Source organism: Microvirga flocculans ATCC BAA-817 (genome assembly GCF_000518665.1).
Classification (GTDB): Bacteria; Pseudomonadota; Alphaproteobacteria; order Rhizobiales; family Beijerinckiaceae; genus Microvirga; species Microvirga flocculans.
In genome coordinates, this window is the sequence record NZ_JAEA01000012.1 from 54,898 (window position 1) to 110,623 (window position 55,726).

54 protein-coding genes and 1 tRNA gene (2 of these 55 running past the window's edge) are annotated in these 55,726 nt (G+C 66.7%); 25 read left to right on the forward strand and 30 right to left on the reverse strand.

Translation table 11 applies throughout. From position 1 onward, the window contains the following. From ffh to L879_RS21775, 6 genes are all read right to left on the reverse strand, one after another. Nucleotides 1–628, reverse strand: partial view of a signal recognition particle protein gene (gene ffh, locus L879_RS0114450; protein WP_027316735.1) — the 5' portion only. The gene continues 932 nt to the left of window position 1, outside the view; 628 of the gene's 1,560 nt are visible here — the first part of the coding sequence; it begins with the start codon at nt 626–628; its stop codon lies beyond the left edge, outside the window. A 2-nt stretch (nt 629–630) separates the two neighbouring features. Beyond that, complete coding sequence (locus L879_RS0114455) at nt 631–846, reverse strand: eL24 family ribosomal protein (RefSeq protein WP_027316736.1); 216 nt, start codon at nt 844–846, stop codon at nt 631–633. Between the two features lie 224 nt (nt 847–1,070). Then, nucleotides 1,071–1,292: a Trm112 family protein gene (locus L879_RS0114460; RefSeq protein WP_027316737.1), complete on the reverse strand. Its 222-nt coding sequence runs from the start codon at nt 1,290–1,292 to the stop codon at nt 1,071–1,073. 12 nt (nt 1,293–1,304) lie between these two features. Continuing rightward, entirely contained in the window at nt 1,305–1,976 is a 672-nt protein-coding gene (locus tag L879_RS0114465; protein ID WP_027316738.1) for an LON peptidase substrate-binding domain-containing protein, read from the reverse strand. A 27-nt stretch (nt 1,977–2,003) separates the two neighbouring features. Beyond that, nucleotides 2,004–2,909 carry a thioredoxin gene (gene trxA / locus L879_RS0114470; protein WP_027316739.1) on the reverse strand — a complete coding sequence of 302 codons (906 nt, stop codon included), beginning with the start codon at nt 2,907–2,909 and terminating at the stop codon, nt 2,004–2,006. Nucleotides 2,910–2,949: 40 nt separating this feature from the next. Next, nucleotides 2,950–3,489: a prolyl-tRNA synthetase associated domain-containing protein gene (locus L879_RS21775; protein WP_035459703.1), complete on the reverse strand. Its 540-nt coding sequence runs from the start codon at nt 3,487–3,489 to the stop codon at nt 2,950–2,952. A gap of 329 nt (nt 3,490–3,818) precedes the next feature. On the opposite strand from L879_RS21775, the gene L879_RS0114480 reads away from it, so the two are divergent. From L879_RS0114480 to L879_RS0114495, 4 genes are all read left to right on the forward strand, one after another. Beyond that, nucleotides 3,819–3,893 (forward strand) — tRNA-Gly (locus L879_RS0114480). 122 nt (nt 3,894–4,015) lie between these two features. Beyond that, nucleotides 4,016–5,161, forward strand: coding sequence for an AAA family ATPase (locus L879_RS0114485; RefSeq protein ID WP_027316740.1), 1,146 nt, complete (start codon nt 4,016–4,018; stop codon nt 5,159–5,161). A 132-nt stretch (nt 5,162–5,293) separates the two neighbouring features. Next, complete coding sequence (locus L879_RS0114490; protein ID WP_027316741.1) at nt 5,294–7,690, forward strand: thiamine pyrophosphate-binding protein; 2,397 nt, start codon at nt 5,294–5,296, stop codon at nt 7,688–7,690. Nucleotides 7,691–7,788: 98 nt separating this feature from the next. Next, a complete protein-coding gene (locus L879_RS0114495; RefSeq protein WP_027316742.1) occupies nt 7,789–9,570 on the forward strand; it encodes an ABC transporter ATP-binding protein in 1,782 nt (593 codons plus the stop codon). Nucleotides 9,571–9,594: 24 nt separating this feature from the next. Here L879_RS0114495 and L879_RS0114500 read toward each other — a convergent pair whose 3' ends face one another. Beyond that, nucleotides 9,595–10,317 carry a fused DSP-PTPase phosphatase/NAD kinase-like protein gene (locus tag L879_RS0114500; protein ID WP_027316743.1) on the reverse strand — a complete coding sequence of 241 codons (723 nt, stop codon included), beginning with the start codon at nt 10,315–10,317 and terminating at the stop codon, nt 9,595–9,597. Between the two features lie 272 nt (nt 10,318–10,589). Here L879_RS0114500 and L879_RS0114505 point away from each other — a divergent pair, with 272 nt between their 5' ends. From L879_RS0114505 to L879_RS0114540, 8 genes are all read left to right on the forward strand, one after another. After that, a complete protein-coding gene (locus tag L879_RS0114505; protein ID WP_027316744.1) occupies nt 10,590–10,871 on the forward strand; it encodes an acyl carrier protein in 282 nt (93 codons plus the stop codon). Nucleotides 10,872–10,992: 121 nt separating this feature from the next. After that, entirely contained in the window at nt 10,993–11,454 is a 462-nt protein-coding gene (locus tag L879_RS0114510; protein ID WP_027316745.1) for a 3-hydroxyacyl-ACP dehydratase FabZ family protein, read from the forward strand. Continuing rightward, nucleotides 11,454–12,578, forward strand: a complete 1,125-nt coding sequence (locus L879_RS0114515; protein ID WP_035459706.1) for a beta-ketoacyl-ACP synthase — start codon at nt 11,454–11,456, stop codon at nt 12,576–12,578. The genes L879_RS0114510 and L879_RS0114515 overlap by 1 nt, the downstream gene beginning before the upstream one ends. 10 nt (nt 12,579–12,588) lie before the next feature. Further along, nucleotides 12,589–13,863, forward strand: a complete 1,275-nt coding sequence (locus tag L879_RS0114520) for a beta-ketoacyl-ACP synthase (protein WP_027316747.1) — start codon at nt 12,589–12,591, stop codon at nt 13,861–13,863. 4 nt (nt 13,864–13,867) lie between these two features. Beyond that, nucleotides 13,868–14,614, forward strand: a complete 747-nt coding sequence (locus tag L879_RS0114525; RefSeq protein WP_027316748.1) for an SDR family oxidoreductase — start codon at nt 13,868–13,870, stop codon at nt 14,612–14,614. A gap of 164 nt (nt 14,615–14,778) precedes the next feature. Further along, the gene (locus L879_RS0114530; protein WP_027316749.1) at nt 14,779–15,801 is read left to right on the forward strand and encodes a zinc-binding dehydrogenase; all 1,023 of its coding nucleotides are present in this window, start codon (nt 14,779–14,781) and stop codon (nt 15,799–15,801) included. A 135-nt stretch (nt 15,802–15,936) separates the two neighbouring features. Next, nucleotides 15,937–16,884, forward strand: coding sequence for a lipid A biosynthesis lauroyl acyltransferase (locus L879_RS0114535; RefSeq protein WP_027316750.1), 948 nt, complete (start codon nt 15,937–15,939; stop codon nt 16,882–16,884). A 28-nt stretch (nt 16,885–16,912) separates the two neighbouring features. Beyond that, nucleotides 16,913–17,650: a DUF1223 domain-containing protein gene (locus L879_RS0114540; RefSeq protein WP_027316751.1), complete on the forward strand. Its 738-nt coding sequence runs from the start codon at nt 16,913–16,915 to the stop codon at nt 17,648–17,650. A gap of 61 nt (nt 17,651–17,711) precedes the next feature. Here L879_RS0114540 and L879_RS0114545 read toward each other — a convergent pair whose 3' ends face one another. Genes L879_RS0114545 through L879_RS0114555 form a run of 3 tightly spaced genes read right to left on the reverse strand, consistent with a single transcriptional unit; the run spans nt 17,712 to nt 19,724 of the window. Next, a complete protein-coding gene (locus L879_RS0114545; RefSeq protein WP_035459748.1) occupies nt 17,712–18,323 on the reverse strand; it encodes a TPM domain-containing protein in 612 nt (203 codons plus the stop codon). Further along, nucleotides 18,323–19,111 (reverse strand): TPM domain-containing protein, encoded by a 789-nt coding sequence (locus L879_RS0114550; protein WP_035459708.1) that lies wholly within the window; start codon nt 19,109–19,111, stop codon nt 18,323–18,325. The genes L879_RS0114545 and L879_RS0114550 overlap by 1 nt, the downstream gene beginning before the upstream one ends. Before the next feature lie 13 nt (nt 19,112–19,124). Continuing rightward, nucleotides 19,125–19,724, reverse strand: coding sequence for a LemA family protein (locus L879_RS0114555; RefSeq protein WP_035459710.1), 600 nt, complete (start codon nt 19,722–19,724; stop codon nt 19,125–19,127). Between the two features lie 240 nt (nt 19,725–19,964). On the opposite strand from L879_RS0114555, the gene L879_RS0114560 reads away from it, so the two are divergent. After that, entirely contained in the window at nt 19,965–20,606 is a 642-nt protein-coding gene (locus L879_RS0114560) for a LysE family translocator (protein ID WP_027316755.1), read from the forward strand. On the opposite strand, the gene L879_RS22890 is transcribed toward L879_RS0114560, so the two are convergent. From L879_RS22890 to L879_RS0114595, 6 genes are all read right to left on the reverse strand, one after another. Beyond that, entirely contained in the window at nt 20,578–21,075 is a 498-nt protein-coding gene (locus L879_RS22890; RefSeq protein WP_051435331.1) for a hypothetical protein, read from the reverse strand. The two genes, L879_RS0114560 and L879_RS22890, sit on opposite strands and share 29 nt — an antisense overlap. Continuing rightward, nucleotides 21,072–21,497 carry a hypothetical protein gene (locus L879_RS0114570; RefSeq protein ID WP_154664220.1) on the reverse strand — a complete coding sequence of 142 codons (426 nt, stop codon included), beginning with the start codon at nt 21,495–21,497 and terminating at the stop codon, nt 21,072–21,074. Before L879_RS0114570 ends, L879_RS22890 begins: the two co-directional genes overlap by 4 nt. A gap of 515 nt (nt 21,498–22,012) precedes the next feature. Continuing rightward, nucleotides 22,013–23,326 carry a dual-specificity RNA methyltransferase RlmN gene (gene rlmN / locus L879_RS0114580; protein WP_210278746.1) on the reverse strand — a complete coding sequence of 438 codons (1,314 nt, stop codon included), beginning with the start codon at nt 23,324–23,326 and terminating at the stop codon, nt 22,013–22,015. 148 nt (nt 23,327–23,474) lie between these two features. After that, nucleotides 23,475–24,218: a hypothetical protein gene (locus L879_RS24100; protein ID WP_183501388.1), complete on the reverse strand. Its 744-nt coding sequence runs from the start codon at nt 24,216–24,218 to the stop codon at nt 23,475–23,477. Between the two features lie 175 nt (nt 24,219–24,393). Next, entirely contained in the window at nt 24,394–25,509 is a 1,116-nt protein-coding gene (locus tag L879_RS21790) for a calcium-binding protein (RefSeq protein ID WP_051435332.1), read from the reverse strand. Between the two features lie 349 nt (nt 25,510–25,858). Next, entirely contained in the window at nt 25,859–26,224 is a 366-nt protein-coding gene (locus L879_RS0114595) for a YkvA family protein (RefSeq protein WP_051435333.1), read from the reverse strand. Nucleotides 26,225–26,320: 96 nt separating this feature from the next. Here L879_RS0114595 and L879_RS0114600 point away from each other — a divergent pair, with 96 nt between their 5' ends. Then, on the forward strand, nt 26,321–27,106 hold the full coding sequence (locus L879_RS0114600) for an SDR family NAD(P)-dependent oxidoreductase (RefSeq protein ID WP_027316759.1): 786 nt from the start codon (nt 26,321–26,323) through the stop codon (nt 27,104–27,106). Between the two features lie 267 nt (nt 27,107–27,373). Next, nucleotides 27,374–29,134, forward strand: a complete 1,761-nt coding sequence (locus tag L879_RS0114605; protein WP_161634671.1) for a calcium-binding protein — start codon at nt 27,374–27,376, stop codon at nt 29,132–29,134. Between the two features lie 13 nt (nt 29,135–29,147). Here L879_RS0114605 and L879_RS0114610 read toward each other — a convergent pair whose 3' ends face one another. The 6 genes from L879_RS0114610 to L879_RS0114635 all read right to left on the reverse strand — a co-directional run bounded on the left by L879_RS0114610 (nt 29,148) and on the right by L879_RS0114635 (nt 33,676). Beyond that, on the reverse strand, nt 29,148–29,450 hold the full coding sequence (locus L879_RS0114610; protein WP_027316761.1) for a 4a-hydroxytetrahydrobiopterin dehydratase: 303 nt from the start codon (nt 29,448–29,450) through the stop codon (nt 29,148–29,150). Between the two features lie 99 nt (nt 29,451–29,549). Then, on the reverse strand, nt 29,550–30,566 hold the full coding sequence (locus L879_RS0114615; protein WP_027316762.1) for a YeiH family protein: 1,017 nt from the start codon (nt 30,564–30,566) through the stop codon (nt 29,550–29,552). 79 nt (nt 30,567–30,645) lie between these two features. Further along, on the reverse strand, nt 30,646–31,242 hold the full coding sequence (locus tag L879_RS21795) for a histidine phosphatase family protein (RefSeq protein ID WP_035459712.1): 597 nt from the start codon (nt 31,240–31,242) through the stop codon (nt 30,646–30,648). A gap of 36 nt (nt 31,243–31,278) precedes the next feature. Beyond that, on the reverse strand, nt 31,279–31,815 hold the full coding sequence (gene thpR, locus L879_RS0114625) for an RNA 2',3'-cyclic phosphodiesterase (protein ID WP_027316763.1): 537 nt from the start codon (nt 31,813–31,815) through the stop codon (nt 31,279–31,281). Nucleotides 31,816–31,929: 114 nt separating this feature from the next. After that, nucleotides 31,930–32,973, reverse strand: coding sequence for an NADP(H)-dependent aldo-keto reductase (locus L879_RS0114630; protein WP_027316764.1), 1,044 nt, complete (start codon nt 32,971–32,973; stop codon nt 31,930–31,932). A 64-nt stretch (nt 32,974–33,037) separates the two neighbouring features. Beyond that, the gene (locus tag L879_RS0114635; RefSeq protein WP_035459759.1) at nt 33,038–33,676 is read right to left on the reverse strand and encodes an arylesterase; all 639 of its coding nucleotides are present in this window, start codon (nt 33,674–33,676) and stop codon (nt 33,038–33,040) included. A gap of 95 nt (nt 33,677–33,771) precedes the next feature. Between L879_RS0114635 and L879_RS0114640 the strand changes: the two genes are divergently transcribed. From L879_RS0114640 to L879_RS0114660, 5 genes are all read left to right on the forward strand, one after another. Continuing rightward, complete coding sequence (locus tag L879_RS0114640) at nt 33,772–34,464, forward strand: ABC transporter ATP-binding protein (RefSeq protein WP_027316766.1); 693 nt, start codon at nt 33,772–33,774, stop codon at nt 34,462–34,464. Nucleotides 34,465–34,478: 14 nt separating this feature from the next. Continuing rightward, entirely contained in the window at nt 34,479–37,067 is a 2,589-nt protein-coding gene (locus tag L879_RS0114645) for an ABC transporter permease (protein WP_027316767.1), read from the forward strand. Nucleotides 37,068–37,294: 227 nt separating this feature from the next. Next, the gene (locus L879_RS0114650) at nt 37,295–38,077 is read left to right on the forward strand and encodes a Bax inhibitor-1/YccA family protein (protein ID WP_027316768.1); all 783 of its coding nucleotides are present in this window, start codon (nt 37,295–37,297) and stop codon (nt 38,075–38,077) included. A 97-nt stretch (nt 38,078–38,174) separates the two neighbouring features. After that, on the forward strand, nt 38,175–38,711 hold the full coding sequence (locus L879_RS0114655) for a GNAT family N-acetyltransferase (protein WP_027316769.1): 537 nt from the start codon (nt 38,175–38,177) through the stop codon (nt 38,709–38,711). A gap of 8 nt (nt 38,712–38,719) precedes the next feature. Further along, on the forward strand, nt 38,720–39,964 hold the full coding sequence (locus tag L879_RS0114660; RefSeq protein ID WP_035459763.1) for an MFS transporter: 1,245 nt from the start codon (nt 38,720–38,722) through the stop codon (nt 39,962–39,964). 181 nt (nt 39,965–40,145) lie between these two features. Here L879_RS0114660 and L879_RS0114665 read toward each other — a convergent pair whose 3' ends face one another. After that, complete coding sequence (locus tag L879_RS0114665) at nt 40,146–40,529, reverse strand: DUF2794 domain-containing protein (RefSeq protein WP_027316771.1); 384 nt, start codon at nt 40,527–40,529, stop codon at nt 40,146–40,148. 282 nt (nt 40,530–40,811) lie between these two features. Continuing rightward, nucleotides 40,812–41,828: a zinc-binding alcohol dehydrogenase family protein gene (locus tag L879_RS0114675; protein ID WP_027316772.1), complete on the reverse strand. Its 1,017-nt coding sequence runs from the start codon at nt 41,826–41,828 to the stop codon at nt 40,812–40,814. Nucleotides 41,829–41,922: 94 nt separating this feature from the next. Between L879_RS0114675 and L879_RS0114680 the strand changes: the two genes are divergently transcribed. From L879_RS0114680 to L879_RS0114690, 3 genes are all read left to right on the forward strand, one after another. Further along, nucleotides 41,923–42,273 (forward strand): winged helix-turn-helix transcriptional regulator, encoded by a 351-nt coding sequence (locus L879_RS0114680; RefSeq protein ID WP_035459715.1) that lies wholly within the window; start codon nt 41,923–41,925, stop codon nt 42,271–42,273. Between the two features lie 116 nt (nt 42,274–42,389). Next, a complete protein-coding gene (locus tag L879_RS0114685) occupies nt 42,390–47,213 on the forward strand; it encodes an NAD-glutamate dehydrogenase (RefSeq protein WP_027316774.1) in 4,824 nt (1,607 codons plus the stop codon). Between the two features lie 46 nt (nt 47,214–47,259). Continuing rightward, nucleotides 47,260–48,639 (forward strand): MFS transporter, encoded by a 1,380-nt coding sequence (locus tag L879_RS0114690; RefSeq protein WP_051435335.1) that lies wholly within the window; start codon nt 47,260–47,262, stop codon nt 48,637–48,639. Nucleotides 48,640–48,646: 7 nt separating this feature from the next. On the opposite strand, the gene L879_RS0114695 is transcribed toward L879_RS0114690, so the two are convergent. From L879_RS0114695 to htpX, 6 genes are all read right to left on the reverse strand, one after another. Continuing rightward, nucleotides 48,647–48,967 carry a heavy metal-binding domain-containing protein gene (locus tag L879_RS0114695; protein WP_027316776.1) on the reverse strand — a complete coding sequence of 107 codons (321 nt, stop codon included), beginning with the start codon at nt 48,965–48,967 and terminating at the stop codon, nt 48,647–48,649. 110 nt (nt 48,968–49,077) lie between these two features. Further along, nucleotides 49,078–50,670, reverse strand: coding sequence for a bifunctional phosphoribosylaminoimidazolecarboxamide formyltransferase/IMP cyclohydrolase (gene purH / locus L879_RS0114700; RefSeq protein WP_027316777.1), 1,593 nt, complete (start codon nt 50,668–50,670; stop codon nt 49,078–49,080). Between the two features lie 76 nt (nt 50,671–50,746). Then, entirely contained in the window at nt 50,747–51,094 is a 348-nt protein-coding gene (locus L879_RS0114705; RefSeq protein ID WP_027316778.1) for a hypothetical protein, read from the reverse strand. Continuing rightward, on the reverse strand, nt 51,095–52,852 hold the full coding sequence (locus tag L879_RS0114710) for a heparinase II/III family protein (protein WP_027316779.1): 1,758 nt from the start codon (nt 52,850–52,852) through the stop codon (nt 51,095–51,097). A gap of 95 nt (nt 52,853–52,947) precedes the next feature. Then, nucleotides 52,948–54,261 carry a 16S rRNA (cytosine(967)-C(5))-methyltransferase RsmB gene (rsmB, locus tag L879_RS0114715; RefSeq protein ID WP_275944464.1) on the reverse strand — a complete coding sequence of 438 codons (1,314 nt, stop codon included), beginning with the start codon at nt 54,259–54,261 and terminating at the stop codon, nt 52,948–52,950. A gap of 5 nt (nt 54,262–54,266) precedes the next feature. Next, nucleotides 54,267–55,202, reverse strand: coding sequence for a zinc metalloprotease HtpX (gene htpX, locus L879_RS0114720; RefSeq protein WP_027316781.1), 936 nt, complete (start codon nt 55,200–55,202; stop codon nt 54,267–54,269). Nucleotides 55,203–55,294: 92 nt separating this feature from the next. Between htpX and L879_RS0114725 the strand changes: the two genes are divergently transcribed. Then, nucleotides 55,295–55,531, forward strand: coding sequence for a DUF1674 domain-containing protein (locus L879_RS0114725; protein ID WP_027316782.1), 237 nt, complete (start codon nt 55,295–55,297; stop codon nt 55,529–55,531). Between the two features lie 56 nt (nt 55,532–55,587). Further along, nucleotides 55,588–55,726: the beginning of a class I SAM-dependent methyltransferase gene (locus L879_RS0114730; RefSeq protein ID WP_027316783.1), read on the forward strand. Its footprint extends 1,163 nt past the window's final position; only the first 139 of its 1,302 coding nucleotides appear in the window; it begins with the start codon at nt 55,588–55,590; its stop codon lies beyond the right edge, outside the window.

Here is a 55,726-nt window from a genome sequence, read left to right on the forward strand (position 1 = left end):
CGCGCACTTCCGCCGCCTCCACCATGAGCGCCTCGTCCACGGTCACGCGGCCGGCGGTGTCGAGCATCACCACGTCATAGCCGCCCAGGCGCGCGGCCTCCATGGCGCGCCGCGCGATCTGCACCGCCGACTGGCCCGCGACGATGGGAAGCGTATCGACGCCCACCTGCTTGCCCAGCACCGCGAGCTGCTCCATCGCCGCCGGACGGCGCGTGTCGAGCGAGGCCATGAGAACCTTGCGGTTCTCGCGGTCGGTGAGGCGCTTGGCGATCTTGGCGGTGGTGGTCGTCTTGCCCGAGCCCTGCAAGCCCACCATCAGGATGCCGACGGGCGGAACCGCATTGAGGCTGATCACCTCGGCGTCAGAGCCCAGCATCTCCACGAGCTGGTCGTGGACGATCTTGACCACCTGCTGGCCGGGGGAAACGGACTTCACGACCTCCGCGCCCACCGCGCGGGCGCGCACCTTGTCCGTGAAGGAGCGCACGACCTCGAGGGCGACGTCCGCCTCGAGCAGGGCGCGGCGGACCTCGCGCAGGGCCGCGTTGACATCCTCCTCGGTCAGCGCGCCGCGGCGCGTGAGCGAGTTCAGGATGGTGGAAAGCTTGTCGGAAAGGCCTTCGAACATGATCACTCAATTCCTTTGGCGATGAGTGGTACATCGCGATCCGCGATGGCCTTTTCAAAGTGGCTTATGGCCGCCTCGAACTTGTCCCGGCAGCCGGGATTGCAGAAGCCGACGACCTCGCCGCGATAGCGGGTGAGCGAATCCGCCGCGATCGGCTTTCCCGACCACGGGCAGGTCTCGTTGACCGCGTCCTCGATGCGCAATGTCTCGTCCGGCATCCGTTCGTCCCTGACGCGAAACCCAAATGAAAGCGCGCCCGAGGGCGCATCGCGCTGTCGGACGTTGACCTCCAGCCTCTCGGGCTGGTCGGCGGCTCAAAAGGGCTCGCTCTACAGATTTGCGGTCAGCACCTAAGGGGAAAAAGCGGCAGAGTCAAGGAAAGGGCTGGAGATCGAGACTCTTAAGGGCTGACCTTTCGGCATTGCGCCGGGGCCGGGGCGGCTTACCCCTCCAGGGGCCGGGCCTCTTCCGGCAGCATGATCGGGATGCCGTCGCGGATCGGGTAGGCGAGCTTGGCGCGGCGGCTGATCAGCTCCTGGCGGGCGGCGTCGTATTCCAGCGTTTCCTTGGTGAGCGGACAGACGAGAAGCTCCAGGAGCTTGGGGTCGATCCGCGTCGCCTCCACCGCTTGGGGCGTTTCGGTCTGGGTCGTATCCGGCACCATGTTTTTCGTTTCCTATTGCAGGGTCGAGTCGGAGCTGGCGCCGCCGCGGGCGAGCTCGATCTCGGTGAGCGCGATGAGGACTTCCGCCCGCGTCTTGAGGTTTGGCGCTTCGAGCAGCGCCTGCTTCTCGCGCACGCCGAAGGGGCTCATCATGCACAGGGCGTTCACGAGGGCCTCGTTGGGCGCTTCCTCGATGCCGCGCCAGTCGACCTTCACATGGACCGAATCGACGAAGTCGCGCAGGGCCTTCACCACGCCGGCCCGGTCCACCTCGTTCTCGCCTGCGCGCGCCGTGAAATCGGAGGCGAAGGGCTCGAAGGTCACGCGGCAGCGGCGGAAGAGGTCGATGGGCGGCAGCTCCTCCTGGATGCGGAAGCGCGAGATGCCGATGAGCGTGACGAGATAGCGTCCGTCGCCGGTCTCGGCGAACTGCGTGATGCGACCGGCGCAGCCGACCCGGTAGAGCTTGGGCGCGGCTGCGCGGGAATCGTTGTCGGCGTCAGGCTGCACCATGCCGATGATGCGGTCGGTCCTGAGCGCCTCATCCACCATCGCCACATAGCGCGGCTCAAAGATGTTGAGCGGCATCTGCCCGCGCGGAAGAAGCAGCGCGCCGGGGAGGGGAAAAACCGGGATGACCGACGGGCAATCCTCCGGCCCACGGTATACCGCGTTCATTCCCATGCCGCTCTCCCAAACCGTTTCGAGACGTCAAGCGAACAGGAGCGAGGAAAGCCTGCGCCGTCCTGTCAGGGTCATCTCGTCCGTCGGGCCCCAGGCCTCGAAAAACTGGACGAGCTGCTTGCGCGCGCCGTCATCGTTCCAATTGCGGTCGCGGCGGACGATTTCAAGGAGGTGGTCGACGGCTTCTTCGCGTTTCCCGCGGGCGTTCAGCCCGACAGCGAGGTCGAAGCGCGCCTGATGGTCCGCCGGATCGGCCTCGACCCGGCGCTGGAGGTCGGTGAGGTCGCCGAGGGATTCCGCCTGTTCGGCGAGCTCCACCGCGGCGCGCGCGCCGGCGATGGCCGGGTCGTTGGCCTTGGCCTGGGGGGCCATGGCGAGAAAGCGCTTCGCCCCTTCGAGGTCGCCCACCTCCATATGAAGCTTCACGAGGGCTGCGAGCGCCGCGACGTTCTCGGGATCCTGCGAGAGGACGGCGGCGTAGAGCTCAGCGGCTCCGCCCATGTCGCCGGCCGCCGCCAGGCGGTCGGCCTCGGCCAGGATCTCCTCGGCGGCGCTCGGGCCGAGCGGGCCCACGAGGCGCTCGATGAAGCTCTTCACCTGGCTTTCCGGCAGCGCGCCCATGAAGCCGTCCACCGGCTGGCCGCGCTGGAAGGCGAAGACGGCGGGGATCGACTGCACGCCGAGCTGGCCCGCGATCTGCGGATGCTCGTCGATGTTCATCTTCACGAGCTTCACCTTGCCGCCCGCGGCGCGCACGGCCTTCTCGATGATCGGCGTGAGCTGCTTGCAGGGGCCGCACCAGGGGGCCCAGAAATCGACGAGCACCGGCTGGTTCATGGATTCCGCGAGCACGTCCTGGCGGAACGTCGCCGTGGTGGTGTCCTTCACGAGATCGTCGGGGGAGGGGCCGGGGGCGGGAGTATCGGAGAGCATGCGATCCTCGAAGGCGTGGTCGTGAGAAGAAGCTATGAACCTAGATGGGAGCTCGACCGTTCTCCTGCAATTCCGCAGGCGGCTCCGGCAGTTTCAGGATGATCGGGTCGTGGCCGGTGGCGCGCAGGAACTTCACCAGATCCTCCCGCGAAACGCCCGTGGTCATGGAATTGACGAGGGGGTGAAAATTCACCCGCTCGTGCTCCATGAGGTTGGCGTCGAGCACCATGGTCACCTTGCCTTCTCCGTCGTTCACCACCGCGAAGGCCGTGACCGAGCCGGGCTCGACCCCGAGCATCTCCCTCAGCTGCTCGGCCGAGCCGAAGGACAGGCGACCCGAGGCGCCGAGGGCCTCGTGCGCGCGCTTGAGGTCGATGGCCGTGTCGTGCTTGGCGGAAATCAGGAAGAAGCGCCCCTTCTTGTCCTTCACGAACAGGTTCTTGGAATGGGCTCCCGGGATCCGCTCCTTGACATGATGCGATTCGGCCACCGTGAACACCGGCGCGTGCTCCACCGTCTCGGCGGGGATGCCGAGGGCGGAGAGCCGGTCCAGGAGCTCCTGCGGGGACAGATGGGCCAAGGCAAAACTCCAGCGCGATCCTGCGAATGTCCGCCCGGGTTCTAAAGCATCGGCCGGGAAAGTGGAAACCACTTTTCGGGCCTGTCCGATGCCCACTGTCCCGCCCAGCGCGCCAGCGACCCGATGAAGCGGGCCTGCGGCCGAGGCTCCGGCCGTGAATTCGGCCCATGCTCTTGTCCCGCCGCGTGTTTTGGCGTCGAGCCGGACCCGCGGCGCCGGAAAACGATCGAAGGGGTGCCCCGAAAAGATCTTCACTACCCCCTTGCAATGCGCAGCGTTTTGGGGCACATCAACGGCCTCGAAACGATGCCTCGCGCATCGCGGAGCGTGCGGGTGTAGCTCAGGGGTAGAGCACAACCTTGCCAAGGTTGGGGTCGAGGGTTCGAATCCCTTCGCCCGCTCCAATTTCTCTTCAATCAGAGAACTTTACGAAGGCCCGCCGTCAGGCGGGCTTTTCGTTTTTGCGGCTGCCTGCCGAAGCAGATAAGGTTACACCTTTCGTCCTGGTCCGTGATCCATTCAGCCCATGCTCGCCATCAAAGAAGTCTTCGCCGCAGGCTACCGCTCCCTGAGGAATATCCGCTTTCCCGTTGAGCCGCTGTCTGTGTTCGTTGGTGCCAATGGCACGGGGAAGACCAACCTCTACCGCTCGCTCCAGCTCCTGCAATCGGCCGCCGCCGGCACGCTCACCCGCGACCTCGCCGCCGAAGGTGGCTTCGATTCCGTCTATTGGGCGGGCCAGCGCAGCGCCCGGGATCCGGTGCGGGTGAGGCTCGGTGTATGCCTGTCGGGGGAGGGGACTGGTGATTACAATCTCGAGTACGCGGTCGAGACTGGCTTGGTGGAGCTGCTCGGAGCCGGGTTTCCGTTGGAGCCGCAGATCAAGGCTGAGACCCTCGTCTATGGTGCGCGTAGCCGCTCAAAGATATTGCTGGAACGGCGAGGGCCAAGGGGGCACTGCATCGACGAAGAGGGCTCGAAGCGGCCTTTGGGCGGCGAGATTCTGCCCTCGGAGACGGCTCTGGGGTCCCTACAGGATGCTGCCGCTTTTCCCGATCTGCATCTTGCCCGCAGCACCATGCTGGAATGGCGGTTCTTCCATGGCTTCCGCACCGATGCCGGAGCCGCCCTCCGTCGGCCCTCCCTTGCGGTGACCTCGCCGACGCTAGCCTCCGACGGTTCAAATCTTGCGGCAGTCTTTGCGACGCTGGCCTATATCCGCGAGGATACCGTTGATCTAGACCAGGCCTTCGATGACGCCTTTCCCGGTGCGCGGCTCGTCATTCCTCAGCCAGACCGTTTCGCCACCTTCGGCGTGGTGTTTCCTGATTATCCGAAACGCATCTTCCAGCCCTCTGAATTGTCGGACGGAACGCTGCATTTCCTGGTGCTTGCCGGAGCCCTTCTGTCCTACCGACTTCCGCCCTTCATCGCCCTAAATGAGCCGGAGACGAGCCTGCATCCGGACCTGCTCGAACCGTTGGCGCGCATGATCGTCTCCGCTTCCAAGCGCACGCAGGTATGGCTCGTGACCCATTCTGAGCCGCTGGCCGATGCGATTGCGCGGGACAGTGGCGTCTCGCCGCGGCGGGTCATCAAGCGAAAAGGGGAGACCTGGATCGACGGTCTCCGACTCAGTGGGGACTTTGCAGAAGACGATGATGAGGCATGACGCCGATCCGGTGGTACGGATGGGCGGCCTCTGATAACGCTAGCCAAACGAGAATTCCGATTGCAGCCCTGCTCGGCCTCGCAAGGCGTGAGACAAGGTTCTAGGATCAAGACACCACGCGGGAGAAAACACATGGTCGACGCACGACACCTGAGCATTCTATCCGAGCTTGAGCGGAAGGTTCTCTGGCTGTCGACGTGGACGATTCATCACGCCAACCATCTGCGGTCCAACGCGGACGGGCTGAAGATCGGCGGGCACCAGGCCTCCTCGGCCTCGCTTTCGACGATCCTGACCGCGCTCTACTTCGCCGCCCTGCGGCCAGAGGACCGGGTGGCGGTCAAGCCCCATGCCAGCCCGATCTTCCACGCCATCCAGTATCTCTTCGGCCACCAGACCCGCGACAAGCTGGAGAACTTCCGCGGCTACAAGGGCGCGCAATCCTATCCCTCCCGCACCAAGGACGTGGACGACGTGGATTTCTCCACCGGCTCCGTCGGCCTCGGCGTCGCCCAGACCCTGTTCGCCAGCCTCGTGCAGGACTACGTCAAGGCCCATGGCTGGGCGAAGGACCTGCCCGAAGGCCGCATGATCTCCCTCGTTGGCGATGCCGAGATGGACGAGGGCAACATCTTCGAGGCCCTGCTCGAGGGCTGGAAGCACGGCGTGCGCAACACCTGGTGGATCGTCGACTACAACCGCCAGAGCCTCGACGCGGTCATCCGCGAGGGCCTGTGGGAGCGCTTCGAGGCCCTGTTCCGCAACTTCGGCTGGGAAGTGGTGATCCTCAAATACGGCTCGCTGATGAAGGAAGCCTTCGCCGAGCCCGGCGGCGACAGGCTGAAAGCCTGGATCGATTGCTGCCCGAACCAGCTCTATTCGGCGCTGACCTTTCAGGGCGGGGCGGCGTGGCGCAGGCGCCTGCTCGACGATCTCGGCGACCAGGGTCCCGTCACGCGCCTCATCGAGAAGCGCTCGGACGAGGAGCTGGCGCGGCTCATGTCCAATCTCGGCGGCCACGACCTGCCGAGCCTGCTCGACGCCTTCGAGAAGGCCCGCCACCACGACAAGCCGGTCTGCTTCATCGCCTATACCATCAAGGGCTTCGGCCTGCCGCTCGCGGGCCACAAGGACAACCATTCCGGCCTTCTGACGCAAAAGCAGATGGCGGCCTGGCAGGAAGCGCAGGGGGTGCGCCCGGGCCATGAATGGGACCGGTTCGAGGGCATGCGGATCCCGCAGGGCGAGCTGGAGGCGTTCCTGAAGCAGGTGCCCTTCGTGCAGAAGGGGCGGCGGCGCTATTCCGCCCCGGCGGTGCCGGTGCCCGAGACGCTCGCCTTCCCGGCCCAGCCGGCGATGTCCACGCAGCAGGGCTTCGGCCTCATCCTCAACGAGCTCGCGCGCTCCGATCACGCGCTGGCGGATCGCATCGTGACGACCGCGCCGGACGTGACGGTCTCGACCAATCTCGGCGCCTGGGTGAACCGGCGCGGGCTGTTCGCCCGCCACAGCATGGTCGATACCTTCAAGAAGGAGCGTATTCCCTCGACCTACAACTGGGAATTCTCGCCCAAGGGCCAGCATCTCGAACTCGGCATCGCGGAGATGAACCTCTTCATCATGCTCTCCGCGCTCGGCCTCTCGCATTCGCTCTTCGGCGAGCGGATCCTGCCCATCGGCACCCTCTACGACCCGTTCATCTATCGCGGCGCGGATGCGCTCAACTATGCCTGCTACCAGGATGCGCGCTTCCTGCTCGTGGCCACGCCCTCGGGCGTGACGCTGGCGCCGGAGGGCGGCGCGCACCAGTCCATCGGCACGCCGCTCATCGGCATGGCGCAGGACGGGCTGGCCTCCTTCGAGCCGGCCTTCGTGGACGAGCTGGCGGTGATCATGCGCTGGGCCTTCGACTACCTGCAGCGCGACGGCGAGGGCGCGCCGGACGAGAGGACCTGGCTGCGCGACGAGACCGGCGGCTCGGTCTATCTGCGCCTGTCGACCCGCAGCCTCGAGCAGCCGCAGCGGGCGATGACGCCCGCGCTGGCCGACGACATCATGGCCGGGGCCTATTGGCTGAGAAAGCCCGGGCCGAACGCCCAGGTGGTGGTGGCCTATACGGGCGCGGTGGCGCCCGAAGCCATCGCGGCGGTGGGTCTCATGGCCGAGGACCGGCGCGACATCGGCCTGCTCGCCGTCACCTCGGCCGACCGGCTCAACGCGGGCTGGACGGCGGCGCAGCGCGCCCGCGAGCGCGGCCTGGTCCAGGCCCGCTCGCACGTGGAGCGGCTGCTCGCCGAGGTGCCGGCCCATTGCGGGCTGGTGACGGTCATCGACGGGCATCCGGCGACGCTCGCCTGGATGGGCTCGGTGATGGGCCACCGCACCCGCTCGCTCGGCGTCGAGCATTTCGGCCAGACCGGCACGATCCAGGATCTCTATCGCCATTGCGGCATCGACGCACAGGGCATCGTCGCCGCCGCCCAGGCCATCGCCCCGGGCCGACCCATCCGACACCTCAAAGCCGTGTGAGCCAGCGTCGGGAGGCTTTCTTTTTTGCGAAAGATTTGCGGCTGAAGGGCTCGCGTGCTAACCGCGTGCCTTTCAGCACGTGAGTTTCAAGCAATCCAATGGCCTCCAAGAGCCTCATGCGGGGCGATACCCTTCCCTTGATCGGCCGCCTCTGGCGGGACTGGATGCGTCCGCACGCGAAGACGCTTGCCCTGGTCCTGCTGCTGGTGGCCCTGGTCTCGGGGGCGACGGGGCTCTATCCGGTGCTGATCAAGGCGGCCTTCGACGCCTTCGACGCCAAGGACGCCCACGCCATCATGCTGGCGCCGCTCTTCGTGATCCTGGTCACCTCCGTGAAGGGCTTTTCGCTGCTGGCGCTCACGATCCTCACCAACAAGGTCGTGACGCGGATCGAGGCCGACATGCAGACGGCCCTCTACGGCCATCTGATCGAGGCCGATCTGGCCCAGATCGGGCGCGAGAGCCCGGCGGCGCTGACCCAGCGCTTCACCACGGATTTCGCCTTCATCCGCGAGGCGCTGACGCGCCTGTCGACAGTCTTCCTGCGCGAGATCACGACCATCATCGCCCTGATCGCGGCGATGCTCTGGATCGACCCCGTCCTGACCCTCGTGGCGGCCGTCGTCGCGCCATTCTTCGCCTACCCGGTCAACAAGATCGGCCGCAAGCTGCGCCGGGTGGCGATCTCGACCCAGGAGCAGACGGGCCTGATGGCCAGCCTGATCACGGAGAGCCTCGCCGGAACCCGGATCGCCAAGACCTACGGGCTCGAGCGCTATCTCAAGGCCAAGGCCGCCAGGACCTTCGACGACGTGCGCGGCCTCAAGATGAAGGCCGCCAATGCCCGCGGGCGCATGGACCCCATCCTCGAGACCGGCGGCGGCCTCGCCGTGGCCATCGTTCTGATTCTGATCGGGCAGCGGATTCTGTCCGGCGAGAGCAGCGTGGGCGATTTCACGGGCTTCGTCAGCGCCCTCGTCATGGCGGCGCAGCCGATCCGGGCGCTCGGGAACCTCAACGCCATCGTGCAGGAGGCGGCGGCCGCCCTGCAGCGCACCTTCGACGTGATGGACGAGACGCCCCGCATCCAGGACAGGCCCGGAGCCGGGCCGCTCCGGCTGGAGGGAGGCGAGATCCGGTTCTCGAACCTGTCCTTCTCCTATGACGGCGAGGCCGCCGCCCTCGCTCACGTCGATCTGGTGGCCGAGGCCGGGCAGACGACGGCTCTCGTGGGCCGCTCGGGCTCCGGTAAGTCGACCCTCCTGTCCCTCGTGCCGCGCCTCTACGACGTGACGCAAGGAGCCGTCCTGATCGACGGACAGGACGTTCGGGACGTGTCGCTCGCCAGCCTGCGCCGGGCCATCGCCGTGGTGAGCCAGGACGTGATTCTCTTCGACGACACGGTGCGGGCCAACATCGCCTTCGGGCGGGCGGACGCCACCGAGGAAGAGATCGTGGAAGCTGCCAGGGCCGCCGCCGCCCATGATTTCATCATGAAGCTGCCCGAGGGCTACGACACGGTGGTCGGCCCCGGCGGCGGACGCCTGTCGGGCGGCGAGCGCCAGCGCATCTCCCTCGCCCGCGCCTTCCTGAAGGACGCGCCGATCCTGCTCCTGGACGAGGCGACCTCCGCCCTCGATTCCGAATCGGAGCGCCTGGTCCAGGACGCGATCCGCAAGCTCATGAAGGGCCGCACCACCCTCGTCATCGCCCACCGCCTCTCGACCGTGCGCAACGCGGAAAAGATCGTGGTGATGGAAAACGGGCGCGTGGCGGAAACCGGATCGCACGAAGCCCTCATAGCCCAGGCGGGGGCCTATGCCCGGCTCTACCGCATGCAGCTCTCCGGAGACGACGAGATCGCCCTGGTGGAGATGTAGCCGGCGGAGAACGGGCGTCCCGGCCTATTCCCGCCGCATGATCCTGTCGACGAGCAGGTTGGACCAGAAGCCGGGGCGGAAGTTCCGCTCCAGGGCCTCGGCGTCGTACTGGGTCTCGATCCAGGTCAGGAACGGGATGCCCTTGGCCTCGCCCTCGCGGCGGTAGAGATCGAAGAATTCGTCGAGGATGCCCGTCTTCGAGAAGCGGAAGTGGCCGAAGCGCACGGAGAGTTGCCGCTGGGCCTCGTCGATGGACTTGCCCTCATAGACCACGAGGAAGAGGGCGGCGACGAAGCCGGCCCGGTCCGCCCCCGACTTGCAGTGCAGGACCGCCGGGTATTCGATCTCGTCGAAGAACGCCTTGGCGGAGAGCAGCGTGTCCCGGTCCGGCGCGCCGCGGGAGCGCACGACGAACTCCACCAGCTTGATGCCGAGCCGCTCGCAGGCTTCCTTCTGAAGCTGCCAGGAGCCGTGCTCGCGCCCGCCGCGAAGGTTGATGATGGTGCGCACGCCCTCGGCCTTGAGCGCGGCGATCTGGTGCGGCGCGGGCTGGGCCGAGCGCCACAGCCGGTCCGTGACCTTGTGCTTGTTCAGGTAGAGGAGGCGGAAGACCCCGTGATCGGCGAGCAGCATGTGGGCCCAGGCGCGCAGGCGGCCGGCCGGGCCTTCGACGGGCCTGTCCCAGCGGGCGATGCGGGCCATGCGCCGGGCATAGCGGATTTCAGGTTTGAGGAACCTGTTGAACACGGGAACCAACGATCTCAATCTATGCAAGGGTAACGGCTCGAGGCCGGAGGCGGCCCTTATCGGCGATGGTCGAGGATTAATCAATCGGGCGCTTTGTCTTCGGCGACGAAAGGGAAATGCAACCAATCGGTTGCCGCCCTGCGGCCGGTCGTGTAAGGGGTGCGTTTCGAGACAACCCTCCTTCGGCGAAAAGAGTGGCTGTAAACCGGGTCTTAAAGCCTTGGTGACGCTCTATCGTTGGGGACAACACGAAATTTCAGGAGAGCGGCGTCATGTCGTCCACCTTCGAGACCGTCGCCGGCATCATTGCCGAGACCGCCGATATTCCGCGCGAACAGATCACCCCAGAGAGCCATGCCATCGAGGATCTGGGCATCGACTCCCTGGCCTTCCTCGACATCGCTTTTGCGATCGACAAGGCTTTCGGGATCAAGCTGCCGCTGGAGCAGTGGACGCAGGAAGTGAACGAAGGCAAGGCACCGGCGGAGGAATACTTCGTCCTGAAGAACCTCGTGGCGCGCATCGACGCCCTGGTGGCCGCTAAGCAGGCCTGATTCAGCGACAATGTCCCGGCGGGCCGGCGTTAGCCGGCTCGAAGAGGCGATCCATCAGCGCTCCGCCTCATGGATTCTCTTCCCATTGAACCCGCCGGGCGCAAGAGGGTAAGAGAGCCGGATGCGCCTCGAATATTTTGAAATGATCGATCGGGTGACGAGCCTGGACCGCGACGCCAAGCGGATCGAGGTCTCCTCCACCGTGCCCATGGAAAGCCCGGTCTTCGAAGGGCATTTTCCCGGCCATCCCCTCGTCCCCGGCGTCCTCCTCACCGAAACCATGGCCCAGGCCTCCGGCTATCTCGTCCTGGGCGTCATGGGCTTCACGCACATGCCGTTCCTGATGGGCGTCGACAAGGCACGCTTCCGCACCTTCGTCGGACCGGGTACGGTGCTGACCGTCACGGCGCAGCTGGAGCACGAAGGTTCGGGCTATGCGGTGACGAAGGCCAGGATTACGGCCGAGGGCAAGCCGATCTGCGATGCGGAGCTGCGCTTCCGGATCATGCCCTTCCCGGAAGGCATGGACGGCCAGATGCGCGCTCAAGCCAGGCGCATCGGCCTCCTGGAGGAGACGGTTTGATGCGCGACGTCGTCATAACGGGAGTGGGCCTCGTCTCCTGCGCGGGAGAGGGCCTGGAGACGCACCTGGCGGCGCTCGCCGCCGCCGGCGCCCCGAACACGGATACGGCAAGCTTCGAGCCCTTCCAGGTCCATCCGGTGGTTCCCCTGGAATGGGACCGGCAGATCCCCAAGAAGGCCGACCAGCGGCAGATGGAGGCTTGGCAGAAGCTCGGCTGCTACGCGGCGGGCCTCGCCCTCGACGCGGCGGGCGCCAAGGAGGACGCGGCCCTGAAGAGCCGCATGCAGCTCATCGTCGCGGCGGGCGGCGGCGAGCGGGACTATGCCGTCGACGGGCAGATCCTGACCGGGTTGCGGACGGCCGAGAACCCGGGCGTCTTCCTCAACGAGCGCCTCATGAGCGACCTGCGTCCGACCCTGTTTCTCGCGCAGCTCTCCAACCTGCTCGCTGGCAACATCTCCATCGTCCACGGCGTGACGGGGGCCTCGCGCACCTTCATGGGCGAGGAATCGAGCGGCGTCGATGCGCTGCGCATCGCCCGCGAGCGAATCGCCTCCGGCCAGGACGACATCTTCCTCGTCGGCGGCGCCTACAATGCCGAACGGCCCGACGTGCTCCTGATCTACGAGATGGGCGGGTTTCACTGGAAGAAGCCCTATCGTTCGGTCTGGGAGCGACCCGCCGAGGGCGGCGGCATGATCCTGGGCTCCGGGGCCTGCTTCTTGGTGCTCGAATCCCGCGAGCACGCGGCCTCGCGCGGGGCGAAGCCGCTGGCGAGCCTGGCCGGCATCGCCTCCGACCGCAGCCGCCGCCAGCCCGGCAGCGTCGAGAAGGCGCTTCACGGGCTTGCGCAGCAGCTTCGGGCCAGGCCCGAGGCGGTGATCTCCGGCGCCACCGGCGTCCAGGGCATCACGGAGGAGGAGCGGGCGGCGCTCAAGGACATCGCGCCGGAAGCCGCCGTGCACGCCACCGCCGATCTCATCGGCCACACCATCGAGGCTCAGGCTCCGGCCGGCGTCGCCCTGGCGGCGGGCCTGATCGCCCAGGGCAAGGCAGCAGAGGCGCTCGTCACCTCCGTCGGGCATTGGCGCGGCGAAGGCGCCATCCGGCTCACCAAGGCTTGAGGAGAAGGCTATGCGCGACACACAGGGCCGTCCGCTCGTCGCCGTCACCGGCATGGGCGTGGTCACCTCCATCGGCCAGGGCAAGGACGACACCTGGGCCGCCCTCACGGCGGGCCGGTCCGGCATTCACCGCATCAACCGCTTTCCCACGGAGGGCCTGCGCACCACGATCGCGGGCACCATCGACGACGTGACGGTGGAGCCCTTCTGCGCTCCCATGCTCTCCGAGCGCCTGGCCATGCTGGCCGCCGAGGAGGCCGTCGGCCAGTCGGGACTGGCCCCGGCCGATTTTCCGGGCGCGCTCTTCATGGCCGTGCCGCCGGTCGAGATGGAATGGCCGCAGCGCGAGGCGCTGGCCGAGGCCTCGGGCCAGACGGGCGAGATCACCTACAAGGATCTCCTGAAGGCTGCAGGCACGGGCCGGTTCAAGGCTTGGCACGACCTCTTCATCTTCGGCACGGTGGCCGACCGGGTCGCCGACCGTTTCGGCACCAAGGGCTCGCCGATTTCGCTCTCCACCGCCTGCTCCTCGGGCGCCACCGCGATCCAGCTCGGCGTCGAGGCGATCCGCCGCGGCGAGACGGACGCGGCGCTCTGCATCGGCACGGACGGCTCGGTCAATCCGGAATCGCTCATCCGCTTCTCGCTGCTCTCGGCGCTCTCGACCCAGAACGAGAATCCGGAGGCCGCCTCGAAGCCGTTCTCCAAGAACCGCGACGGCTTCGTCATGGGCGAGGGTGGAGCGGCCCTCGTGCTGGAGAACGCGGAGAAGGCCAGGGCACGCGGCGCCAGGATCCTCGGCTATGTGCTCGGCTGCGGCGAGAAGGGCGACGGCTTCCACCGCACCCGCTCCTCGCCCGACGGCATGCCCGCCATCACGGCAATCCGTCAGGCGCTGGAGGATGCGGGCCTCGTCCCCGAGGACATCGATTACATCAACGCCCACGGCACCTCGACGCCGGAGAACGACAAGATGGAGGCCATGAGCTGCACCGCCGTGTTCGGCGAGCGCATGGCGAGCCTGCCGATCTCGTCGAACAAGTCCATGATCGGCCACACGCTCACCGCCGCCGGCGCGGTCGAAGCGGTCATGTCGCTCATGACCATCGCCACGGGCCGCATTCCGCCGACCATCAATTACCAGGTGCCCGACCCGTCGATTCCGCTCGACGTGGTGCCGAACGTGGCCCGGGACGCGAAGGTGAATTACGTGCTCTCGAATTCCTTCGGTTTCGGCGGTCAGAACACCTGCCTCGTCTTCGGGGCCGAGCCCAAGGGAGCTTGAAGACATGACCCGCATTCTCGTCACCGGCGGCGGCAAGGGCGTCGGCGCCGCCATCGTGCGGGCGCTGGCCGCCTCCGGCCACGACGTGGATTTCACCTACCGCTCCTCGGGCGAAGCCGCGACCGCTTTGGCCGACGAGCTGATGAAGGCCCATCCGGGGCGGACCGTGAAGGCCCACGCGCTCGATCTCGCCGACAAGGCGGCGCTCGAAGCCTTCTGCGAAAGCATCGAGGGCGAGAGCTTCTTCGGCTTCGTGCACAATGCCGGCCAGCCCTACGACGCGCTCGCCGCCATGATGCAGCAGGACAAGGCCGAAGCCGCCATGCAGGTGAACTTCTGGTCGCTGACCCGCATCGCCAAGGCGCTCATGCGCGGCATGATCCGCGCCAAGGCCGGGCGCATCGTCGCCATCGGCTCCGTGGCGGCGCTCCAGGGCAATCCCGGCAACGCGGCTTACGCGGCGTCCAAGGGCGCGCTCATCTCCTATTGCCGCACGCTCTCCGTCGAGACCGCCAAGCGCGGCGTGACCGTCAACGTGATCGCGCCGGGCTTCATCGACACGGACATGATGGCCCCCTACGCGGCCTATCGCGAGAGCATGGAAAAGCAGATTCCCGCCGGACGCTTCGCAAGGCCTGAGGAGATCGCGGGCCTCGCCGCCTTCCTGATGAGCGAGCCCGCCGCCTACATCACCGGCACGGTCCTGCCCATCGACGGCGGACTCACGTCGATGCTGGGCGTGCATCGGTAAATTCAGAGCGTCATGCCGGATCGGCTCTGCCGTCCTGGATGACGTGTCGAACAGCGTAGACCTTGCCATTCCCCCGCTCGCCCTTTAAGCGGCCGGAAACAGATTTCTCCGTCATCGCCGCGCTTTAAGCCGCGCGTTGACGCTGACCGATGGATCCTTCTTGCATGCGCTCCCTTCAGCTTTTCGGCGACCGTGACATTCGCATCACCGAGATCGACGCCCCGCCGCCGTCGGCCGCGGGCGAGGTCCAGGTGCGGATCCGGGCGCTCGGCCTGAACTATCTCGATGTCTGGGGCTTCCGCGGCATGGCCTTCGCCAAGCGCAAGATGCCGCAGGCGGTGGGCGTGGAGGCGGCAGGCGAGATCGCGGCCGTGGGCGAGGGCGTGACGCGCTTCAAGGTGGGCGACCCGGTGACCATGTACGGGGCCGAGACCTGCGGCCATTGCAGCGCCTGCCGGAAGGGGTGGGACAATCTCTGCGAGAACGTCGCCGGCATCATGGGCTTTCACATCGACGGCTTCGCCCGTGAGCTGATCAACCGGCCCGAGCGGCTGGTGATCCCGGTGCCGAAAGGCGTTTCCTTCGAGCAGGCGGCCTGCGCCCCCATCGGCTTTGGCACGGTGCAGCACATGCTCTTCGACAACGCCAAGCTCGAGCCCGGCGAGTCGATCCTCGTCCATGCGGGCGGCTCCGGCATCGGCACCGCCGCGATCAAGATGGCAAAGGCCATCGGCTGCACGGTCTATACGACGGTGGGCGACGACGAGAAGGGCGAGAAGGCGAAGGCGCTCGGCGCCGATTACGTGATCAACTACCGCAAGGAGCGCTTCGAGGGCGAGGTCCGCCGCCTCACCAAGCGCAAGGGCGTCGACGTGGTGTTCGAGCATGTGGGCGCGGAGACCTGGAACGGCAGCTTGCTCTGCCTCAAGCGGGGCGGGCGTCTCGTTACCTGCGGCTCGACGTCAGGCGTGTCCACCACCATGAACCTGATGCAGCTCTTCCAGCAGCAATACCGGATCTTCGGCTCCTTCGGCTGCCGTATCGAGAACATCGCCCAGTCCCTCGACAAGATGGCGAAGGGCATGAGCCCGGTGATTGATTCCGTCTTTCCCCTCGACGAGTTCCGACAAGGACTGGAGCGTCTCGAAGGCCGCAAGGTCTTCGGCAAGGTCATCGTGACCTTCTGACCGGAGGCGGGTTCTGGTACAAAGGGCCGCGCGGCCACAGACCTTGACGAAACGGGCTCCCCGCGAAAAACACGCGGGGCCTTTTCTTTTCAGGCCGGCCTCCGGGCCGGCTTTCCATGCCGGGATAGGAACGACGTGCAGCAGACCCATCGCCCCCGCAGCCTTGTCTCGCGCCTGACCGAGACGGTCATGGTCGGCATCGTGCGCGGCGTCTTTGCCCTGTCGCGGGCCTTGGGGCCCGAACGGTCCGGGGCGGTCGGCGCCGCGCTCACGCGCACCTTCGGCCCCCTGTTGGGAGCCCACCGGACGGCCCTGGCCAATATCCGCGCGGTCTATCCGGAGAAATCGGAGGCCGAGGTGAAGGCCCTGGCGCTGGCCGCCTGGGACAATCTCGGCCGCACGGCGGGGGAATACCCCCATCTCGGACGCCTGTTCGATTTCGATCCGGACAGCGCCGCTCCCGGCCGCACGGAAGTCGACGGGATCGACCACTTCCTTAAGCTTCGCGATGACGGCAAGCCCGGCATCATCTTCTCCGCCCATCTCGCCAACTGGGAACTGCCCGCCATATGCGCTGCGCGGTTCGGGCTCGACGCCACCGCCGTGTTCCGCGCGCCCAACGATCCGGCCATCGCCCGCGTGCTGCACGAGATCCGCAGCGAGACCATGGGCAACCTGGAGGCCGCCCGTCAGGGCGCGGCCTTCGCCATGCAGGGGGCGCTGGAGGCGGGCGGGCATCTCGGCATGCTCATCGACCAGCATTTCACCCGCGGCGTGATCGTGAACTTCATGGGCCGCCCGGCCCTGGTGAACCCGATCCTCGGCAAGTTCGCCCGCCGCTTCGACTGCCCGGTCCACGGGGTGCGTGTGGTCCGGCTGCCGGGCCATCGCTTCCGCCTGCAGCTCACCCCGCCCCTCGACCTGCCGCGCGATCCCGACGGCCAGATCAACGTGCAGGGGGCCATGCAGGCCATGACCTCCGTGGTCGAGGAATGGGTGAGGGAATACCCGGAGCAATGGCTCTGGATGCACCGCCGCTGGCGGGCGCCCGCAGGCGCTCAAGCTAAAGTGAGTTCCCCTTGAGGCGGAATTCGTGTTCCATGGCGGCATCATGGCATCGCGTTTGACATTGACCCTGGCGGCGCTGGGCCTGTCCGCCCTCCTGCACCCTGCCGCGGCCGACCCGGCCCGCGCGGTCGTCGAGCTGTTCACGAGCCAGGGCTGCTCTTCCTGCCCGCCCGCCGATGCGCTGCTCGCCGAGTATTCCCGCCAGCCGGACATCGTGGCCTTGTCCCTGCCGGTCAATTACTGGGATTACCTCGGCTGGAAGGACACCCTCGCCCATGTGGCCTTCACCGAACGGCAGAAGGCCTATGCCCATTCCCGCAAGGACCGGCAGGTCTTCACGCCGCAGATGATCGTCAACGGCAAGAAATCCTCCATCGGGTCCGACCGGGCCGAGATCGAAAGGGCGATCCAGGCCACCACGAAGGGTCGCAGCGCCCTGCCGGTCGCGATCACCTTGAGCGAGCACAACGGCACTCTGTCGATCGCCGTCGAGGAAACCCCCGACACCACGCACCGCGACGCCGAGATCTGGGTTCTGCCCGTGCTGAAATCGCAGACGGTGCCCATCGAGCGCGGCGAGAACCGGGGCAAGACGATCACCTATGCCAACGTGGTGCGCGGCCTGAACCGCATCGGAGAATGGCACGGCGGCTCCGCCCGCTTCGAGGTGCCCCTCGAGACCGCGCGCAAGGGCGGGGACGCCTATGTGGTGCTCCTGCAGAGCACCGATGCGGAGAGGCCCGGAGTCATCCTGGGCGCCGCGAAGGGTCCGGGTTTCTGAACGCTTTCGTTCGGCTGCCTCTTTTCACGCAAAACCGGCTCCCGCTTATGCGTTCGAGGCTCTAATCCAGCAGGATCACCTTGTTGGGCAGCTCGTCCACGTCGTCCAGGCGGGGAGGGGCGTGCTCGGCGAGGATCGCGCCCGTGCGCCGGACGGCCTGCTCCAGCCCCTCGATCATCCGCCCTTCCCGGATCGCGCCGGTCAGCTCCGCCACGATGCCTGCCCAGATGCCGGGATCGACCCGGTCCGCGATGCCCGTATCCGCCAGGATCTCGGCGTGGCGCTCGGCCAACGCAAGATAGATCAGCACGCCGGTCTTCTCCCGCGTGCGGGTGAGCCCGCGGCGGAGGAACTCGCGCGCGGCGGCCTCGTGAGCCTGGGCATGCCGGATCGAGCGCGGCACCAGGGCGAAGCGCAAGGGCGGCCAGGAGAACACGAGGCTCAAGACCAGCGCCACCGCGAGCTGGATCAGGAAGATGCGCGAGGTTCCGATCGCGGTCAGCCAGATCAGCGGCCAGGGCGTCACGAGCGCCGCGAGGAAGGCCCAGAGCAGCGGGACTGCGCGGTAATGGTCTGCCTGCTCCGCGATCACGAGAACGACCTCGCCGGAGGTGTCGTCCTCCACGTCGCTGATCGCACTGGCGAGGCGCGCCTGTTCCTCGGCTGAAATCATCACCAGCTCCCCGAAGCTCCGCCGCCGCCCGACGAGCCGCCTCCCCCCGAGAAGCCGCCCCCGCCCGACCATCCGCCGCCTCCGCCCCCGGACCAGCCCCCGGTCGGAACGATCCAGGGTCCGTGGCGGCCCCGCCCGACGGCGCGACGCCCGCCCGCGCCCATCATGCGCGAGATGATGAAGAAGAGGATCAGCAGGATGATGAAGGCTACGACGGGGTCGATAGCGGTGCTGCCCTCCTCGCGCACCTCGGCGCGGCGCTGCCATTCCTCCGCATCGCCGGTGAGGATGGAGAGCATGGCGTCGACGCCCGCATTGATGCCGGCCGCGAAGTTGCCCTGCTTGAATTGCGGCGCGATGGCAGTGGTGATGATCACCTTGGACAGGGCGTCGGTGAGCGCGCCTTCGAGGCCGTAGCCCACTTCGATGCGCACCTTCCGCTCCTGCGGCGCCACGAGCAGCAATGCGCCGTTGTCCTTGTCCTTCCGGCCGAGCTGCCAGTGCCGGAACAGGCGGTTCGCGTAATCCTCGATCTCGTAGCCTTCGAGCGAGCGAACGGTCGCGACCACCACCTGGTCCGAGGTCTTGTCCTCATGGGCCTTCAGCTTGGCCTCGAGCGCCGTCCGTTCCTCGGGCTTCAGGAGGTTCGCCGCATCGACGACCCGGCCGGTCAGGGGCGGGAAGGTCTGGGCGAGGGCCGAGCCGCAGGTGAGAAAGAGAGCGATGAGAAGCGCCGCCAGGGCCCATTGCCGAGGAGGGCAGGGCGGGAAGGACGAGACCTCCTTCATCGGGAATGGCACGTCAGAACTTCACCTGCGGCGGGCGTTCGGAGCCGGCGGTGGCGGCAAACGTCTCCATGGGCTTGGCGTCGGGATAGAGCACGGCGGCGATCCAGCGGCCTGGGATCGTGCGCAGCTCCGTGTTGTAGGCCTGCACGGCGGCGATGTAGTCGCGCCGCGCCACCGCGATCCGGTTCTCCGTGCCCTCGAGCTGGGATTGCAGGGCCAGGAAGTTCGCGTTGGACTTCAGCTCCGGATAGCGCTCGACCGTGGCGAGCAGCCGTCCCAGCGCTCCCGAGAGCTGGTTCTGCGCCTCCTGGAACTGGCGGAACTTTTCGGGATCCGTGACCGTGGAGGCGTCGACCTTGATCTGGGTCGCGCGGGCGCGGGCCTCCGTGACCTGGGTCAGCACCTCGCGCTCCTGCTGGGCGAAGCCCTTCACGGTCTCCACCAGGTTGGGGATCAGGTCGGCCCGGCGCTGGTACTGGTTCTGCACCTCGCTCCAGGCGGCCTTGGCCTGCTCCTCCAGGGTCGGAACGGTATTGATGCCGCAGGCGGACAAGCCGAACGCCAGAAGCATGCCGGTGAGCGCAAAGCGCATCCTTGAGAGAAAAGCCGTCATGTCCCGTCCTTCCCGCGATCCACGGATTTCGAACCCTTGCCGGGATCAACAGATGGAGCAGGGCAGGCGTTTCAACAAGGCGTTTTCCGGTGGTCGTGCACACCGGATTGAGGCATGATCCCACTACTAAGTATTGAACCCGAAAGTGGAGGCCGCTTTTGGGATTCGTCCGATGCCCTGTTATCATGACGAAGTGATCGTGCGGACCTGCACGATGCGCCTGACTCCCGGATCCGTTTCATGACCTTCCTGCCCGACGCCAGCACCTTTGCCGCCTATACCCTCGCCGCGATCCTGCTCTTCATCACCCCGGGTCCGGACATGAGCCTGTTCCTGGCGAAGACTATGACGGGCGGGCGCAAGGCGGGCATGGCCTCGATGCTGGGCGCGACGGCGGGATGCTGCGTCCATACGCTTCTGGCGGCGCTCGGGCTCTCGGCGCTTCTGGCGGCCTCCGTGACGGCCTTTACCGTGCTCAAGATCGTCGGCGCGCTCTACCTGCTATGGATGGCCTTCGACGCCGTGCGCAACGGCTCGGCGCTGAACGTGAAGGAGGAGGGCCGGGCGGAGGTCTCGTTCTGGAAGACGTTCCTGATGGGGGTCGGCATCAACCTCACGAATCCCAAGGTAGTGCTGTTCTTCGTGACCTTCCTGCCGCAATTCGTCGATGCGGGCGACCCGCATGCGGCCGACAAGATGCTGTTCCTCGGCCTCTACTTCGTTGCGCTCAACACGCCGATGGGGGCGCTCATGATCCTGGGCGCCGACAAGGTGATCGCGCTTTTGCGCGGCCATCCGCGATTCATGCGCGGGATCGATTATTCCTTCGCGGGCCTGTTCTCGGTCTTCGCCATCAAGATCCTGACGACATCGGCTCGCTAGGATTCGTCCGGCGCGGCTCGCGCCCGCCGATGATCGCCCAATAGACGAGACCCGCCACCGCGCCGGTCAGGCCCAGCACGAAGCTCACATGCAGCTCCTGCGGGGTCGCGATCCGCGCCGAGCCGCGCAGGATCCACGGCACCGCCGCCGTCAGGACGGCGGTAGCAAGGGTATGCCAGAGGAGGCTGCGCATCCCGAACACCTCGCTGACGACGGCCACGAGCAGCGGTGGGAAGATCAGCAGGGTGAACATGATCCGGCCCACCGCCAGGAAGGCGTCCTCCACGATGGGTCCCGGATCCTCGGCGGAGAAGATCGCGTCCAACAGGGACCAGAAGCCGACGAAGACCGTGTCGCCCGTCAGCATATTCATCACCGGATCGACGATGCTGGCGACGAGGAAGAAGGTGCCACTCGCGCCGATGGCGATGAGAAGCGCGAAGGGGATGAGGAGAAGCCAGCGGATCATGCTGCGTCTATAGCATGGCCTTTATCAGGCGTCTGCTTGATGGCGATGCGCCAGTAGATCCAGCCGCAGAAGGCGCCGGCCAGCCCGCCCTGGAACAAAAGGGCAAAGCTTTTCTTCAATTCCCAGGAGAACGTGAAACCTGCGAAACACAAGCCCAATAGACACGCGGCCAAGACGACATGCCAAGGCCGTTCCCATCCATTGCCATAAAGTACGACGGCGAGAAGGCTGGCGGCGCAAAGAAGTGGAAGCCCAAGGAGGAGAAGGGCAAGTGTTCCGATTGGAATAGCCTTGAACAGATCGAGCGGAGTCTCGACGACAGGTCCGCCATCGGAGAAAAATTCGAAGGCAAGCGTGAAGAATGCCATCAGATAAGGAGCGGCGACACATGCTGCGAGTAAGCCTGCAATCCGACGGGTCATATTGGATTGGATCCATGTTGGATGAATACTGTAGCACAACCGTTTGTGCTGGACCAATTGGGGCCATTGTTTTCTCCGCCCGGCGTCGCGCTCCTTGAAGGAACCAGGCGGTGTGCATCTGTATAGGAGGAGCACGGCGACGCCGAAACTGGATGAGCGGAGGCCCCTCAGCGACGAGGAATATGCCCTCGTGGAGCAGACCCGGTATCCTGCCCTGGGCGCAAGCTGGACGATGCGGCGCTTACGGAACTTTCTCAACGCCTGCGGGAGCGGCGCGACCGGGCCATCGCCAACGCTGCGACACCCGTTGCAAGGGGCGGCAGGCCACGACGTTCGAGAAGAAGGGCTCCGGCAACCGTCAGAAGGCGGGCGTGCTGAACGAAGCCCCGGCCCGGATCGGCAGCTGGCGGATCATCAATCCGATGGAAGACGGCCGCATCTTGCAGGAGGGCAAGCGCGCGCAGGCAAAGCGGAACAAGGCGTGATCGCCGGGTGTGAGGAACGGGCCGTCGAGGCTATTCCCCATCCCCCAGCGCGTAGACGCCTTCGGCTCCGATGCCCTGCTCGGCCATCATGCGGGCGCGGGCGCGCAGCTTTTCCGTTTCGCTCTTGAGCTGGCCGCAGGCGGCGAGGATGTCGCGGCCGCGCGGGGTGCGCACCGGCGAGGCATAGCCCGCGCGGAAGACGATTTCGGAGAAGCGCTCGATCCGCTCCCAGTCCGAGCACTCGTATTTCGAGCCGGGCCAGGGATTGAACGGAATCAGGTTGATCTTGGCCGGGATGCCTTTCAGCAGGCGCACCAGCTCGCGGGCGTCGGCGTCCGAATCGTTCACGCCTTTGAGCATCACGTATTCGAAGGTGATGCGGCGGGCGTTCGACAGGCCGGGATAGGCGCGGCAGGCGTCGAGCAGCTGCTTGATGTCGTATTTGCGGTTGATCGGCACCAGCTCGTCGCGCAGCTCGTCGCGCACGGCATGGAGCGAGATCGCGAGCATGGTGTTGGCTTCCGCCCCGAGCCGCTCCATCTGCGGCACGACGCCGGAGGTCGAGACGGTGATGCGCCGGCGCGAGAGGCTCAGGCCCTCGCCATCCGACATCACGTCGATGGCGGCGATCACGTTATCGATGTTGTAGAGCGGCTCGCCCATGCCCATGAAGACGATGTTGGACACGAAGCGACCGCCGTCGGTGGGCACGAAGGCGCCCTCGGGCGGCGTGGCGTCGGGCCAGTCGCCGATGGAATCGCGGGCGACGATGAGCTGCGCCACGATCTCCGCCGATGTCAGGTTGCGCACGAGGCGCTGGGTGCCCGTATGGCAGAAGGAGCAGGTCAGCGTGCAGCCGACCTGGCTCGACACGCAGAGCGTGCCGCGGTCGACTTCCGGAATGTAGACGCACTCGATCTCCGCGCCCTTGTCGAGCGGGCCGGTGGAAGGCATGCGGATCAGCCATTTGCGGGTGCCGTCCTTTGACACCTGCTCGGAAACGACCTGAGGGCGGGCGAGGGTATAGGCCTGGCTCAGCTTGGCGCGCAGCTCCTTGCCCACATTGGTCATCTCGGAGAAGTCTTTCGCCCCGCGGAAATAGATCCAGTGCCAGAGCTGGGCGACGCGCATCTTCAATTCGCGCTCCGGCACGCCGATGGCGGCGAGGGAGTCCTTCAGCTGGCCGCGGGTGAGGCCCACGAGCGAGGCCCCGCCGGGAGCCGCTCCGGCCACGACGTTCAGCTCCGCCGTCTTTTCGATGAACCCGGCCGCGCGCGCGGCATCGCTCACGGCCACGGGGGCCGCATTGGGGTTGCGCTTGGCGATGTCGAGCACCGTCGCCATGGGAAATCTCGAGCCTCGTTGTTGGGAGTGAAGCGGCCTTATAGCACGATTGCGTCGGAATGGTGAGCTTCAAAAAGCAAAATTCCGGGCGCGCGCCCGGAACATGCTCATCGGCAGAGCGATTTTCAACCGCGGGTCCCGAGGGGATTTAAGACGCGCATTCCTTGCGCGCATGCTCCAGGGCCTTGCTGAAGCCGTTCAGGGAATAGCGGTCGGTCAGGCTGGAGCCCCGCGCCGACTGCATCTTGACAATCATGGTGCCGCTTCGGGCCATGGTGGCGATGGCCTGGCCTTCCTCGGCCGGATTCTTGAGCCAGGCATTGGCGGCCTTGGTGATCAGGGCATAGGAGGTGTTGCCGACCGAGGCCTCCGCCGGGCCGTTCTCCTTGGCCGCGAAGCCGAGGACCAGGGCGACCTCGTTCTTCACGTTCTCCGCCGGGCGGAAGGATACGAAGAGATAGGCCGGGTCCCGGTTCAGGTTCTTCGGCAGCCGGTCCTGGGGCTGGCTCAGGGCATAGCAGATCTTCGAGCGGCCGGTCTGGGCCGTATAGACGCCCCAGTCGCCGTAGGAGGTCACGAGCGAGGCGCCGCCCGGTCCCGTCGCGGCCTGGGTCGCCTTGGCGGCTCCGGCGGCTGCCGCCCCTCCGGCTGCGGCCGCAGCGGCAGGCTTGGCCGGGGAATTCTTGGCTGGCGTGTTCTTGGCCGGCGTGGTCTTGGCGGCGGGCGCCGCCTTGGCCGGAGCCGGATTGGGCTTGGCGGTTGCGACAGGCTTCGCCGCCGGCTTGGCCGGTGCGGAGCGCTGGGACTGCGCCAGGGCTGCAGGACCAGTTCCGATGACGAGGGCGGAAAGAATGCCCGCGGCGAGGCCGCGCTGGAAAGATGCAGTAATCATGGGCGGGACCATACAGGCGGATGGTTAAGAACTTTTCACCATCTCCGTTAAGGCTGCACCGGGCGATTGGCGATGCGTCGAAACGTGGCGGTTTTTACGATCATGGCCGTTCCGGCTGAACCGCAGCCCAATAAAAAGGGCCGCTCGTCGGCCCTTTTTATGAACGGTGCTGCCGTCAGATGATGAAGAAATCCTTTGCGGTAATCTTCAGGTTCTTCTTGAGCTGGGCGAACTCGATGGCCTGCTTCGATCCCGAGCCGTCGGGGTCATAGGAAAGGACGCCCGTCTTCTTATTGTAGATAATGTAATCGTCTTTATCCTTGGCCTTGCTGCCGGAGATGAAGAACGTGCCGCTCAGCTGCTTCGGCTTCGTTTCCGATGCCTTCTTGCCGAGCAGCTTGAGTGCTTTGTTGTTGAAGTAACGGTCGTCGAGCCAGATTGAATCGGCTACGTCGAAATCGACAAGCCTGTCGAAATTTACCGTTCTGTCCGTCTTCGACGTACCGAGCTTGGTATCGAACACAAACTTGTCGTGACCTCCTTTTCCCGAGACGATGTCGTTTCCGGCATCTCCTCTGAGGACATTGCGACCTGAATTGCCGTTCAACGTGTTGGCATGGGCATTGCCGGTCAGGCGGATTCCAGCCGACCCCATCGCCGTCAGGGTTTCGATCTCGTTGCTGCCCAGGCTGAAGCTCACGCTAGTGAGCACCGTATCCCGGCCCTGCCCCACCTCTTCGATTACCTGATCGGCGAGGTTGTCGATATAGAAGACGTCGTCGCCAGTTCCTCCGGTCAAAACGTCCGATCCCGTCCCGCCGTCCAAGGTGTCGTTGCCCTCAAAACCGCTCATGGTATCGTTTCCGCCTTGGCCGGAGAGCTTGTTATTGCCTCCGGTGCCGTAGATCCGGTTCCATGTGCCGTTGCCGGTTACGGTGAAATCGCCTGAGCCGTTCAGTTCCAGGACTTCGACATGCTCAGGCATGACGTAGGAGGCAAAGGCCTGGATATAGTCGGTTCCTTCCCCGGCCAGTTCCCGGATGACTGCCGCCGAGCTCCAAATCGCATAGATATCGTCACCTTGGCCGCCGGTGAGGGTATCCGCGCCGCCAAGGCCATTCAGCAGGTTGTCGGTAGCGTCGCCCGTCAGAATGTTGGCAAGATCATTGCCCTGAATTCTAGCGTTGGCGGGAAGCGGATTAGCTGTGCCGGGTACGAATTTGGGGATCGCGAATTCGATTTCGCCCGGGGCCAAGGAAAAATAGTTGCCGGATGCATAATAGGTTGCCATGTGATCCCCATCGATAATTTGAGGTTTTGCGGAATGAGAAAAATGCTCCTCCGCAGCTCGATGGCCTGTCCTTACCGCATCATCCCAGAATTCAAAAGTTATAACATTCATTGGACGGGATGGAGCTTATTCGGGTGCTTCCTGGGCCTCAGGCTTCTTAGCGTGAAAAATAAAAGGGCCGCCGGAGCGACCCATGCAGTGTTCGTCAAAGCTTGTTCGTTTTTAAAATGAGGAGGAGATGAAATAACTTTCTTGTTAATGGAATCACTTATAATGATGTTTAATAACATTGCAATAAGTCAATATTCTTCATTCAGAATATAGTCTTACCCTAGTATCGGAGCCTAAGTCAGGTAAGGGAATCCTTCAGGATCTTCCGGGCCTTCTCCCTGTGCTCCTGCGTAATCGAACCCGCCACCTGGGTGATCGCCGCAGCGAGCACGGCGGCATCGTCGGCGAAACCGATCAGGGGCAGAAGATCGCTCACGGCATCCAGCGGCATCACGAAATAGGCGATGGCGCCGAGGAGAATCAGCTTCACGCGGCTCGGGGTCGACGGATCCGTGGCGCAGAAGAAGGCGGCCACGAGATCCTCCGCGAAGGGGATCTTGCCCGCGACGCGCCTGAGCTTGTCCCAGAAGCGGCGCTTGAGGCTCTCCTCGTCACGGGTCGCTTGGCGCATGGCCTCCATTTCGGCCTTCGTGAAAGGCTTCATGAAGGGTGTGCTCATCTCAAATGCTCCTGACTCTCGTCTGCCCTTGCGCGCCGGAGAGGATACCTTAAGACCGTCCGGCACCAAGGGAGAAAACCGATGAAGCTCGACAAAATGATGGCAGCCGTCGTCACGGGAGGCGCTTCGGGCCTCGGCGAGGCCACGGCCCGCATGCTGGCCGCCAACGGCGTGAAGGTCGCCATTCTCGACATGAACGCCGAACGCGGCGCGGCGGTTGCCCGCGAAATTGGCGCCGTCTTCTGCCAGACCGACGTGACGGACGAGGCCTCCATCGACGGAGCCCTCGCCGCCGCCCGCGCGGCCAACGGCATCGAGCGTATCCTCGTCAACTGCGCCGGCATCGCGCCGGGCAAGCGCACGGTGACGAAGAAGCGCGAGACGGGCGAGCTGATCCCGCACGATGTGGCGAGCTTCCGCCGCGCCGTCGAGATCAACCTTATCGGCACCTATGCCATGATCGCCAAATGCGCCGCCGCCATGGCGGGGCTCGATCCCGTGACGCCCGACGGCGGGCGCGGCGTCATCGTCAACACCTCGTCGGTGGCGGCCCAGGACGGGCAGATCGGGCAGGCGGCCTATTCCGCCTCCAAAGGCGGCGTCCTCGGGCTCACGCTGCCCGTCGCCCGCGATCTCTCGGGCTTCGGCATCCGCGTCATGACGATCCTGCCGGGCCTGTTCCACACGCCGCTCTTCGAGGGCATCGCGGAGGATTACCGCAAGGCCCTGGAGGCCAACGTGCCCTTCCCCTCGCGCCTCGGACGGCCCGAGGAATACGCGCAGCTCGTGAAGAGCATCATCGAGAACGACATGCTCAACGGCGAGGGCATCCGCCTCGACGGCGCGCTGCGCATGCAGCCGAAATAGATCTTTTCTCGATCGGCGAGATTTCCGGCGGGAACCCCGCCGGAAACGGAAAGGCTGCCGCCTTGCAACTAACGTAGAGGAACCTTGCTGAAATCTTGGCCTTGTGATGACTGTCCTATAACGCTATTCCGTTAGCGGACCTGGGGCACTGTCATGGGCGCGATTACATTTCACGAAAATTTGGACACGAACCCGGCTTTCGAGGAAATCTTCGGAACGCACACGACATTCTATTCCGCCACGACCAGTTCGGCCGGCTTTTTCAATATGGCGGAGGGGACATACAAGAACGCCACCCTGAATCTCAGCGGTACGGCCATTTTCACCTCCCGACTGCCCGACAACAGCATTTTCGTGAACACGGGCAGGGTTCATAGTGGCGCCTTCCGCTTTGGCAGTGACATCGCCAGCCTCACGATCGACAACAATCCCGATAACCTCGTCGCCTTCTCCAATGCCTTGAGAGCTGTCGGGGGCCTTGCCGCCTTCGATGCCCTGTTCAGCGGCAACGACACCATCACGGGCGGCGGTAAGAACGATCACCTGACCACCTACGGCCTATCCTCCACCGACACCCTGGACGGGGCAGGGGGCGACGATATCCTCTGGAATCGCGGGCAGGCGAATGCCCAGATGACCGGCGGGGCCGGCAAGGACACCTTCCGCCTCGCGACGGGCGCTTCGAACGTCGTCCTCGCGGGCGATGCCTCCGACGGCACGGGAGGGCCGGACGATACGGATACGCTCGTGATCGAGGGCACCGGAATCGGCTTTGCTTCGATCACCCAGATCGACGCGCTTCGCTTCGCGTCGAGCGGCGGCAGCGGAAGCGTCACGCTGCGCAGCGCGCAGGTGGGCGCGGGCCTCGTCTCGCAGGCGCTGAGCGTGGAAGGCTCGGCGTCCGAGAGCGACGCAATCACGCTGACGCGCACCGGCACGGGCGCGGCGGATTTCGATCTTTCGGGATGGCGCTTCACCAACTGGGGGCGTATCGACCAGACCGTCACCTTCCGCTTCGACGACGACGCGGGAACGCCCCAGGCGGATCGCGTCACCGGCACGGAGGTGGACGACACGATTCTGATGGGCGCAGGGGCCGACACGGTGACCGGCGGACGTGGGGCGGATCTCCTCAGTGGCGGAGACGGCGACGACGTGTTCGTCTTCCATGCGGGAGACGTGGTCGCGGGCGAGCGCGTGATCGGCGGCGGCGGCACGGATACGATCCGTCTGGCGGGCGATACCGACATGTCCCTGATGCGCCTGTCCGGTATCGAGCAGATCGCGTTCGCTGGAGCCCAGCGGATCTGGTTCAACGACGGCGTTCCGCAGGGTCCGTTGACCGTTTCCGGGGATGGGCAGGCCAACGAGATCGCGGTCAGGCTGTTCTCAGGCGCCACCATCGACCTTCGCGCCTGGAGCTTCACGAACTGGACCGCCGCCGACAGGCTGCGCGTCGAGGGCAGCGCGGCAGCGGACGTTTTCGACGCGCCGGCGGTTTCGGTCACGGTCGATGGCGGCTACGGCAACGACATTCTGAATGGCGGCGCGAGGTCGGATGTGCTGTCGGGTGCGAGCGGCAACGACCGTCTCGACGGCGGCTACGGGTCCGATGTCCTCAATGGCGGCGTCGGGCTCGACGTGATTTCCGGCGGGGCCGGGAACGACCGGCTCGCGGGCGGTTCCGGCAAGGACGTGCTCTCGGGAGGGTTCGGCAAGGATAGCTTCCTGTTCGACACGAAGCCCGGCAAAACGAATATCGACCGGGTCACGGATTTCAACGTGAAGGACGACACGGTTCAGCTCGCAGGATCCGTCTTCACGAAGATCGCCAAGAAAGGCACGCTTGCGAAGGATGCCTTTTACATCGGGGCGAAAGCGCACGATGCGGATGACCGGATCGTCTACAACAAGAAAACCGGAACTCTCTTCTACGACCCGGACGGCTCCGGCAAGGCGGCCGCCATTGCCTTCATCAAGCTCAAGGCTGGTCTGGCGCTGAAGGAAACCGATTTCTTCATCCTATGACCGCCGCTGTCCTTCATTCCTTCGTCAGTCCGGCGGCGAGCCTGTCCATGCGCTGCGCCAGTTCGATATCGCGACGGGTCAGGCCCTTGGCGTCGTGAGTGGAGAGCGTCACGTCCACCTTGTTGTAGACGTTGAACCATTCCGGGTGATGGTTCATGGCCTCGGCCGCGAGCGCGACGCGGGTCATCCAGCCGAAGGCTGCGTTGAAATCGTCGAAGACGAAGGTCTTGCGAAGGGCGTCGCGGCCTTCGACGAGCGCCCATCCTTCGAGGGCGGGCAGAAGTTCGGAGCGTTCGGCATCGGTCAGGCGGGGCATGGGCAGAGGTCACCGTGAGAAGGGATTCTCTTCAGTGATGACGCACAGGGGTGAGGTTTCAAGCCCCTGACCTTTCCGGAAACACGCGAAGCAAATCGCCTAATGAATGCCGAGCAGGCGGATCAGGCCCAGGCTGATCGCGATCAGCGCCAGAAGCGAGAGCGTCACGGCGAGCGTCACGCGCCCGCCGACGGTTCTCAAGACCTTCAGGTCGACGCCGAGGCCGAGGGCCGCCATGGAGATGACGGTCAGAAGCGTCGTGACCGGCATCGCGACCTTCAGCAGCGCCTCGGGGATGATTCCGAGCGAGCGGAGCACGGCAAGCCCGAGGAACCCGACGATGAACCAGGGCACGAGCCGGCCGAGCGACAGATCGGGCTTGGGCCCCTCCGTCTGCCGGCGCGTCACGACCGAGAGCGCGATCACCACCGGGCCCAGCATCAGCACGCGCACGAGCTTCACGAGGGTGCCGATCTGCGTGCTAGCGAGGCCCACCGGCACGGTGGCGGCGAGCACCTGCGGCACCGCATAGACGGTCAGCCCCGCGAGCACGCCGTATTGCGTGAGCGAGAGGCCGAGAAGCGGCACGAGGAGGGGCAGGCCGAGCACCACGACCACGCCGAGGATCGCGGTGAACGCGATGGAGGAGGCCACGTCCCCCGGCTTCGCGCCGATCACCGGAGCGACCGCCGCGATCGCCGAGTTTCCGCAGATGGAATTGCCGCAGGCGACCAGCACCGCCATGCGCTTGGGCAGGCCGAGCCAGCGGCAGAGGCCGTAGCTGAGGCCGATCGCCAGCGCCACCACGACGGCGATGCCGGCGATGAGGCCGAGGCCCGCATCCAGCACCGCCTGGAAGCTGATCGAGGCGCCGAGAAGCATGACCGCGATTTCAAGCAGGGTCTTGGCGGAAAAGCCGATGCCGGGAATCCAGCGCCTGTCGGGAGTCCACAGGGTGCGCATGGCGGTGCCGAGCAGGATCGCGATGACGAGGGCCTCGAGCCAGGGTCGCCCCGTCAGGTGCTCCTCGAGCATCTGGAGGCCGATGGCGGCCAGCGCGATCGCCGCGCACAAGACGATGCCCGGCGCGGCCTGCGCGAGAGAGTTGCGGTTCATGGAGCGGTCGAATCCTGCGCTTGGTGCCGCAGGGGCTAGTCCCAAGCCTGCGGGGATGCAAGCCCAAAGGGACCTGCCGTCATTGCAAAGCCGCGAACCCGTCCTCGATGGAGCGCCAGTCCTGTGTCAGCGCGAAGCCGTCGCGGTCGATGACGATGAAGCAGCCGCCGCCGGGATGCTGCGGGCGGCTTTCCCGGCCGATGGCCACCTTCTGCAGATGGGCCGTCAGCAGGCAGCCCACTGCGCCGTGGGAGACGATCACGATGTCGCCGGAGGTCTCGTCCTCGCGGAGGATGCGGCCGACCGCGCCGACGATGCGCGCCTGCGCGTCGATCGCGCGTTCCCAGCCGCGGATGCTCTCGTGCGGGCGTCCGAAGAACTCGGCCACCACCTCCCAGAATTCCGGCGGCGCGATGAAGCCGGTCGAGGAGCGGTCGTTCTCGCCCAGATCCTCATGCGTCTCGTAAGGCAGGCCGAGTCGCTCCGCCACGATGGCGGCTCCGTCCATGGCCTTGCGCTCCGTGCTGGCATAGACGGCGGTGACGTCCCTTTCCGCGAGCAGATCCGCGAAGCGCTCCATGCGGGCGCGGCCGACCGCGTTCAGGGGCCATTCGGGAATGGGCTGGTTCGGGTCGATGACCACTTCGGGGTGGGTGATGAAAATCAGCGAGGCCATGAGGCCGATGTAACATTCCCGCGCCGGTGCGTCGAGCTAGCTCAAGGGGTAGGCGGCCTCGATCACGTAAGGCCCGCCGCCGACCGAATGGCGGGAGGAGTACAGGACGAAGCGATTGGCCGTGAAGGTCAGTTTCGGAAAATGGCCCCGGGTCGCGAGGTAATCCGCCACGTCGATGGGCGAGGCGTTCTTCAGCCGCGCCAGGGTGACATGCGGGGTGAACCTGCGCGTCTCCGGGGCTAAGCCGATCTGGCGCAGGAGACGTTCCTGCTCCGCCTGCAAGTCGTGCAGTTCGCCGTTGCCGGACAGGCGGGCGAACACCGCGCGGGGCTTGCCGCCGCCGAAGCTGTCGAGCCCGTCGATGGTCAGTGTGAGCGGAGCGCGCAGGCGTCTCTCGCCGAGAATCGAGGCGACATCGTCAGCCATGCGGTCGTCGATGTCGCCGATGAAGCGCAGGGTGAGATGGTAGTTTTCGGGATCGATCCAGCGCGCTCCGGGAAGTCCGCCGCGAAGACGCGACAGGGCCAGGCCGATCTCGGCCGGAATCTCGATGCCGGTGAACAGACGGGGCATGCGGCACCTCCCGGGCTTGCTGTGTCAGATCAGACGGCCGGTGAGAGAGGTTTGTTCCGCAACGGGGGCTTCATCCCGGATCGGCCGGTGCCGTCCGGGATGAAGCCGCAATCGCTACGGGCAGGGATTGCAATGCGCGACGTGGATCGCGTTGATGCGCTCCTCGAGCTCCGGCGTGATCGTCACGTCGATCGAGGCGATGTCCGTCTTCAGCTGCTCCATGGAGGTGGCGCCGATGATATTGGACGTCACGAAGGGGCGCGAATTGACGAAGGCCAGCGCCATCTGGGCCGGGTCCAGGCCGAATTCCTTGGCCAGCGCCAGGTATTGGCGGATCGCGGCCTCGGCCGTCGGGTTCTCGTAGCGCTGCCCCCGGTTGAACAGGGTGGTGCGCGCGCCGGCCGGGCGGGCGCCGTCGAGATACTTGCCCGTGAGATAGCCTTGGGCGAGCGGCGAATAGGCGAGCAGGCTCACATTCTCCTGCATCGTGACCTCGGCCAGCGCCACCTCGTAGGTGCGGTTGAGGAGGTTGTAGGCGTTCTGCACCGACTGCACCCGCGCCAGGCCCTTGGCGTCCGCGTGCTTGAGGAACGTCATGGTGCCCCAGGCGCTCTCGTTGGAGAGGCCGAAATGGCGGATCTTTCCGGCCTTGACCAGGTCGGTCATGATCTCGACCGTCTCCGCGATGGGATGGGACGGGGCGTCCTGGTGGCGGAAGATCGTGGGGTTCGAGCCCCAGGGCATGGGGCGGTCGGGCCAGTGGATCTGGTAGAGGTCGATATAGTCGGTCTGGAGCCGCTTGAGGCTCTTGTTCACCGCCTCCTCGATCTGGGCGCGGGAGAGCTCCGCCTTGGAGCCGTCGTCGCGGAACCAGGTGTTGTCGGAGCGGCCGACCACCTTGGAGGCGAGGATGACCTTGTCGCGGGTGCCGCGGGACTTGAACCAGGAGCCGATGATGCGCTCGGTGGAGCCCTGCGTCTCGGCGCGCGGCGGAATCGAGTAGAGTTCGGCGGTGTCGAAGAAGTTGATGCCCTGGTCGAGGGCATAATCCATCTGCGCGTGGCCGTCGGCTTCGGTGTTCTGCTGGCCCCAGGTCATGGTGCCGAGGCAGATGAGGCTGACGTTGAGATCCGTGCGGCCGAGGCGGCGGTATTCCATAGGTCTAGGCTCCTCGCGGCGGGACGAGCCGCCGCGTTCAGGCAGGAAGGGGCGCTGAGGAGTCTCAGCGCTGGGCAATGCGGGCGAGAAAGCTCTCGACGCTGGGCAGGATGCGCTCGACGATGATCTCGACGCCCTTGGCCGTCGGGTGCAGCCCGTCGGGCAGGTTGAGGGACCGCTCGCCGGCGACTCCGTCCAGGAAGAAGGGGTAGAGCACAAGGTCGTGCTTCTTCGCAATCTCCGGATAGATGGCATCGAATTTCTGCACATAATCCGGGCCGAGATTGCGCGAGGCCTGCATGCCTGCGAGCATCACCGGGATGTTGCGGCTCTTGAGCCGCTCCACGATGGATTCCAGGTTCCTGCGGGCGAGCGCCGGGTCGAGCCCGCGCAGCATGTCGTTGGCGCCCAGTTCCAGGATCACCCCGTCGGTGCCGTCGGGCACGGACCAGTCGAGCCGGTCGAGCCCGCCGGAGGTGGTGTCGCCGGAGACCCCCGCATTGGACACCTCCACCTTGTGGCCCTTGGCTTTGAGGGCCCTCTCCAGCACCGTCGGAAAGGCCGCTTCCTGCGGCAATCCGTAGCCGGCGCTCAGGCTGTCGCCCAGGGCCACGAGGCGGATCGGCTGGCCCTGCGCCTGGGCTTCCGGGCGAGGAACGACCAGGGCGGCAAGGGCCGCCGCACACGCAAAAATGATCGTCATGAATGGGCCGGATTGGCGCTTCATCGATAGGCTTCCCATCTCTTCAGGACTAGAACCGGGACGTCTCGGGTTTCCAACAGATCGGGTGACTAGGCATGCAGGACAAGGCCATCGCGCTGCACGATGTCGATTTGAGCCTCGGGCGCGGAGCCGCGCGGGTGCATATCCTCAAAGGGATCTCCCTGGGCATCGACAAGGGCGAGGCGGTAGGGCTCGTCGGCCCCTCGGGCTCCGGAAAGTCCACCCTGCTCATGACCATGGCGGGCCTCGAGCGCCCCGATTCGGGCAAGGTGATCGTCGACGGCACCGATCTGTCGGGCCTCGACGAGGATGCACTCGCGCGCTTTCGCGGCCGCCGAATCGGCATCGTCTTCCAGTCCTTCCACCTCGTTCCCACCATGACCGCGCTGGAGAACGTGGCGCTGCCCCTGGAGCTTGCCGGGGAGGACGAGGCCTTCGAGCGCGCCGAGGCCGAATTGCAGGCCGTGGGCCTGAGCCATCGCCTGCATCACTACCCGGCCCAGCTCTCCGGCGGCGAGCAGCAGCGGGTGGCGATCGCCCGTGCCATCGTGCCCAACCCCGCCATCCTCGTGGCGGACGAGCCCACCGGCAATCTCGACGAGACGACGGGCCAGTCCATCGTCGATCTGCTCTTCGCGCTCAAGCGCGACCGGGGTGCGACCCTGGTGCTCGTGACCCACGATCTCGCCCTCGCCCGCCTGTGCGACCGCATGGTGCGCCTGCGCTCGGGGCAGGTGGAGGCCGGCGCGGCCTCGGCCGTAGCGTAAGGGGAGTCGCCTTCATGCATGGCACCCTTCCCGCCGCGCCACGGAAACGGCCCGTTTCCGCGCCCCGCCTGCCGCTCCTGCTGCGCCTTGCCTTCCGCGAGCTGCGCGGGGGGCTGAAGGGCTTTGGCATCTTCCTCGCCTGCATCGCGCTCGGCGTCGCGGCGATTGCGAGCGTCTCGTCCCTGTCCCGGTCCCTGACCGAGGGGATTTCCCGCGAGGGGCGGCGCATCCTCGGCGGCGACATGGCCTTTTCCCTGCTCCAGCGGGAGGCAGCCGCCCCCGAGCGGGCCTTTCTCGAATCGCAGGGCCGGGTCAACGTGGTCGCCACCCTGCGCGCCATGGCCGTGGCCGGGGAGAAGGGCTCGGGCCTCGTGGAGATGAAGGCCGTCGACGGAGGCTACCCGACCGTTGGCGCTCTCGAAACCGATCCTCAGCTTGCGCCCGCCGACCTCTTCGCGGAACGCGGCGGCGTCTACGGGGCCGCCGTCGATCCCGCTCTCCTGGCGCGGCTCGACCTGAAGGTGGGAGACCGGGTGACGGTGGGGGCTGCGACGGTGGAGCTGCGGGCGCGCCTCGTCTCCGAGCCCGACAAGATCGCGGACGGCATCGGCTTCGGGCCGCGCCTTCTCGTTTCCCAGGAGGCCCTGAAGGCGACGGGCCTCGTCCAGCCCGGAAGCCTCGTGCGCTGGACCTACCGGCTCACCCTGCCGCCGGCCCTCTCCACGGAGGAGGGGCTCGCCCGGATCGAGGCGGAGGCGAACCGCGTCCTGCCCGAGGCGGGCTGGAACGTCCGCACGCGCCTCAACGCCGATCCGCGCTTCGCCCGCAACATTGAGCGCTTCACCCAGTTCCTCACCCTCGTCGGCCTCACGGCCCTGCTCGTGGGCGGGGTGGGCGTCGCCAATGCGGTGCGCGGCTTCGTGGACCGCAAGCGGGGCTCCATCGCCACCCTCAAGAGCCTCGGCGCGCCGGGCGGGCAGGTGGTGATGCTCTATCTCCTCCAGGTGATGCTGATCGCGCTCGTCGGCATCGGCATCGGCCTCGTCTTCGGCGCGGTCCTGCCCTTCGCCGTCACGGGGCTCTTCGGCCATCTGCTTCCGATCCCGATCCAGCCGACGCTCGCCTGGAGCGAGCTCGGGGTGGCGCTGCTCTACGGCGTTCTCACGGCCCTGGTCTTCGCCATCGCGCCCTTGGGACGGGCTCACGACGTGCCGGTCTCCGGCCTCTTCCGCGACCAGATCGACCCCGAGCGGCGCTGGCCGCGCAAGCGCTACCTGACGGCGCTGGGCCTCTCCGTCCTGGCGCTCGTCGGGTTGGCGCTGGTCGCGGCCTATGACCGGCGCATCGCGCTGATGTTCGTAGGCGCCGCGGCCGGGTCCTTCCTGCTCCTGCGCCTCGTGGCGCAGGGCATCATGGCGCTTGCCCGACGCCTGCCGCGTCCCCGCAGAACGGCGCCCCGGCTCGCGCTCGCCAACATTCACCGGCCGGGCGCGCTCACGCCCTCGCTGGTGCTTTCCCTGGGGCTCGGCATCACGCTTCTGGTCACGCTCGCCCTCATCGACACCAACCTGACCCGGCAGCTCACGCAGAGCCTGCCGGAGCGCGCGCCGAGCTTCTTCTTCCTCGACATCCCCAACCAGCAGGCCGATGCCTTCGAGGGCTTCCTCAAGGAGCAGGCGGGCGATGCGAAGATCGAGCGCGTGCCGATGATGCGCGGACGACTCGTCACCTTGGGCGGGCGGCCGGTGTCAGAGGTGAAGGCTCCCGAGGATATCGCCTGGGTGCTCGAGGGCGATCGCGGCATCACCTATGCGAAGGCCCTGCCCGAGGGCTCGAAGCTCGTGGAGGGTGCGTGGTGGCCCGAAGATTATCGCGGCAAGCCCCTCGTGTCCTTCGACAGCAAGATCGCCGAGGGCCTGGGGCTCAGGATCGGCGACGAGATCACCGTCAACGTGCTCGGGCGCAACATCACCGCCACCCTCTTCAACCTGCGCGAGTTGGAATGGCGCTCCATGGGCATCAACTTCGTGATGGTCTTCTCGCCGAACACCTTCGCAGGAGCCCCGCACACCCATCTGGCGACCCTGACCTTCCCGAACGGCTCGGACGCGGCGCGGGATGCGAAGATCCTCAGAGGGTCCGCGCAGGCCTATCCGATGGTGACGAGCGTTCGGGTGAAGGATGCCCTGGAGGCGGTGAACGACGTGGTTTCGCAGCTCGTCATGGCGATCCGCGGCGCGAGCGCGATCGCGCTGATCGCGAGCCTCCTGGTGCTCGCAGGTGCGCTCGCCGCCGGCCATCGGGCCCGCCTTTATGATGCGGTGGTGCTGAAGACCCTGGGGGCCACCCGGGCGCGGCTTTTGTCGGCCTATGCGCTCGAATACGGGCTTCTCGGCGTCGCGACCGCCCTCTTCGGGCTGCTGGCCGGAACCTGCGCGGCTTACTTCATCGTCTCCCGCGTCATGAACCTAAGCTTTGCTTTAGATTTGTCCGGCGCCGTCCTGGCCTCGGCGCTCGCGGTTCTCGTGAGCGTCGGTCTAGGGCTGATGGGGACATGGAGGATCTTAAGTCAAAAGCCGGCGCTCTACTTAAGAAACCTTTAAAGGCCGAGCCTGGGAAAGGCGTTATAAGGGATCATGTCAATCGAACGGGAAGCAGGACTTTTTCCGCTTCCCGTTTATCCTTGATCACGAAGATTTGAAGCTTGGCCTTGGCCCTTGCGGAATGAGGGGAGACCTCTCATATTCTCGATGTCGCCGGGAATGCGGCGGCCGATGGCTGATTGTCCAGCCTTTCGAGGGAACACGGGACACCGCGAGAAAGGACTCCGATGCAACCGTATGAGCAAAACCAACACGCCTATGGCACCGGCTTTGCCCGGACGGCGGCTCAGGTCGATCAGGGCCTGCGCGCCTTCATGCTCGGCGTCTACAACAACATGGTCCTGGGCCTTGCCATCTCGGCCCTGGTCGCACTCGGCATCAACATGCTGGCCACCACGAGCGATCCGGCCCAGGCCGTCGCCCGCATGGGCGGCATCGGCCTGACCTCCTTCGGCGCGGCGCTCTATGGCTCGCCCCTGATGTGGATCGTGGCGCTGGCGCCGCTGGCCTTCATCTTCTTCTTCTCGTTCCGCATGGACCGGATGTCGGCGGCTTCGGCCCGCACGACCTTCTTCGCCTTCGCGGCGGTGATGGGCGCGTCGCTCTCGACGCTTCTCATCCGCTACACGGGCGCGAGCGTCGTGCAGGTGTTCTTCATCACGGCGGCGGCCTTCGGCTCGCTGTCGCTCTGGGGCTACACCACGAACCGCAGCCTGTCGGGCATGGGCTCGTTCCTGATCATGGGCCTCGTCGGCCTGATCCTGGCCTCGATCGTGAACATCTTCGTCGCCTCGAGCGCGCTGCAGTTCGGCATTTCCGTGATCGGCGTGCTGATCTTCGCGGGCCTGACCGCCTACGACACGCAGAAGCTGAAGGAGATGTACCTCTACGGCAACTATGACGCCGAGGCCGCCGGAAAGGTCTCCGTCTACGGCGCCCTGACCCTGTATCTCGACTTCATCAACATGTTCCAGTTCCTGCTCGCTCTCGTGGGCAACCGCAACGAGTAAGGAACGGAGCGGACGCTTCGTGAAAGCCCCGGCCCCAAGCCGGGGCTTTTTTCGTTTGGCCGTTGCATGGGAAAAAACGGGGCGCTACGACAGGCGCATGAGCCTCGCCATCCGCCCCTCGACCGAAGCCGATCTTCCCGCCATTGCCGCCATCTACGCCCATGCGGTGACGCACGGGACGGCCTCCTTCGAGCTCGATCCGCCTTCGGAAGCGGAGATGGCGCGCCGCAGGTCCGCGATCCTGGAAGGCGGCTATCCCTATCTCGTGGCCGAGAAGGACGGCGGGATCCTCGGTTATGCCTATGCGGGCGCCTATCGCACCCGGCCCGCCTATCGCTCGACCGTGGAGGATTCGATCTATGTCGCGCCCTCCGCGCAGGGGCAGGGTGTCGGGCGCGCCCTGCTGGCGGCGCTGATCCGGGACTGCGAGGCGAAGGACTTCCGGCTCATGGTCGCGGTCATCGGCGACGAGAATTCGCATGGCTCCATCGGTCTGCACAGGAGCCTGGGCTTCGAGCCCGTGGGGATTCTCAAGGGCATCGGCTACAAGCACGGGCGCTGGCTCTCCACCGTGCTCATGCAGCGCTCCCTCGGACGCGGCATGACCGAGCCGCCGACGCTGCCGATTCCATGACCCTGCCCATGTTCGCTTCGTTGACGGCGAGGCCGCGCGGCGGTCTCTGGGACAATCCCGATTTCATGCGCCTGTGGGCGGCCCAGAGCCTGTCCGCCATCGGCACGCGGTTCACCCGCGAGGGCCTGCCCATTATCGCGGCCCTGTCGCTGGGGGCCACCGCCCTGGATCTCGGTCTGCTCATCGCGCTCAGCGCCCTGCCGGGCGTGCTGTTGAGTCCCTTCGCCGGAGCCTGGATCGACCGCACGCGCCGCAGGCGCGTGCTCATCCTGGCGGATCTCGTCCGCGCAGCGGCCTTGGCGAGCCTGCCGATGGCTGCGTGGTATGGCGCCGTCACCATCGGCCAAGTTATGGGCGTCGCCACCATCGTGGCGCTGTTCTCCATGGTCTTTCAGACGGCCGACAACGCCTATCTGCCGAGCGTGGTCGAGCAGGATCATCTGCTTGAGGGCAACGCAAAGCTGGCGACCACCGATGCGGTCGCCGAGGTCGTGGGACCCGCCGCGGCAGGCGTCGCGATCCAGCTTCTCACCGCACCCTTCGCCATTCTCTTCGACGCCTTGTCCTATCTGTGGTCGGCAATGCTCCTGGCTTCGATCCGGCGGCCCGAAAAGCCCGTCGAGACGGGCGAGCAGGCGCCCGATCTCTGGCGCGAGACCGTGGAAGGCCTGCGCTTCGTCTTCGGCCATCCGACCTTGAGGCCGCTGACGCTCTGCTTTGCGACGCTCATGTTCTTCCTGTCCTTCTTCGCGCCGCTCTATGTGCTCTATGCCGTACGCGATCTCGGGATTCCGCCGGGAATTCTCGGCTTCGTGATCGCTCTGGGCGGCATCAGCGCCGCCATCGGCGCGCGCATGGCGGCATGGGCGGGCAAACGCTTTTCACCCCGCACGCTGCTGATCGGCGTGCTCGCGATCTATGGCATCGTCACGAGCTTCATTCCGCTCGCCCAGGGGCCTTTGTGGCTGGCGGTGGCGCTGCTGTGCCTGGGGCAGCTCTGCGGTGACGGGCTTTATGTCGTCTTCCACACCAATGCAGCCGCTTTGCGCCAGACCGTCACGCCCGATGCCCTGCGCGGGCGCGAGGGCGGCGTCGTGCATCTCCTGAGCGGCGGGCTTGGCCTCATCGCAGCGCTGCTCGCGGGAATCATGGCCGATATCGTCGGCATCCGGCCCATTCTTTGGCTCGGGGCCTTCGGCGTGTTTGCCTCGAGCCTGTGGCTCCTTGCGATGCCCCGGAACGTGAAAACCTAGCGCATCGTGCGCGAAAGTGGACCCAGTTTTCGCTGGCGCGGCCCTTCGGGTCCGCCCAAACGATGCGCTCATCGAGAAAGAAGCATCGGTTGCATCTTCCTAGCATCGCAAGTGGCTGCACAAATCCTTGCCGGCTGTCGTTTCGGACGGGAAACCGGTTCCCACTTGTCCTGAAACGGCTTTAATTCGACACCACCTTCGGCTTGTCGAGAACGCGCAGCACCCGGTCGAGCTCGTGCCCGCGCTTGAGGATCAGGCCCGACGAGACGATGACGGAATAGGCGCCCTGCTTCTTGGCGAGCTTCGGATCCTTCTCGATCCGGTAGAGGGGCATCTCCGACGAGCGCCGGTAGATGGAGAAGACAGCCTTTTCGGGCATGAAGTCGATGGCGTAATCGCGCCATTCGCCCGAGGCGACCTTGCGGCCGTAGAGATTGAGTATGGCCTGCAGTTCGAGCCGGTCGAAGGAGACCCGTTTCGGCGCGGCGGGAAAGGGAACGACCTGGGCCGCACCCTGGCTCGGGCCGCCGCGCAGCGGCTCCGCGACGATGTCACCTTCGCTCATGAAGCCTCCCATGGCCGTCAATACCCCCAGATGATGGGCTCGGCCCGCGATGGGATCAACCCATGAAGACGGATTGAACGAAGGCTTCCTTTGCAAATCTTATTCCTGCCGCAATCGCGCCGTCATGGAGCCGTACTGAGTGCCGTTAATGCTCAAGTTGCCTCGACGGCCCGGCTCATCGAACGGCTTGGACACGTCAGCCCCCCAGCCCTCCGGGTCGCGCGAGGAGCCGGGCCACTTCATCGAGGCACAGGGCTGCCTTTCCAGGCAGCCTTTTCTTTTTCAGAACCCCGACAGCACGATCTTGCCCCGCGCGCGGCCGCTTTCGATGAAGGCGTGCGCGCGCTTGAGATTGGCCGCGTTGACCGGCCCGAGCACCTCCGCCAGCGTCGTCCTGATCGTTCCCGCATCCACCAGCCGCGAGGCCTCGTCGAGGATGGCGTGCTGCCGCTCCATGTCGGCGGTCTGGAAGGTCGAGCGCGTGAACATGGATTCCCAGTGGATCGACACGCTCTTGCCCTTCAGGAGGCCGATGTCGAGAGGCGCCTTGGGATCGTCGATGAGGGCGAAGCGGCCCTGGGGCGCGATGGCCTTGGCGATCTCAGGGAAATGCGCGTCCGTATGGGTGATGGAGAAGGCGAAGGCCGGTGCGCCGATGCCGAGCGCCTCCACCTGCGGGGCGAGCGGCCGGCCGTGGTCGATCACGTGATGCGCGCCGAGTTCGCGGCACCAGGCCTGCGTTTCGGGGCGCGAGGCGGTGGCGATCACGGTGAGGTCGGTCAGCCTGCGGGCGAGCTGGATGGCCATGGAGCCGACCCCGCCCGCACCGCCGACGATCAGGATCGCGTTCGCCGCGCCCGCCACGGGCCGCTGGATCTCGAGCCGGTCGAAGAGCGTCTCCCAGGCGGTGAGCGTGGTGAGCGGAAGGGCAGCGGCCTCCTCGAAGCTCAGGGATCGGGGCTTTACGCCCACCAGCCGCTCGTCGACCGCGTGGAACGCCGCATTGGTGCCGGGCCGGGTGATGGCGCCCGCATAGAAGACCTCGTCGCCTTCCTTGAAGAGCGAGACCTGCGCCCCGACCGCCCGGACGACGCCCGATGCGTCGTAGCCCAGCACCTTCACCCCGCCCGGCTCGGGCTGGGCGCGCATGCGCACCTTGGTGTCGACCGGATTTACCGAAACCGCCCTGATCTCGACCAGCAGGTCCCGCGGGCCCGGTTCCGGGCGAGGCAGCTCGACATCGATGAGAGAGGCGTCCTGGTCGATGGGCAGGGATTGCTTGTATCCGACGGCGCGCATGGCTTGTCTCCTGTTGTGGAGACATCATTGGGCATAGTGTATGGTCTTGCAAGAACGCACAAAAACAGCCCATAGTGTCAAAAAGGATACCGTCATGCCGCGAGCGTCGCAGAGAAAGCCGGGGGTTCAGGGGTGCGCCGTCGAGCGGACAATGAGCCTGATCGACGGCAAGTGGAAGATCATCGTCCTCTACAAGCTCCTGGGCGGAACCCTGCGGTTCAACGAGCTGCGCCGGCTCATCCCCTCGGTCACGCAGCGCATGCTCACGCACCAGCTGCGTGAGCTGGAAGCCGACGGGCTGATCGTCCGGACGGTCTATGCCCAGGTGCCGCCCCGAGTCGAATACACGCTCTCGGCCCGCGGGCGGAGCCTGGAGCCGGTGCTCCTGGCGATGAAGGAATGGGGCGACGCAAATCTGTCGTCTTCCGAGGCCTACGCAGCGTAAATCGTCTGTGCGCTGCAGCAACTTAACTGTAGAATGCCCGGATCGGCAGGCTTCTGTTGCGCGGCATGTCTCTCTGTGGCAACGCTCCCGCGGCAACAAGAACAGAGGATGCGCGCATGAAGCTGGAAACGACGACCAGCGGAAGCGAATTGACGGCCGAGGCCGTCGCCGTGCTGGAAGCCGGTCACAAAGCCACTCCGCCAACCTTCCTGCGTGATCTGTACGGGCGCGTGCCGTCCGAGGATCTGGCCTTCTATTCGCCGCAGACGCTGGCGAATCTCGCGGCCGAGGCCTTCGAGCATCTCAAGGCGTCCCGCACCGCCGACGGAGCGGATATCCGCCTGCACGACGTCGAGGTGGAGCGCGCCGGCCGGCGGCAGGACGTGACGGTTCTCGAGATCGTCAACGAGAACATGCCCTTCCTCCTCGATTCGACGCTCGCCGAGATCGTCGACGAGGGCTACGACCCGCTCCTCGTGGCCCATCCGATCCTGGCCGTCGAACGGGACCCGCAAGGAACTCTCGTCCGCCTCCTGGGCGAGGCCACCTCCGCCCTGCGGCACGGCGTGAAGCGCGAAAGCTTCATTCACATCCATCTGCCCCGCATCGACGATTCCGAGACCCGCGACCGCCTGATCGAGGCCATGCGGCGGGTCCACAAGGACGTGTCGCTCGCGGTCCATGACTGGCCGGGCATGCGCGCCCGCGTCACCGAGATCGTGCACCGGTACCGCCTCAACGCGCCGCCCCTGCCAGAGGACGAGGTGAAGGAAGCCATCGCCTTCCTCGACTGGATCGCACGGGACAACTTCACCTTCCTCGGCATTCGCGAATACCGCCTGCCGTCCGGCGATACCGCCGCCGATCCGGTGGAGGGCTCGGGCCTCGGCCTGCTGCGCGACCCGTCCGTGCGCGTGCTGCGGCGCGGCCGCGAACTCGTGGCGATGACGCCGGAGATCCGCGCCTTCCTGGCGCGTCCGCAGGCGCTCATCATCACCAAGGCGAACGTGAAGTCGCGCGTCCATCGCCGCGCGCATCTCGATTATATCGGCGTCAAGCTGTTCGACGATAACGGCATCCTGCAGGGCGAGCTGCGCATCGTCGGCCTGTTCACGGCGAGCGCCTATACCAACACCACGGGTGAGGTCCCGTATCTGCGCCACAAGGTGGCGAAGGTGATCGCCCGCGCCGGTTTCGACCCGGCGAGCTATGCGGGCCGCGCGCTCCTCAACGTGCTCGAGAACTACCCGCGCGACGAGCTGTTCCAGATCGACGAGGACACGCTCTACCACTTCGCCATCGACATCATGAACCTGTCGGAGCGTCCGCGGGTGCGCGTGCTCGCGCGCGCCGACGAGTTCGACCGCTTCGTCTCGGTTCTCGTCTTCGTGCCCAAGGACCGCTACGACACGAGCGCGCGCCTGCGCATCGGCCAGTTCCTCGCCAGCATCTACGAGGGCCGCGTCTCGGCCACCTATCCGTCCTATCCGGAAGGCCCGCTTGCGCGCACGCACTACATCATCGGCCGCGACGAGGGGCAGACGCCGCAGGTTTCGCGCGAGACCCTGGAAAAGGGCATCTCCGCCATCGTCCGCACCTGGAGCGATGCGCTGCGCGACGAGCTCGATGCCACCGTCGGCGGGGCGCGGGCCCGTGCGCTCGCATCCCGCTACGGCGAGGCGTTCAGCGCCGCCTATCGCGAGGCCTTCGGGGCCGAGCAGGCGATCAGGGATATCAGCCTTCTGGAGCAGCTCTCGGATGCGCGTCCCCGCGCGGTCGATCTCTATCGTCGCGAAGGCGACGACGAGACCCGCGTGAACCTGAAGGTGTTCTCGCTCAAGCAGTCCATGCCCCTGTCGGACCGGGTGCCGCTTCTGGAGAATCTCGGCTTCCGCGTCGTCAACGAGCGAACCTACCGCGTGGCCTTCGCGGGCACGGACCGGGTCTGGCTCCATGACATGACCCTGGAGCGCGGGGCGGGCGGCGTCATCCGGATCGACGAGATCCAGGCGCTGATCGAAGCGGCCCTTTTGGCCCTCTTCCGGGGCCTTGCCGAATCCGACGGCTTCAACCGCCTCGTGCTCGAAGCGGGCCTCGGCTGGCGCGACGTGGCCATGATCCGGGCGCTCGGCCGTTACCTGCGCCAGATCCAGGTGACCTACGCGCAGGACTACATCGCCGGAACGCTCGCCCGCCACGGGGCCATCGCGGCCGATCTCGTGAAGCTCTTCTACGCGCGCTTCGACCCGCGCCAGGACAAGGACCGCGCGGCCGCCGAGGCGGCCGTGCGCGAGCGGATCGAGGAGCAGCTGAAAGAGGTCACGAGCCTCGACGACGACCGGATCCTGCGCCGCTTCGTGAACCTCATGGACGCCGCGATCCGCACCAATTTCTTCCAGCTCGAAGAAAACGGCCTGCCGCGCCAGACCATCGCGTTCAAGTTCGAATGCGCGAAGGTCGAGGGCCTGCCGCTGCCGAAGCCTCTCTACGAGATCTTCGTCTATTCGCCCCGCGTCGAAGGCGTGCATCTGCGCTTCGGCAAGGTGGCGCGCGGCGGCCTTCGCTGGTCCGACCGCCCGCAGGATTTCCGCACGGAGGTGCTGGGCCTCGTCAAGGCGCAGCAGGTCAAGAACGCGGTCATCGTGCCGGTGGGCGCCAAGGGCGGCTTCGTACCCAAGCAATTGCCGCCGGCCAGCGACCGCCAGGCCTGGCTCGCCGAGGGCACGGAAAGCTACCGCATCTTCATCCGCACGCTGCTGCAGCTCACCGACAACATCGCGGGCGACCGGATCGTGCCGCCGGCGGATACCGTGCGCCATGACGGGGACGATCCCTATCTCGTGGTCGCCGCCGACAAGGGCACGGCCACCTTCTCCGATACGGCGAATGCGCTCTCCATCGAGAAGGGCCATTGGCTCGGGGATGCCTTCGCCTCCGGCGGCAGCCAGGGCTACGACCACAAGAAGATGGGCATCACCGCCCGCGGCGCCTGGGAGGCGGTGAAGCGCCACTTCCGCGAGCTCGACATCGACATCCAGACCACGCCGGTCACGGTCGCGGGCGTCGGCGACATGTCGGGCGACGTGTTCGGCAACGGCATGCTCCTGTCGAAGGCTTTGAAGCTCGTGGCGGCCTTCGACCATCGCGACATCTTCCTCGACCCGAACCCGGATCCGGAAACCGCCCACCGGGAACGCGAGCGCCTCTTCAACCTGCCCCGCTCCAGCTGGCAGGATTACGACAAGGCGCTGATCTCCCAGGGCGGCGGCGTGTTCTCGCGCAGCGCCAAATCGATCCCGCTGTCGGACGAGGTCCGCGCGCTTCTCGACATCGACAAGCCCCAGGCCACGCCGGCCGAGGTGATGAGCGCGATCCTCAAAGCCCGCGTCGATCTGTTGTGGTTCGGCGGCATCGGCACCTATATCCGCGCCGCCTCCGAGACGGACGAGCAGGTGGGCGACCGCGCCAACGACCCGATCCGCATCGCCGGCACCGATGTCCGCGCGCGGGTGATCGGCGAGGGCGCTAATCTGGGCATGACCCAGCGCGGCCGCATCGAAGCGGCGCAGAAAGGCGTGCACCTCAACACCGACGCCATCGACAACTCGGCGGGCGTCAACACCTCCGACGTTGAGGTGAACATCAAGATCGCGCTGACAACGCCGGAGCGCGACGGACGCCTGAGCGAGGACCAGCGCAACGCTCTCCTGGCGGACATGACCGAGGATGTCGCGGCCCTCGTGCTGCGCAACAACTACCTGCAGACCCTGGCACTGTCGCTCTCCGAGCATCGCGGCGTCGCCGATCTGGGCTTCGCGCGCCGGCTCATGCACATGCTGGAGGGCGAGGGCCGCCTCAACCGGGCGGTGGAATACCTGCCCGACGACAACGCCCTCACGGAGCGCGCCCGCCGCGGCGAGGCCCTCACGCGGCCGGAACTCGCGGTGCTGCTGGCCTATGCCAAGCTTTCCCTGCACGACGCCCTGCTGCAGAGCCCGGTGCCGGACGATCCCTATCTCGCCAGGGAGCTGGAACGCTACTTCCCGGCCGAGATGCGCGAGCGCTTCCCCGACGCCATCGCCGGCCACCGCCTGCGGCGCGAGATCATCGCCACGCAGCTCGCCAACGCGATCGTCAATCGCGGCGGCCCCACCGTGGTGGCCCGTCTCGTGGACCAGACCGGCGCGGATGCGCCCACCATCGCGGCGGCCTACGCGGCGACCCGCGATTCCTTCGGCCTGACCGAACTGAACCTCGCCATCGATGATCTCGACGGCGTGGTGCCGGGCCAGGTTCAGCTGCGCCTCTACGGCGAGCTGCAGGATCTGCTCATGAACCGGATCGTCTGGTTCATCCGCAACGTGGACTTCGCCAACCACTCCCTCGACCAGGTCGTCGGCACCTATCAGGCCGGCATCGCCGAGGTAGAGCGAGGCCTGAGGGACACGCTCTCGCCCGAGGCGCTGACCGCCTGGGAGGCGCGCATCAAGGCGCTGGTGGATGAAGGCACGCCCGAGGACCTGGCACGGCGCATCGCCTCGCTGCCCGATCTCGTGGCCGCGCCCGATATCGTGCAGACGGCGCAGAAGACGGGAAGGCCGGTCAGCGACATCGCCTCGACCCACTTTGCCCTCGAAGCCGCCTTCAGGCTCGGCACGCTCATCGGCGCGGCGCAGCAGATCGTCGTGAGCGATTACTTCGATCGCCTCGCCCTCGACCGCGCCATCGACAGCATCGCCTATGCCCATCGCGGCCTGACCGCCGAGGTGGCCGCGCACGACCTGTCGGGCGAAGAGGCCGTGCGCGCCTGGAGCGAGAAGCGCGGTGCGGATGTCAGCCGCATCAGGAGCGCGGTGGACGGCATCGTCTCCTCGGGCCTGACCTTGTCGAAGATCACCGTGGCGGCGAGCCTGCTCGGCGATCTCGCGCGCGCGGGCTGAGACCGGGTCTGGACACGAACCCGTGCCAAGACTACGAGGGGAATCGGTGAAACACATCGATCCCCTCGCGCCTTCCGGGAAGGCTTCGCGTTCCGCGATTGTCGGTTGGCTCCTGTTCGACTGGGCCTGCCAGCCCTTCTTCACCCTCGTCACCACCTTCGTCTTCGCGCCGTACTTCGCCTCGGCGCTGGCTCCCGATGCGGTGAGCGGGCAAAGCCTGTGGGGCTATGCCACGGCGGCGGCGGGCTTCGTGCTCGCGTTTCTCTCGCCGGTGCTCGGCTCCATCGCCGATGCCACAGGTCCCAAGAAACCCTGGATCGCCGCCTGCGGCCTCGTCCTCTTCGTGGCCTCCCTCGCGCTGTGGTATGCCGCGCCCGGTGAGCCGCACGCCATCGCCATTGCGCTCATGGCCTTCGCCTTCGGCACGGTGGCGGTGGAGGTCGCGGCGGTGTTCAACAACGCCATGATCCCGCATCTCGTCCCGCCGGAGCGTTACGGCCGCCTCTCGGGCACCGGCTGGGCGATGGGCTATTGCGGCGGCCTCGTCTCGCTCGTGATCGTGCTGGGCTTCCTCGCGGCCGATGCGGGCAGCGGCAAGACAGTCCTCGGCTTCGCCCCGCTCTTCGGGCTCGATCCGGCAACCCGTGAGGGCGACCGCATCACGGGACCGTTCTCGGCCGTGTGGTTCCTCATCTTCGTGCTGCCGCTCTTTCTCTTCACGCCCGATATTCCTCGCTCCGCCATGGGCCTGAAGGAAGCGGCGCGGCAGGGCGTGCTGCAGATCAGGAAGACCGTCGCCGATGCGCGGCGGCACGAGAGCGTCGGCCGCTTCCTTCTCGCCAACATGGTCTATCAGGACGCGCTCGTGGCGCTCTTCGCCTTCGGCGGCATCTATGGGGCGGGCGTGTTCGGATGGCAGGCGGTCGAGCTCGGCGTCTTCGGCATTCTGCTGACCGTCACCGGCACGCTCGGCGCGTTGATCGGCGGGCGGCTCGACGACCGCTTCGGCGCGAAGCCCGTGATCCTCGGGGCGATCCTCGTCCTCGCGCTCGTCTGCCTCGGCGTGCTTTCGCTCGGGCGCGAGCACATCCTCTTCGTGGTGTCGACCGCGCCGCCCGTGCCCGCCGACGGAATCTACGGCTCTGCGTCCGAAAGGATGTTCGTCCTGCTCGGTCTCGTCATCGGCTCGGTCGCGGGGCCGCTGCAGGCCTCCTCCCGCAGCCTGCTCGCGCGGCTCGTTCCGGCGCGCGAGGCGGGGCGCTATTTCGGGCTGCTCGCGCTGTCGGGCAAGGTCACGTCCTTCCTCGCCCCGCTCGCCGTCGCCGTCGCCACCGCGATCTTCCAGACGCAGGCCGCGGGACCTGCGGTGCTGATCCTGTTCCTGCTCGCCGGCTTCTGGCTGCTCAGCGGCGTCAAGCGCGTGTGAGCGCGGCTCATTCCAGCGTCACCGCCGTGCCGCTGACCGACACCATCATCATGCCCTCGTTCTTGCCGAGCGCGCCGTAATCCAGGTGGACGCCGACGATGGCGTGCGCGCCGAGGCGCTGGGCCTCCTCGATCATCTCCTGCAGGGCCGTGTCGCGCCCGTCGCGCAGAACGCGCTCGTAGGACCCCGCGCGGCCGCCCACCACGTCGCGGATGGAGGCGAAGAAATCGCGGAACACGTTCGCGCCGAGAATGGCCTCCCCCGAAACGATGCCGCGATAGGAACCGATGCGGCGGCCTTCGATGGTGGGCGTGGTGGTGATGATCATGCGCGTCTCCTTCCGCTCCGCTTCAGATGGGGAAGGACAGGAGAAATGTCATCATGGAGGTGTCGGGCGCATATCCCTCCCCGCGAGGGGGAGGGACGAAGGCATTGCGGTCAATGCCTGAAATGCCGGTGTCCCGTGAACACCATGGCGAGGCCCGCCTCGTCGGCGGCCTTGATCACCTCGTCGTCGCGCATGGAGCCGCCGGGCTGGATCACGGCGGTGGCGCCGGCCTCCGCTGCGGCGAGCAGGCCGTCCGCGAAGGGGAAGAAGGCGTCGGAGGCGACTACCGAGCCCTTGGCGAGGGTCTCAGGCAACCCCGCGGCCTTTGCCGCCTCGGCGGCCTTCCAGGCGGCGATGCGCGAGGAATCGACGCGGCTCATCTGGCCCGCGCCGATGCCCACGGTGGCGAGGTCCCTGGCATAGACGATGGCGTTCGACTTCACGTGCTTGGCGACGCGGAAGGCGAAGCGGAGATCGGCGAGCTCGCGCTCCGTCGGCGCGCGCTTCGTGACGACCTTCAGGTCCATGGCGTCGACCACCGCGTTGTCGCGCGATTGCGCCAGGAAGCCGCCCGCCACCGTGCGCAGCGTCAGGCCAGGCTGGCGCGGATCGGGCAGGGCACCGGCGAGAAGCAGGCGCAGGTTCCTCTTGGCGGCGACGATGGCGATCGCTTCCGCGCTCGCGTCGGGCGCGATGATGACCTCGGTGAAGATCTCGGTGATGGCCTTCGCCGCTTCCGCATCGAGCGGCCGGTTCATGGCGACGATGCCGCCGAAGGCCGAGACCGGATCGCAGCGGAGCGCCTTCTCGTAGGCGTCGCGCAAGGACGCGCCTTCCGCGACGCCGCAGGGATTGGCGTGCTTGACGATCACGACGGCCGCGGAGCGTTCGGGCGCGAATTCCGCCACGGCCTCATAGGCCGCATCCGTGTCGTTGATGTTGTTGTAGGAGAGCTGCTTGCCCTGCACCTGCCGCGCCGTGGCGACGCCGGGGCGCTGCTCGGGGCTGCGGTAGAACGCGGCGCTCTGGTGCGGGTTCTCGCCGTAGCGCATGACCTCGACCAGGGAGCCGCCGAGCGCGCGGAAGGGAGGTGTCGCCTCTCCGATCTCGTTCGCGAACCAGTTGGAGATGGCGGCGTCGTAGGCGGCGGTGCGGGCATAGGCCTTCTGGGCGAGGCGGCGGCGCAGGGTGTAGGTGACCGAGCCGTCATGTGCGGCGAGATCCGCCAGGACGGCGGCGTAATCGGCCCCGTCGACCACCACGGCCACGTCGCCGTGGTTCTTGGCCGCCGCGCGGATCATGGCGGGCCCGCCGATGTCGATGTTCTCGATGCAGTCGTCGTAAGGCTTGCCCGCCGCGACCGTGGCCTCGAAGGGATAGAGGTTCACCACCAGGAGATCGATGGGCTGGATGCCGTGGGCGAGCATGGCCGCCTGATGCTCGGGGTTCTCACGGATGCCGAGCAGGCCCCCGTGGACCGCCGGATGCAGCGTCTTCACCCGCCCGTCCATCATCTCGGGGAATCCCGTGAGCTCGCTCACGTCCTTCACCGCCAGCCCCGCCTCGCTCAGCGCCTTGTGCGTGCCGCCGGTGGAGACCAGCTCGATGCCCCGCTCGGACAAAGCCCGGGCGAAATCCACGAGACCGGTCTTGTCGGATACGGAAAGCAGAGCACGGGACACGCGCTTCAGATCGCTCGGCATGGCGGCCGCTCCATGAAGGGGTAAGAATGCGGGCGCGATAGCACGATGGGGTGCGGATGGGAACCGGAAAGGGCGATTACCCTATCCCTAGCCAGGCAGCAATGCGTCCCAGCACCGGGAGTCCGATCAGCGTGATCAAACTGCCCCGTCGGTTTCGCACGAAGAAGGGTGCCAAGGCCGCTATCGTGAGAACGAATATTCCCACCCCGCTTGCGGTCAGATAATGGGCCTTGCTGCTGTAACTCCAGCTTCCTCCTGAAGGACCTTCGGTCCCGCCCCACGGGTAACAGTTCTGACTGGGTTGGGGATCGGTGCATGCTGTGGCGTCGAGCGCCTGGAATACGTCCACCAGCATCAGAACCAGCAAGGCTCCGATGAAGCCCTGGATCACAAGCTCGATTTTCGTCGGGATCCTGATGCGCACTCAAATCAGCTCTGGCGTCTGCTCTTGCTGCTGCTCCGCGCTGAAGGTGCGCGCCATCCGCTCGAAGCGCCAGCGGACCGTGGGCGTCTCGCCCGGGCGGACGGTGAGCACGATCTGTTCCGTGCGGCGCATGCCGTCGGCGGTGGCGAGAAAGACGCTGTCCTCCAGCTCCGCCTCGACCGGGGTCGCCGAGAACTGCCAGGCTTCCCGGTTGGGCAGGACCAGCATGACCACGCGGCCTCCCTGTGCGCGGCTCGCCTTGATGCCGGGCGCGAGGTGGAAGCGGATGATGGCCTGCGCCCTCGCGCTCTGGCCGCCCTCGCTCAGGAACGTGTCCTCGCCCTCCAGCACGTTGCCCTTGGGCGCGAGCAGCCAGCGCCGTTCGTGGACGATGCCGAAGCGGGCCTTGTAGCCGTCGTGGCTGGCGCCGAGGATCTGCACGTGCTCGCGCTCGCCGCGCTCCGCCGTCACCTTTTCGGGGCCGCTGAGCACGACGGGGCCGACCCGGCGCAGGAGCCAGGCGGAGATCCGGCGCTCCAGCCAGTTCCCCTTCTTGTCGACGATCTGGCAGGACGACACGTCGTCGATGGAGGCGGTGGAATGCGCCACCGTGGAGCGCGAGGCCTGAATGATCGCATCGCCTGCGATCTGGGGCATGCCGCAATTGACCACGATGCGCTGCGCGGCGCTCGAGAACTCGAAGGACAGGCAGCCCGCGCCCGCTTCCTGGGAGAGGGGGCGCGGCGGCGGCGCGCCCACATCGGCCACCACCAGGGTGCGCCCGGCTTCCAGCCGCTCGTAGCCCGAATGCGGCGCGTGGTGTATCGCCTGGCTGCGCATGTCGTCATAGGTGAGCAGCGTCGCCAGATGATCGGCCGCCGTCACGCCCATGCCGTTGAAATGGGAGAGGGTCCCGTCCCCGTGCCGGAACAGGCGCACCATGGGCAGGATCCGGTCGATGGAGCGTAAAAGCGCCTCGGGGGTGTCGACCTCGCGGCTGGCGAACATCTGGCGCAGGGGCAGGAGATCGAACAGCAGCTCGACGATGATCCGCGGGTTGCGGCTCGCATGGCCCCCGTCGGCCAGGATCTGGCGGTCGAGCTCGCGGGCGAGCAGGCGGCTCGCGCGCTTCAGGTTCCGGTCGAGGCCCTCGCAGCACAGGCCCGCATAGCAGAGCGCGATGGCCGCCATGAGCTGCTGGTAGGGCAGGGCGCCGGAGCGGACCTGCCGCTCGAGGCTGCTCACGTGCTGCCCGATGAGCTTCAGGAAGCGTTGGTAGAAGGCGTGGTCCGCCCCTTCCAGGATCAGCGGCGACTGGCTGATGAAGGACATGAGCCGGCGCGCCGTGACCTCGGGGCTGCAGGCGATGCGCCTGTCGCCGAGCCGGGAGGTGACGAATTCGTCGACCAGGGAGCGGGCATTGGCCTGGGCGAGCGCCGTGCCGGCGGCCCGCAGGTGCCTCAGCCAGCCGAAGCCGTAGAGCGCCTCGCCCCAGGCGCGGCTTGGCGGCGCGAAGGCGAAGGGCGAGCGTCCGCCCGTGGTGATGGCGCGGCCGGAAAAGGCGAAGAAGCCGGAATAGATGTCGGTCGCGACGGTGGGATCGGCGGTGCGCAGGTCCTGGGGCGCGAAGAGCAGCCGCGTGGGCATGGGAGCGCCGGAGAGCCTGGACAGGACCCCGACCGTGCTTTCGCGCATGGCGCGGCCTGCCTCGCGAACGGCAAGCCCGTACAGACGCCAGCGATCCGGCCCGAAATCCACCCGTAGGGCTCCCCTTGTTCCGCTAAAACCCTGCCAACTTAGAAGAGGAGTTCCTGCTGACTGGTTAACATCGGGTAAGGGACGATTCACCATCGTCACGATGCATTGTGCATAAACCGTGCGACAAAGAAGCCGTCGAGACCGCTGCGCTCGTGATCCGCGAGCACCTCATGGCACGGCAGGGTCCGCACATCTCCCTGCGGGGTGATGCAGTCGGCCAGGCCGCCGATCTCGTCGGGCGTGACGGGCAGGCGGGTGAAGGCGGGATGGCGGGCGAGGAAAGCCTCCGCCTGACGCCCCCCTTCCTCGGCCTCCAGCGAGCAGGTGCAATAGACCAGCCGCCCGCCGGGTTTGAGCAGGCTCGCCGCCTTGTCGAGGAGGCGGCTCTGGAGGCCCGAAAGCTTGCGGATATCCTCCTCGCTCTTGGTCCAGGCCACGTCCGGATGACGCCGGATGGTGCCGGTGGCCGAGCAGGGAGCGTCGAGCAGGATCGCGTCGAAGGGCGGCGCGTCGAGCTTTTCCGCGTCGATGGCGCGGGTCTCGGCCGTCAGGTTCAGGCGGGCGAGGTTTTCCTGAAGCCGCTGGAGGCGCTTGGCCGAACGGTCCACGGCCAGCACCTGGGCTCCGGCCGCCGCGAGCTGGGCCGTCTTGCCGCCGGGGGCGGCGCACAGATCCGCGATGCGCTCGCCGGGCTTGGGGCCGAGCAGGCGGGCGGGCAGGGCGGCGGCGGCGTCCTGCACCCACCATTGCCCCTCCTCGAAGCCGGGAAGCTCGCGGATCGCCGTGCGCTCGACGAGGCGGATGCTGCCGGTGGGCAGGAGCGTGCCGTGCAGGCGCTCGGCCCAGGCCGCCGGATCGCCCTTCACGGTCAGGTCGATGGAGGGAAGCGAGCGGTGCGCCTCGGCGATTCTTGCGGCGAGGTCCTCGCCGTATTGCGCGATCCAGCGCTCCTCCAGCCAGGTGGGAGTGTCGAGCCAGGGGTCGGATTCGGCCAGGATCGCGTCGCGCTCGCGGGCGACACGGCGCAGGACGGCGTTGATGAAGCCCCCCGCGTGATGAAGCTTGGGATCGCCCTGCGCGAGCTCGACCGCGCTGTCGACGGCGGCATGGTCCGGCACGTCGAGGAACAGGATCTGCGCCGCGCCGACGGCGAGCAGGTGCATCAGCCGCTCGTCCTTCGGCGGCTTGTTGAGGCGCGAGCGCAGGGCATGCCCCAGAGTGCCGAGCCGCCGGAAGGTGACGATGGCGATGGCGCGGGCGAGCGCCTCGTCGCGGGCGGAGAGGCTCTCCGCGCGGAAAAGCTCGTCCAGCACGTCGTCGAGCGGCATGCGCCGCTTCAGGGTCTCCGTCACCGCCATCCAGGCCAGACGGCGGGAGCCGAGGCCCGTCTGTTCGTCCGATTGATTCAAAATGCTTAACCCCAAGGCCCGCGGCGGGTGCCGGTCGAGCCCCCTGCGGGGCCCCATGGACTCGATGAACTCTGCGCGACGAAGCCGGGCTGCTGCGCCGCCCCCATCTCCTGCGCCAAAGCGTGGAGCGCCGCAATCCGGTTTTCGGTCGCGGGATGGGTAGAGAACAGGTTGTCCACGCCCTGGCCCGAGAGCGGGTTGACGATGAAGAGCGAGGCCGAGGCCGGATGGCGCTCCGCATCCATGTTGGGAATCTGCGCCACGCCGCCCGCGATCCGCGCGAGCGCCGAGGCGAGGGAGAGCGGCTGGCCGCAGATCATGGCGCCCATCCGGTCGGCGTCGTATTCCCGCGAGCGGCTGATCGCCATCTGGATGATCATGGCGGCGATCGGGGCGAGCAGGGCGGTCGCCAGCATCACGATGGGGTTCGGCCGGTCGTCGCCGCGCCCGCCGAAGAGAAAGCCGAACTGGGCGAGCGTCGCGATGGCGCCCGCGACGGTCGCGCTCACCGTCATGATGAGGGTGTCGCGGTTCTTGATATGGGCGAGCTCGTGCGCCATCACGCCCGCGACCTCGTCGCGGGAGAGCATGTGGAGCAGGCCCGTGGTGGCGGCCACCGCCGCTTTCTCCGGGTTGCGCCCGGTGGCGAAGGCATTGGGCTGAGGATTGTCGATGAGATAGACCCGCGGCATGGGCAGGCCCGCCCGCTGCGCGAGGTCGCGGACCATGGAGACGAGCTCGGGCGCGGTGCTCTCGTCCACCTCCACGGCGTGGTGGGCGGCGAGCGCCAGCCGGTCCGAGTTCCAATAGGCGAAGAGGTTGGTCGCCAGGCCGAGGCCCAGCGCGATCGTCATGCCGGTTCCGCCGCCGAGGAAATAGCCGACGACGCCGAAAAGGGCCATCAGGCCCGCCAGCAGCATTCCGGTCTTGACGGTGTTCATCGGGAGCTCCACCTCGTGGTCAGCATGACATTCATCGATCGTTCCGTATGTGGGAATGGTTCAGCTCCCTCCCAAGAGGGCATAAGGCGCGCATGAGCACGAACGACACCCCCGAAGCCACCCCGGACCGCCCCGTCGAAGGCGCGGCTCCCGGCAAGATCCTGTCCCCCGCCGCGCAGCGGGCGCTGGAGGAGGCGGCCAGCCGCCGCCTGTCCATCGATGCCCGCGCGGCGGAGCTCGCCCGGCAGAAGGAGCTCCAGGGCCGTGGCGGCCTGGAGCCGGTCCGCTACGAAGATTGGGAGGTAAAAGGCCTGGCGAGCGACTTTTAAGTAATTGTGTCTCACAGACGCCCCGCTTAGTCTCACGTCCCGAACAGGAGAGCGGCATGAGCGGGGCGGCACGGCTGGAGCTTTTTCGGGATCTTCTCGGCGATGCGCATCGGGCGCTCGATCTGCAGTTCGGCTTCGAGCTGTGGGACGGTTCGACGATCCCGGCCGACCTGCCCTCCTATGCCATGCGGCTCG

What these genes read in the sequence shown, in the direction of transcription:
- L879_RS0114455 (WP_027316736.1), bottom strand. Translation starts at nt 846, where the DNA reads ATGCCGGACGAGACATTGCGCATCGAGGACGCGGTCAACGAGACCTGC.
- L879_RS0114460 (WP_027316737.1), bottom strand. Translation starts at nt 1,292, where the DNA reads ATGGTGCCGGATACGACCCAGACCGAAACGCCCCAAGCGGTGGAGGCG.
- L879_RS0114465 (WP_027316738.1), bottom strand. Translation starts at nt 1,976, where the DNA reads ATGGGAATGAACGCGGTATACCGTGGGCCGGAGGATTGCCCGTCGGTC.
- trxA (WP_027316739.1), bottom strand. Translation starts at nt 2,909, where the DNA reads ATGCTCTCCGATACTCCCGCCCCCGGCCCCTCCCCCGACGATCTCGTG.
- L879_RS0114485 (WP_027316740.1), top strand. Translation starts at nt 4,016, where the DNA reads ATGCTCGCCATCAAAGAAGTCTTCGCCGCAGGCTACCGCTCCCTGAGG.
- L879_RS0114490 (WP_027316741.1), top strand. Translation starts at nt 5,294, where the DNA reads ATGGTCGACGCACGACACCTGAGCATTCTATCCGAGCTTGAGCGGAAG.
- L879_RS0114495 (WP_027316742.1), top strand. Translation starts at nt 7,789, where the DNA reads ATGGCCTCCAAGAGCCTCATGCGGGGCGATACCCTTCCCTTGATCGGC.
- L879_RS0114505 (WP_027316744.1), top strand. Translation starts at nt 10,590, where the DNA reads ATGTCGTCCACCTTCGAGACCGTCGCCGGCATCATTGCCGAGACCGCC.
- L879_RS0114510 (WP_027316745.1), top strand. Translation starts at nt 10,993, where the DNA reads ATGCGCCTCGAATATTTTGAAATGATCGATCGGGTGACGAGCCTGGAC.
- L879_RS0114515 (WP_035459706.1), top strand. Translation starts at nt 11,454, where the DNA reads ATGCGCGACGTCGTCATAACGGGAGTGGGCCTCGTCTCCTGCGCGGGA.
- L879_RS0114520 (WP_027316747.1), top strand. Translation starts at nt 12,589, where the DNA reads ATGCGCGACACACAGGGCCGTCCGCTCGTCGCCGTCACCGGCATGGGC.
- L879_RS0114525 (WP_027316748.1), top strand. Translation starts at nt 13,868, where the DNA reads ATGACCCGCATTCTCGTCACCGGCGGCGGCAAGGGCGTCGGCGCCGCC.
- L879_RS0114530 (WP_027316749.1), top strand. Translation starts at nt 14,779, where the DNA reads ATGCGCTCCCTTCAGCTTTTCGGCGACCGTGACATTCGCATCACCGAG.
- L879_RS0114540 (WP_027316751.1), top strand. Translation starts at nt 16,913, where the DNA reads ATGGCATCGCGTTTGACATTGACCCTGGCGGCGCTGGGCCTGTCCGCC.
- L879_RS0114545 (WP_035459748.1), bottom strand. Translation starts at nt 18,323, where the DNA reads ATGATTTCAGCCGAGGAACAGGCGCGCCTCGCCAGTGCGATCAGCGAC.
- L879_RS0114550 (WP_035459708.1), bottom strand. Translation starts at nt 19,111, where the DNA reads ATGAAGGAGGTCTCGTCCTTCCCGCCCTGCCCTCCTCGGCAATGGGCC.
- L879_RS0114555 (WP_035459710.1), bottom strand. Translation starts at nt 19,724, where the DNA reads ATGACGGCTTTTCTCTCAAGGATGCGCTTTGCGCTCACCGGCATGCTT.
- L879_RS0114560 (WP_027316755.1), top strand. Translation starts at nt 19,965, where the DNA reads ATGACCTTCCTGCCCGACGCCAGCACCTTTGCCGCCTATACCCTCGCC.
- L879_RS22890 (WP_051435331.1), bottom strand. Translation starts at nt 21,075, where the DNA reads ATGATCCGCTGGCTTCTCCTCATCCCCTTCGCGCTTCTCATCGCCATC.
- L879_RS0114570 (WP_154664220.1), bottom strand. Translation starts at nt 21,497, where the DNA reads ATGACCCGTCGGATTGCAGGCTTACTCGCAGCATGTGTCGCCGCTCCT.
- rlmN (WP_210278746.1), bottom strand. Translation starts at nt 23,326, where the DNA reads ATGGCGACGGTGCTCGACATCGCCAAGCGCAACCCCAATGCGGCCCCC.
- L879_RS24100 (WP_183501388.1), bottom strand. Translation starts at nt 24,218, where the DNA reads ATGATTACTGCATCTTTCCAGCGCGGCCTCGCCGCGGGCATTCTTTCC.
- L879_RS21790 (WP_051435332.1), bottom strand. Translation starts at nt 25,509, where the DNA reads ATGGCAACCTATTATGCATCCGGCAACTATTTTTCCTTGGCCCCGGGC.
- L879_RS0114595 (WP_051435333.1), bottom strand. Translation starts at nt 26,224, where the DNA reads ATGAAGCCTTTCACGAAGGCCGAAATGGAGGCCATGCGCCAAGCGACC.
- L879_RS0114600 (WP_027316759.1), top strand. Translation starts at nt 26,321, where the DNA reads ATGAAGCTCGACAAAATGATGGCAGCCGTCGTCACGGGAGGCGCTTCG.
- L879_RS0114605 (WP_161634671.1), top strand. Translation starts at nt 27,374, where the DNA reads ATGGCGGAGGGGACATACAAGAACGCCACCCTGAATCTCAGCGGTACG.
- L879_RS0114610 (WP_027316761.1), bottom strand. Translation starts at nt 29,450, where the DNA reads ATGCCCCGCCTGACCGATGCCGAACGCTCCGAACTTCTGCCCGCCCTC.
- L879_RS0114615 (WP_027316762.1), bottom strand. Translation starts at nt 30,566, where the DNA reads ATGAACCGCAACTCTCTCGCGCAGGCCGCGCCGGGCATCGTCTTGTGC.
- L879_RS21795 (WP_035459712.1), bottom strand. Translation starts at nt 31,242, where the DNA reads ATGGCCTCGCTGATTTTCATCACCCACCCCGAAGTGGTCATCGACCCG.
- thpR (WP_027316763.1), bottom strand. Translation starts at nt 31,815, where the DNA reads ATGCCCCGTCTGTTCACCGGCATCGAGATTCCGGCCGAGATCGGCCTG.
- L879_RS0114630 (WP_027316764.1), bottom strand. Translation starts at nt 32,973, where the DNA reads ATGGAATACCGCCGCCTCGGCCGCACGGATCTCAACGTCAGCCTCATC.
- L879_RS0114635 (WP_035459759.1), bottom strand. Translation starts at nt 33,676, where the DNA reads ATGACGATCATTTTTGCGTGTGCGGCGGCCCTTGCCGCCCTGGTCGTT.
- L879_RS0114640 (WP_027316766.1), top strand. Translation starts at nt 33,772, where the DNA reads ATGCAGGACAAGGCCATCGCGCTGCACGATGTCGATTTGAGCCTCGGG.
- L879_RS0114645 (WP_027316767.1), top strand. Translation starts at nt 34,479, where the DNA reads ATGCATGGCACCCTTCCCGCCGCGCCACGGAAACGGCCCGTTTCCGCG.
- L879_RS0114650 (WP_027316768.1), top strand. Translation starts at nt 37,295, where the DNA reads ATGCAACCGTATGAGCAAAACCAACACGCCTATGGCACCGGCTTTGCC.
- L879_RS0114655 (WP_027316769.1), top strand. Translation starts at nt 38,175, where the DNA reads ATGAGCCTCGCCATCCGCCCCTCGACCGAAGCCGATCTTCCCGCCATT.
- L879_RS0114660 (WP_035459763.1), top strand. Translation starts at nt 38,720, where the DNA reads ATGTTCGCTTCGTTGACGGCGAGGCCGCGCGGCGGTCTCTGGGACAAT.
- L879_RS0114665 (WP_027316771.1), bottom strand. Translation starts at nt 40,529, where the DNA reads ATGAGCGAAGGTGACATCGTCGCGGAGCCGCTGCGCGGCGGCCCGAGC.
- L879_RS0114675 (WP_027316772.1), bottom strand. Translation starts at nt 41,828, where the DNA reads ATGCGCGCCGTCGGATACAAGCAATCCCTGCCCATCGACCAGGACGCC.
- L879_RS0114680 (WP_035459715.1), top strand. Translation starts at nt 41,923, where the DNA reads ATGCCGCGAGCGTCGCAGAGAAAGCCGGGGGTTCAGGGGTGCGCCGTC.
- L879_RS0114685 (WP_027316774.1), top strand. Translation starts at nt 42,390, where the DNA reads ATGAAGCTGGAAACGACGACCAGCGGAAGCGAATTGACGGCCGAGGCC.
- L879_RS0114695 (WP_027316776.1), bottom strand. Translation starts at nt 48,967, where the DNA reads ATGATCATCACCACCACGCCCACCATCGAAGGCCGCCGCATCGGTTCC.
- purH (WP_027316777.1), bottom strand. Translation starts at nt 50,670, where the DNA reads ATGCCGAGCGATCTGAAGCGCGTGTCCCGTGCTCTGCTTTCCGTATCC.
- htpX (WP_027316781.1), bottom strand. Translation starts at nt 55,202, where the DNA reads ATGAACACCGTCAAGACCGGAATGCTGCTGGCGGGCCTGATGGCCCTT.
- L879_RS0114725 (WP_027316782.1), top strand. Translation starts at nt 55,295, where the DNA reads ATGAGCACGAACGACACCCCCGAAGCCACCCCGGACCGCCCCGTCGAA.